This is a genomic window from Burkholderia pyrrocinia (assembly GCF_001028665.1).
In the GTDB taxonomy this organism is placed as follows: Bacteria; Pseudomonadota; Gammaproteobacteria; order Burkholderiales; family Burkholderiaceae; genus Burkholderia; species Burkholderia pyrrocinia.
This window is the reverse complement of record NZ_CP011503.1, coordinates 849,943-906,387: the sequence shown is the minus strand read 5'-3', so window position 1 is coordinate 906,387 and position 56,445 is coordinate 849,943. Positions and strand designations below refer to the sequence as shown.

At 67.4% G+C, this 56,445-nt stretch carries 51 protein-coding genes and 1 tRNA gene; 23 read left to right on the top strand and 29 right to left on the bottom strand.

The features are described 5' to 3' along the window. Positions 1-54: 54 nt before the first annotated feature. The 10 genes from ABD05_RS04190 to nagE all read left to right on the top strand — a co-directional run bounded on the left by ABD05_RS04190 (position 55) and on the right by nagE (position 15,116). Complete coding sequence (locus tag ABD05_RS04190) at positions 55-951, top strand: ABC transporter permease (RefSeq protein WP_047899080.1); 897 nt, start codon at positions 55-57, stop codon at positions 949-951. A 1-nt stretch (position 952) separates the two neighbouring features. Further along, positions 953-1,747 carry an ABC transporter ATP-binding protein gene (locus tag ABD05_RS04185; protein ID WP_047899079.1) on the top strand — a complete coding sequence of 265 codons (795 nt, stop codon included), beginning with the start codon at positions 953-955 and terminating at the stop codon, positions 1,745-1,747. 293 nt (positions 1,748-2,040) lie between these two features. After that, on the top strand, positions 2,041-2,748 hold the full coding sequence (gene imuA / locus ABD05_RS04180) for a translesion DNA synthesis-associated protein ImuA (protein WP_047899078.1): 708 nt from the start codon (positions 2,041-2,043) through the stop codon (positions 2,746-2,748). Next, a complete protein-coding gene (locus tag ABD05_RS04175) occupies positions 2,681-4,168 on the top strand; it encodes a Y-family DNA polymerase (protein WP_047899077.1) in 1,488 nt (495 codons plus the stop codon). The genes imuA and ABD05_RS04175 overlap by 68 nt, the downstream gene beginning before the upstream one ends. Positions 4,169-4,174: 6 nt before the next feature. Then, a complete protein-coding gene (locus ABD05_RS04170; protein WP_047899076.1) occupies positions 4,175-7,393 on the top strand; it encodes an error-prone DNA polymerase in 3,219 nt (1,072 codons plus the stop codon). Between the two features lie 327 nt (positions 7,394-7,720). Next, entirely contained in the window at positions 7,721-8,455 is a 735-nt protein-coding gene (locus ABD05_RS04165) for a GntR family transcriptional regulator (protein WP_047899075.1), read from the top strand. Between the two features lie 108 nt (positions 8,456-8,563). Then, entirely contained in the window at positions 8,564-9,667 is a 1,104-nt protein-coding gene (gene nagA, locus ABD05_RS04160; RefSeq protein WP_047899074.1) for an N-acetylglucosamine-6-phosphate deacetylase, read from the top strand. Further along, positions 9,660-10,667, top strand: a complete 1,008-nt coding sequence (locus ABD05_RS04155) for an SIS domain-containing protein (protein ID WP_047899073.1) — start codon at positions 9,660-9,662, stop codon at positions 10,665-10,667. The genes nagA and ABD05_RS04155 overlap by 8 nt, the downstream gene beginning before the upstream one ends. Positions 10,668-10,682: 15 nt before the next feature. Beyond that, a complete protein-coding gene (ptsP, locus tag ABD05_RS04150) occupies positions 10,683-13,265 on the top strand; it encodes a phosphoenolpyruvate--protein phosphotransferase (RefSeq protein WP_047899072.1) in 2,583 nt (860 codons plus the stop codon). 87 nt (positions 13,266-13,352) lie between these two features. Beyond that, positions 13,353-15,116 (top strand): N-acetylglucosamine-specific PTS transporter subunit IIBC, encoded by a 1,764-nt coding sequence (gene nagE, locus ABD05_RS04145; protein WP_047899071.1) that lies wholly within the window; start codon positions 13,353-13,355, stop codon positions 15,114-15,116. A 167-nt stretch (positions 15,117-15,283) separates the two neighbouring features. Here nagE and ABD05_RS04140 read toward each other — a convergent pair whose 3' ends face one another. From ABD05_RS04140 to rpoH, 6 genes are all read right to left on the bottom strand, one after another. Next, positions 15,284-17,767 carry a family 20 glycosylhydrolase gene (locus ABD05_RS04140; protein WP_047899070.1) on the bottom strand — a complete coding sequence of 828 codons (2,484 nt, stop codon included), beginning with the start codon at positions 17,765-17,767 and terminating at the stop codon, positions 15,284-15,286. Between the two features lie 576 nt (positions 17,768-18,343). Continuing rightward, positions 18,344-18,466, bottom strand: coding sequence for a cytochrome bd-I oxidase subunit CydX (cydX, locus tag ABD05_RS35405; RefSeq protein WP_034179083.1), 123 nt, complete (start codon positions 18,464-18,466; stop codon positions 18,344-18,346). A gap of 55 nt (positions 18,467-18,521) precedes the next feature. Next, positions 18,522-19,658: a cytochrome d ubiquinol oxidase subunit II gene (gene cydB / locus ABD05_RS04130; protein WP_047899069.1), complete on the bottom strand. Its 1,137-nt coding sequence runs from the start codon at positions 19,656-19,658 to the stop codon at positions 18,522-18,524. Between the two features lie 31 nt (positions 19,659-19,689). Continuing rightward, positions 19,690-21,270, bottom strand: a complete 1,581-nt coding sequence (locus tag ABD05_RS04125) for a cytochrome ubiquinol oxidase subunit I (protein ID WP_047899068.1) — start codon at positions 21,268-21,270, stop codon at positions 19,690-19,692. Then, entirely contained in the window at positions 21,260-21,541 is a 282-nt protein-coding gene (cydP, locus tag ABD05_RS35650) for a cytochrome oxidase putative small subunit CydP (RefSeq protein WP_065500952.1), read from the bottom strand. The genes ABD05_RS04125 and cydP overlap by 11 nt, the downstream gene beginning before the upstream one ends. 355 nt (positions 21,542-21,896) lie before the next feature. Continuing rightward, positions 21,897-22,832, bottom strand: a complete 936-nt coding sequence (gene rpoH / locus ABD05_RS04115) for an RNA polymerase sigma factor RpoH (RefSeq protein ID WP_047899066.1) — start codon at positions 22,830-22,832, stop codon at positions 21,897-21,899. Positions 22,833-23,192: 360 nt separating this feature from the next. On the opposite strand from rpoH, the gene ABD05_RS04110 reads away from it, so the two are divergent. Together ABD05_RS04110 and ABD05_RS04105 are read left to right on the top strand one after the other, a co-directional pair. Next, positions 23,193-23,762, top strand: coding sequence for an acyloxyacyl hydrolase (locus ABD05_RS04110; RefSeq protein ID WP_047899065.1), 570 nt, complete (start codon positions 23,193-23,195; stop codon positions 23,760-23,762). 45 nt (positions 23,763-23,807) lie between these two features. Further along, the gene (locus ABD05_RS04105; protein ID WP_047899064.1) at positions 23,808-24,191 is read left to right on the top strand and encodes a nuclear transport factor 2 family protein; all 384 of its coding nucleotides are present in this window, start codon (positions 23,808-23,810) and stop codon (positions 24,189-24,191) included. 131 nt (positions 24,192-24,322) lie between these two features. Here the strand turns inward: ABD05_RS04105 and leuA are convergent, their stop codons facing one another. Together leuA and ybiB are read right to left on the bottom strand one after the other, a co-directional pair. Further along, positions 24,323-25,969 (bottom strand): 2-isopropylmalate synthase, encoded by a 1,647-nt coding sequence (gene leuA / locus ABD05_RS04100; protein WP_047899063.1) that lies wholly within the window; start codon positions 25,967-25,969, stop codon positions 24,323-24,325. A 380-nt stretch (positions 25,970-26,349) separates the two neighbouring features. Further along, positions 26,350-27,324, bottom strand: a complete 975-nt coding sequence (gene ybiB, locus ABD05_RS04095) for a DNA-binding protein YbiB (RefSeq protein ID WP_047899062.1) — start codon at positions 27,322-27,324, stop codon at positions 26,350-26,352. 194 nt (positions 27,325-27,518) lie between these two features. Between ybiB and maiA the strand changes: the two genes are divergently transcribed. Continuing rightward, positions 27,519-28,163 (top strand): maleylacetoacetate isomerase, encoded by a 645-nt coding sequence (maiA, locus tag ABD05_RS04090; protein WP_047899061.1) that lies wholly within the window; start codon positions 27,519-27,521, stop codon positions 28,161-28,163. A 71-nt stretch (positions 28,164-28,234) separates the two neighbouring features. Here maiA and ftsY read toward each other — a convergent pair whose 3' ends face one another. Further along, positions 28,235-29,389, bottom strand: coding sequence for a signal recognition particle-docking protein FtsY (gene ftsY, locus ABD05_RS04085; protein WP_047899060.1), 1,155 nt, complete (start codon positions 29,387-29,389; stop codon positions 28,235-28,237). A gap of 216 nt (positions 29,390-29,605) precedes the next feature. Between ftsY and rsmD the strand changes: the two genes are divergently transcribed. The 3 genes from rsmD (at position 29,606) to ABD05_RS04070 (ending at position 31,155) form a co-directional block, all read left to right on the top strand. Then, positions 29,606-30,220 (top strand): 16S rRNA (guanine(966)-N(2))-methyltransferase RsmD, encoded by a 615-nt coding sequence (rsmD, locus tag ABD05_RS04080; RefSeq protein ID WP_047899059.1) that lies wholly within the window; start codon positions 29,606-29,608, stop codon positions 30,218-30,220. Positions 30,221-30,331: 111 nt separating this feature from the next. Next, a complete protein-coding gene (coaD, locus tag ABD05_RS04075) occupies positions 30,332-30,829 on the top strand; it encodes a pantetheine-phosphate adenylyltransferase (protein WP_021163047.1) in 498 nt (165 codons plus the stop codon). Between the two features lie 59 nt (positions 30,830-30,888). After that, a complete protein-coding gene (locus ABD05_RS04070) occupies positions 30,889-31,155 on the top strand; it encodes a YfhL family 4Fe-4S dicluster ferredoxin (protein WP_006477774.1) in 267 nt (88 codons plus the stop codon). An 84-nt stretch (positions 31,156-31,239) separates the two neighbouring features. On the opposite strand, the gene hisC is transcribed toward ABD05_RS04070, so the two are convergent. The 8 genes from hisC to ABD05_RS04030 all read right to left on the bottom strand — a co-directional run bounded on the left by hisC (position 31,240) and on the right by ABD05_RS04030 (position 38,395). After that, positions 31,240-32,307 carry a histidinol-phosphate transaminase gene (gene hisC / locus ABD05_RS04065; protein ID WP_047899058.1) on the bottom strand — a complete coding sequence of 356 codons (1,068 nt, stop codon included), beginning with the start codon at positions 32,305-32,307 and terminating at the stop codon, positions 31,240-31,242. Between the two features lie 115 nt (positions 32,308-32,422). After that, the gene (pth, locus tag ABD05_RS04060; RefSeq protein ID WP_034179071.1) at positions 32,423-33,022 is read right to left on the bottom strand and encodes an aminoacyl-tRNA hydrolase; all 600 of its coding nucleotides are present in this window, start codon (positions 33,020-33,022) and stop codon (positions 32,423-32,425) included. Positions 33,023-33,142: 120 nt separating this feature from the next. After that, complete coding sequence (locus ABD05_RS04055; protein ID WP_047899057.1) at positions 33,143-33,748, bottom strand: 50S ribosomal protein L25/general stress protein Ctc; 606 nt, start codon at positions 33,746-33,748, stop codon at positions 33,143-33,145. A gap of 161 nt (positions 33,749-33,909) precedes the next feature. Next, the gene (locus ABD05_RS04050; protein WP_034179069.1) at positions 33,910-34,866 is read right to left on the bottom strand and encodes a ribose-phosphate pyrophosphokinase; all 957 of its coding nucleotides are present in this window, start codon (positions 34,864-34,866) and stop codon (positions 33,910-33,912) included. A 44-nt stretch (positions 34,867-34,910) separates the two neighbouring features. Then, positions 34,911-34,987: transfer RNA gene (locus ABD05_RS04045), tRNA-Gln, on the bottom strand. A 55-nt stretch (positions 34,988-35,042) separates the two neighbouring features. Further along, positions 35,043-35,924: a 4-(cytidine 5'-diphospho)-2-C-methyl-D-erythritol kinase gene (gene ispE / locus ABD05_RS04040; protein WP_047899056.1), complete on the bottom strand. Its 882-nt coding sequence runs from the start codon at positions 35,922-35,924 to the stop codon at positions 35,043-35,045. Positions 35,925-35,951: 27 nt separating this feature from the next. After that, the gene (lolB, locus tag ABD05_RS04035) at positions 35,952-36,572 is read right to left on the bottom strand and encodes a lipoprotein insertase outer membrane protein LolB (RefSeq protein ID WP_047899055.1); all 621 of its coding nucleotides are present in this window, start codon (positions 36,570-36,572) and stop codon (positions 35,952-35,954) included. Further along, entirely contained in the window at positions 36,572-38,395 is a 1,824-nt protein-coding gene (locus ABD05_RS04030) for a tetratricopeptide repeat protein (protein ID WP_047899054.1), read from the bottom strand. Before ABD05_RS04030 ends, lolB begins: the two co-directional genes overlap by 1 nt. Before the next feature lie 86 nt (positions 38,396-38,481). On the opposite strand from ABD05_RS04030, the gene mutM reads away from it, so the two are divergent. Both mutM and mutY read left to right on the top strand, forming a co-directional pair. Further along, positions 38,482-39,309: a bifunctional DNA-formamidopyrimidine glycosylase/DNA-(apurinic or apyrimidinic site) lyase gene (gene mutM, locus ABD05_RS04025; RefSeq protein ID WP_047899053.1), complete on the top strand. Its 828-nt coding sequence runs from the start codon at positions 38,482-38,484 to the stop codon at positions 39,307-39,309. A gap of 24 nt (positions 39,310-39,333) precedes the next feature. Continuing rightward, entirely contained in the window at positions 39,334-40,440 is a 1,107-nt protein-coding gene (gene mutY / locus ABD05_RS04020) for an A/G-specific adenine glycosylase (protein ID WP_047899052.1), read from the top strand. A gap of 137 nt (positions 40,441-40,577) precedes the next feature. Here mutY and ABD05_RS04015 read toward each other — a convergent pair whose 3' ends face one another. From ABD05_RS04015 to kdsD, 11 genes are all read right to left on the bottom strand, one after another. After that, positions 40,578-41,213 (bottom strand): LON peptidase substrate-binding domain-containing protein, encoded by a 636-nt coding sequence (locus tag ABD05_RS04015; protein WP_047899051.1) that lies wholly within the window; start codon positions 41,211-41,213, stop codon positions 40,578-40,580. A gap of 27 nt (positions 41,214-41,240) precedes the next feature. After that, the gene (rapZ, locus tag ABD05_RS04010; RefSeq protein ID WP_047899050.1) at positions 41,241-42,149 is read right to left on the bottom strand and encodes an RNase adapter RapZ; all 909 of its coding nucleotides are present in this window, start codon (positions 42,147-42,149) and stop codon (positions 41,241-41,243) included. A 75-nt stretch (positions 42,150-42,224) separates the two neighbouring features. Then, a complete protein-coding gene (hprK, locus tag ABD05_RS04005; protein ID WP_006483133.1) occupies positions 42,225-43,193 on the bottom strand; it encodes an HPr(Ser) kinase/phosphatase in 969 nt (322 codons plus the stop codon). A gap of 129 nt (positions 43,194-43,322) precedes the next feature. Further along, positions 43,323-43,835, bottom strand: coding sequence for a PTS sugar transporter subunit IIA (locus ABD05_RS04000; RefSeq protein WP_039346503.1), 513 nt, complete (start codon positions 43,833-43,835; stop codon positions 43,323-43,325). A 196-nt stretch (positions 43,836-44,031) separates the two neighbouring features. Beyond that, on the bottom strand, positions 44,032-44,391 hold the full coding sequence (hpf, locus tag ABD05_RS03995) for a ribosome hibernation-promoting factor, HPF/YfiA family (protein ID WP_006477786.1): 360 nt from the start codon (positions 44,389-44,391) through the stop codon (positions 44,032-44,034). A 157-nt stretch (positions 44,392-44,548) separates the two neighbouring features. Continuing rightward, positions 44,549-46,057, bottom strand: coding sequence for an RNA polymerase factor sigma-54 (locus tag ABD05_RS03990; RefSeq protein ID WP_047899049.1), 1,509 nt, complete (start codon positions 46,055-46,057; stop codon positions 44,549-44,551). A gap of 160 nt (positions 46,058-46,217) precedes the next feature. Then, positions 46,218-46,994: an LPS export ABC transporter ATP-binding protein gene (gene lptB / locus ABD05_RS03985; RefSeq protein WP_047899048.1), complete on the bottom strand. Its 777-nt coding sequence runs from the start codon at positions 46,992-46,994 to the stop codon at positions 46,218-46,220. Beyond that, positions 46,991-47,656, bottom strand: coding sequence for a lipopolysaccharide transport periplasmic protein LptA (gene lptA / locus ABD05_RS03980; protein ID WP_047899047.1), 666 nt, complete (start codon positions 47,654-47,656; stop codon positions 46,991-46,993). Before lptA ends, lptB begins: the two co-directional genes overlap by 4 nt. Positions 47,657-47,676: 20 nt before the next feature. Continuing rightward, positions 47,677-48,291: an LPS export ABC transporter periplasmic protein LptC gene (gene lptC, locus ABD05_RS03975; protein WP_047899046.1), complete on the bottom strand. Its 615-nt coding sequence runs from the start codon at positions 48,289-48,291 to the stop codon at positions 47,677-47,679. Between the two features lie 3 nt (positions 48,292-48,294). Continuing rightward, entirely contained in the window at positions 48,295-48,831 is a 537-nt protein-coding gene (locus tag ABD05_RS03970) for a KdsC family phosphatase (protein ID WP_047899045.1), read from the bottom strand. Next, on the bottom strand, positions 48,831-49,814 hold the full coding sequence (gene kdsD, locus ABD05_RS03965) for an arabinose 5-phosphate isomerase KdsD (RefSeq protein WP_047899044.1): 984 nt from the start codon (positions 49,812-49,814) through the stop codon (positions 48,831-48,833). The genes ABD05_RS03970 and kdsD overlap by 1 nt, the downstream gene beginning before the upstream one ends. Before the next feature lie 126 nt (positions 49,815-49,940). Between kdsD and ABD05_RS03960 the strand changes: the two genes are divergently transcribed. From ABD05_RS03960 to purU, 5 genes are all read left to right on the top strand, one after another. Beyond that, entirely contained in the window at positions 49,941-51,947 is a 2,007-nt protein-coding gene (locus tag ABD05_RS03960; protein WP_047901071.1) for a monovalent cation:proton antiporter family protein, read from the top strand. A 77-nt stretch (positions 51,948-52,024) separates the two neighbouring features. Continuing rightward, positions 52,025-52,591: an adenine phosphoribosyltransferase gene (locus ABD05_RS03955; RefSeq protein ID WP_040141994.1), complete on the top strand. Its 567-nt coding sequence runs from the start codon at positions 52,025-52,027 to the stop codon at positions 52,589-52,591. A gap of 39 nt (positions 52,592-52,630) precedes the next feature. Next, positions 52,631-53,245 (top strand): LysE family translocator, encoded by a 615-nt coding sequence (locus ABD05_RS03950; protein ID WP_047899043.1) that lies wholly within the window; start codon positions 52,631-52,633, stop codon positions 53,243-53,245. A 5-nt stretch (positions 53,246-53,250) separates the two neighbouring features. Next, positions 53,251-54,117: an NUDIX hydrolase gene (locus tag ABD05_RS03945; protein WP_047901070.1), complete on the top strand. Its 867-nt coding sequence runs from the start codon at positions 53,251-53,253 to the stop codon at positions 54,115-54,117. 74 nt (positions 54,118-54,191) lie between these two features. Continuing rightward, on the top strand, positions 54,192-55,076 hold the full coding sequence (gene purU / locus ABD05_RS03940; RefSeq protein WP_047901069.1) for a formyltetrahydrofolate deformylase: 885 nt from the start codon (positions 54,192-54,194) through the stop codon (positions 55,074-55,076). Between the two features lie 131 nt (positions 55,077-55,207). On the opposite strand, the gene ABD05_RS03935 is transcribed toward purU, so the two are convergent. Further along, positions 55,208-56,293, bottom strand: a complete 1,086-nt coding sequence (locus ABD05_RS03935; protein WP_047899042.1) for an AI-2E family transporter — start codon at positions 56,291-56,293, stop codon at positions 55,208-55,210. Positions 56,294-56,445 lie beyond the last annotated feature (152 nt).

Below are 56,445 nucleotides of genomic sequence, written 5' to 3'. Positions count from 1 at the left end.
TTCGCTTCGCCCGGCCGTACACGTCCGGCCGGGAAGCAACAGGATTTCCCCATCATGTCTCTGTTCTCGTTTCTGGGCGCGCTGGAGATCGGCCTGATCTTCAGTCTCGTCGCCCTCGGGGTGCTGATCTCGTTTCGCATCCTCAACTTCCCCGACCTCACCGTCGACGGCAGTTTTCCGCTCGGCGGCGCCGTTGCCGCGACGCTGATCTCGGCCGGCTACGACCCGTTCTCCGCGACGGCGTTCGCGATCGTCGCGGGCGCGCTGGCCGGCTTCATCACGGGCTGGCTCAACGTGCGCCTGAAGATCATGGATCTGCTCGCCAGCATCCTGATGATGATCGCGCTCTATTCGGTGAACCTGCGGATCATGGGCCGGCCGAACGTGCCGCTTATCACCGAGCCGACGCTGTTCACCGTGCTGCAGCCCGACTGGATGCCCGACTACGTGCTGCGCCCGGCGCTGCTCGCGATCGTCGTCGTGGTCGCGAAGCTCGGCCTCGACTGGTTCTTCTCGTCGCAGCTCGGCCTCGCGATGCGCGCGACCGGCGCGAACCCGCGGATGGCGCGTGCACAAGGCATCGCGACCGGCCGCGCGACGCTCGCCGGGATGGCGCTGTCGAACGCGCTCGTCGCGCTCGCCGGCGCGCTGTTCGCGCAGACGCAGGGCGGCGCGGACATCTCGATGGGGATCGGCACGATCGTGATCGGGCTGGCCGCGGTGATCATCGGCGAGACGCTGCTGCCCGCGCGCCGGCTCGTGCTGACGACGCTCGCCGTCGTGCTCGGCGCGATCGTCTACCGCTTCTTCATCGCGCTTGCGCTGAACAGCGAATTCATCGGCCTGAAGGCGCAGGACCTGAACCTCGTGACGGCCGCGCTCGTCACGATCGCGCTGGTGCTGCCGGCGACGCGCAAGAAGCTGTTCGCGCGCAAGAACGGAGGGGCATGACATGCTGTCCGCACAAGACCTGAAACTCACGTTCAATCCCGGCACGCCGATCGAGACACGCGCGCTGCGCGGGCTGTCGCTCGAGATTCCCGACGGCCAGTTCGTCGCGGTGATCGGCTCGAACGGCGCGGGCAAGTCGACCTTCCTCAATGCGGTCAGCGGCGACCAGCGCGTCGATTCGGGCCGCATCTCGATCGACGGCGCGGACGTCACGCGCCAGCCCGCGTGGGACCGTGCGCACCTCGTCGCGCGCGTGTTCCAGGATCCGATGGCCGGCACCTGCGAGGCGCTGACGATCGAGGAGAACATGGCGCTCGCGACGGCGCGCGGCGTGCGGCGCAGCTTCCGGGCTGCGCTCGATCGTCCGTCGCGCGAGCTGTTCCGCGACAAGCTGCGGCTTTTGAACCTCGGCCTCGAGAACCGGCTGACCGACCGGATCGGGCTGTTGTCGGGCGGCCAGCGGCAGGCCGTGAGCCTGCTGATGGCGTCGCTGCGGCCGTCGCGGATCCTGCTGCTCGACGAGCACACGGCCGCGCTCGACCCGAAGACGGCCGCGTTCGTGCTGGAACTGACCGCGCGCATCGTCGCCGAGAGCAAGCTGACGACGATGATGGTCACGCACAGCATGCGGCAGGCGCTCGACTACGGCGACCGCACGGTGATGCTGCACCAGGGGCAGGTCGTGCTCGACGTGTCGGGCGACGCGCGCAAGGGGCTCGACGTGCCGGACCTGCTGCAGATGTTCGAGAGGGTGCGGCACGAGCAGCTCGACGACGACGCGTTGTTGCTCGGCTGACGGGCGGCAGGCGGGCCGGCGCGGTGCGGGGTGCTGCATCGTGCCGGTTTGCGTGAAGGTTGGCATGCCGATCCGGCCGGGCGATTCGGCGCGCGTGCGTCGCAACGGGCCGGATGGTTGTGGCGGGCGTTCGGGCGGCACGATCCGGCCACGCCCGATCCGGCGCGCCGTAACATGACGGGCGCGCCGGTTTTCCCCCTGTTTTCCTCTGACAAAAACCGGTTTCGCACCGGCGCTGTGCGATGCGAGCGCATTGCCATATACTGTATATCCATACAGTTGTGGGTGGCGTCATGCTCGCATCCTCCATTTCTCCCGAATCCCTTCATCCATCGCTCTGGCGCGGCTCGCAGCTCGCACGCGGCGGTCCGCGCACGATCGACACCGGCTTCGCGCCGCTGTCCGCCGAGCTGCCGGGCGGCGGCTGGCCGGTCGGCGGGCTCGTCGAACTGCTGGCCGCGCAGCCAGGCTGCGGCGAGATGCGGCTGCTTGCGCCCGCGCTCGCGCGCACCGTCAGCGCCCGGCGTCCGCTCGCGCTCGTCGCGCCGCCGCAATCTCCGCATGCGACCGCGCTCGCCAGTCTCGGCGTGCCGGCCGACGCGTTGCTGTGGCTGCGCGCCGGCAGCCGCACGGATGCGTTGTGGGCCGCCGAGCAGGCGCTCAAGACCGGCTGTTGCGGCGCGCTGCTGCTCTGGCAGGATCCGCGGCCCGATGCGCTGCGGCGCCTGCATCTCGCGGCCGCGCGCACGGGCGACACGCTGTTCGTGATGCTGCGCCCGCTGTCGGCTGCGCGGCAGCCGTCGCCGGCCGTGCTGCGCGTCGCGCTGTATCCCGTGCCGGGCGGCGTGTCGCTCGATATCGTCAAGCGTCGCGGGCCTGCGCGCGGCGAGCCGCTCGTGCTCGACCTGCCGTCGCCCATCGTGGAGAGTCGTTATGCGCGTCTTGCTCGGCATCCATCTGCCGCGCCTGCCGCTCGACGTGTGCGCCCCGCAGCCGTCTGACGCAGCGGCCGGCGGCGCCGGCTGCGCGGTGCTCGAGCAGGGCGTCGTGCTGATCGCCGATGCAGCCGCGCGCCGGCAAGGCGTGCGCGCGGGCATGAAGCGCGGCGGCGTGCTGACGCTCGCACCCGAGACGCAGCTCGTCGAACGCGATCCCGCGCGCGAGGCCGATGCGCTGCGCGCGGTCGCGCTCGCGTTGCTGCGCTTCTCGCCATGCGTCGCGCTCGACGACGAAGCCACGCTGATCGTCGACGTCGGCCCGAGCCTGCGCCTGTTCAGCGGCTTGCCGTCGCTGTGCCGCCAGGTGCGTGCGACGCTCGCGGCGCTCGGTTATGCGGCGCGCTTGTCCGCCGCGCCGACCGGGCGCGGTGCGTGGCTGCTCGCGCGTGTCTCGGCCCGCGCGCGGATCCGGCGCCGGGTGGCCGCCCCTGCGTCGCTGGTTCGCGCGCTCGATGGGCTGCCGTGCGTGCTGCTGCCCGATGCGCGTCCGTATGCGGGCTGGTTCGACGGCCTCGGTTGCCGCACGCTCGCCGATCTGCGCCGCTTGCCGCGCGCGGGGCTGCAGCGCCGCTGCGGTCCCGCGCTGCTGGCCGCGCTCGATCGCGCGTACGGCGATGCAGTCGAGCCGCTTGCGTGGATGGCGGTGCCGCCCGTGTTCGACGTGCGGCTCGAATTGCCGGAGCGTGTCGAATACGCGGAAGCCGTGCTGTTCGCCGCGGGGCGGCTCGTCGTGCAGCTCTGCGGCTGGCTGGCCGCGCGGCAACTGTCGCTGGCCGCGATGACGTTCGATCTCGAGCACGAGCGCGGCCGCCAGGCCGTGCCGCCGACGCCGCTCGAACTCGGGTTCGCCGCACCCGTGCGCGACGAGGCGCACTTCATGCGGCTGCTCGGCGAGCGGCTCGCGCGCGTCGAGTTGCCGGCCGCGGTGATCGCGGTGCGTCTGAAGGCCACGCGCGTCGAATCGGTCGCGCCGCCGGCCGACGATCTGTTTCCCGAGCCGGGCGGCACGCGCGAGACGCGTGCGCGGCTGTTCGAGCTGCTGGTCGCGCGGCTCGGCGGGGAGAACGTACTGCGCGCGGCGCCCGTCGCCGATCACCGGCCCGAGGCCGCGAACCGCTGGCTGCCGCTCGATGCGCAGGCCGGCAAGCCGGCCGGTGGTCCGCCGGCCGTGCCGCCGCGTCCCGCATGGCTGCTGGCCGAGCCGCTGCCGTTGCTGATGCGCGGGGAGCGGCCGGTATTTCATACGCCGCTCAGGATGATGTCGTCGCCCGAGCGGATCGAGGCAGGGTGGTTCGATGGTCAGCTTGCCGCGCGCGATTACCACGTTGCGCAAGATGAAGCCGGTGCGTGCTACTGGGTGTTCAGGGAGCGAGCGGGGAGCGAGTCCGAGCCGCGCTGGTTCCTGCACGGCCTGTTCGGGTGAGTGGTGATGGCTGCGGAATTCAGTTGGCTGCCCGATTACGCGGAGTTGTTCTGCCGTTCGAACTTCTCGTTCCTGCATGGCGCGTCGCATGCGGAGGAACTGGTCGAGCGTGCGTTCGAACTCGGCTATCGCGGGATCGCGATCACCGACGAATGTTCGCTCGCAGGTGCGCCGCGGATGCATGTCGCGGCGAAGGCGAAAGGGCTGCCGCTCGTCATCGGTTCGTATTTCGAAGTCACGCCGGATGAAGTCGCACCGGGCCACGATCCGGGCCCCGGCGCGTTCGGGCTCGTGCTGCTCGCGCAGAACCGCGAGGGCTACGGCAACCTGTCCGAGCTGATTTCGTGGCGGCGAATGGCGTCGCCGAAGGGTACGTACCGGCTGACGTCGCGGATGCTGTCGGTGCCGCCCGAGGAGTTTGCGCACTTGCGTGGCATGCCCGATTGCTTCGCGGTTCTCGTGCCCACGTATCCGGTGCGTGCGGATGTACTCGATGCGCAGGTTGCATGGTTTCGCGCGACATTCGGCGAGCGGGCCCGGCTCGGGCTCGTGCAACTGCAGCGCGCGCTGGACGGTGTGCAACGCGAGGAGATTCGTGCGGCGGGCGAGCGACGTGGTGTACGCGTCGTTGCGCTCGGCGACGTGACAATGCACCGGCGCTCGTGCAAGGCGCTGCAGGATGTGATGACGGCGATTCGCGTCGGGATGCCGGTGTCGGAATGCGGCTATGCGCTCGCACCGAATGCGGAACAGCACCTGCGTTCGCGCGGGCGGATCGCGAAGTTGTTTTCGTCGGACGAGATCACGGAGACGTGCGCGATTCTCGATGCGTGCGATTTCTCTCTCGACGAGTTGAAGTATGAATATCCACTCGAACTCGTGCCGCGCGGGCATACGCCGACCAGTTTCCTGAAACAGGAAACGTGGGCCGGCGTATTCCGTCGTTATCGGAACGGTGTGCCGCCCAAGGTGGCAACGCAGATCCGGTATGAACTCGGCCTGATCGCAAAGCTGAACTACGAGCCGTTCTTCCTGACCGTCTACGACATCGTCAAATATGCGCGCAGCCAGAACATCCTGTGCCAGGGACGCGGTTCGGCAGCGAACTCGGTCGTCTGTTTCTGCCTTGGCATCACCGAGGTGAATCCCGAACAGAGCACGATGCTGTTCGAGCGCTTCATCAGCGTGGAGCGCGGCGAGCCGCCCGATATCGACGTCGACTTCGAGCATCAGAGCCGGGAAGAAGTCATTCAGCATATCTACAAGAAATACGGCAAGGATCGCGCGGCACTCGCGGCGGCCGTTTCGACCTATCGTCCGCGCGGCGTGCTGCGCGAAACCGGCAAGGCGCTCGGTGTCGATCCGATGCTGATCGACCGAGTCGCGAAGGGGCATCGCTGGTTCGACGGCAGCCGTGACCTGTTGCAGCAATTCGCGACGACCGGGCTCGACCCGGCGACGCCGATGATTCGCGCATGGGCCGAATTGTCGGGGCGCTTGCTCAACTTTCCGCGCCACCTGTCGCAGCACTCGGGCGGCTTCGTGATCAGCCGAGGCAAGCTCACGCGGCTCGTGCCGGTCGAGAACGCTGCAATGGACGGGCGTCGCGTGATCCAGTGGGATAAAGACGATCTCGAATCGCTCAAGCTGATGAAGGTCGACGTGCTCGCGCTCGGCATGCTGTCGGCGCTGCATCGCGCGTTCGATATGGTTACCTCGTGGCGCGGGCCGCCGCTGCGCGACGGAAAACCGTTCACGCTGAAAAACATTCCTCAAAAGGATGAAACGACCTACGACATGATCTGCCGCGCCGACACGGTCGGCGTGTTCCAGATCGAATCGCGCGCACAGATGTCGATGCTGCCGCGTCTGCGGCCGCGCAACTACTACGATCTCGTGATCCAGGTATCGATCGTTCGGCCGGGGCCGATCCAGGGCGGCGCGGTGCATCCGTACCTGAAGCGGCGCAGGATCATTGCTGGCGAGGAAGAGGGCGAGGTGACGTATCCGAGCGAGGCACTCAGGGAGGTGCTCGTTCGTACGCTTGGCGTGCCGATCTTCCAGGAGCAGGTCATGCAGATCGCGATCGTCGCCGCGGGTTTCACCCCCGGCGAAGCGGATGAACTGCGTCGCGCGATGGCCGCATGGAAGCGCAAGGGCAACCTCGAGAAGTATCACGACAAGATCGTCCACGGCATGCTCGAACGCGGCTACACACGCGAATTCGCCGAGCAGATCTTCGAGCAGATCAAGGGCTTCGGCGAATACGGTTTCCCCGAGAGCCACGCGGCGAGTTTCGCCAAGTTGGCCTACGCCAGCAGCTGGCTCAAATGCCACGAACCGGCGATTTTCCTCGCCGCATTGCTGAACAGCCAGCCGATGGGCTTCTACCCGCCGTCGCAACTCGTGCAGGACGCGAAGCGCCACGGCGTGCAGGTCCTGCCGGTCGATGTGACGCAAAGCGGCTGGGAAGCGTCGCTCGAAGCGCTGCCCGATCAGCTGCCTCCACACGGCCAGCCGGCTGTGCGGCTCGGCCTGTCGCTCGTGCGCGGTCTCGGCGAGGCGGCCGCGCGGCGCATCGAAATCGCGCGCACGGCCGGCCCGTTCGAGAACGTCGACACATTGGCCCGCCGCGCGCAGCTCGAACGCCGCGACCTCGAAGCGCTCGCCGCCGCGAACGCGCTCGCGACGTTGGCCGGCCATCGCCGCGACGCGCTGTGGCAAGCCGTCGCCGCGGCGCCGGAGCGCGACCTGCTCGCCGTCGCGCCGATCGACGAAGCGGAGAAGCCCACGCTCGGCGCGCCGTCGGAGGCCGACGACATCCTCGCCGACTATCACACCACCGGCCTCACGCTGAACCGCCACCCGGTCGCATTGCTGCGGCCCGCGCTGCGCGCGCAGCGGCTGTCGTCCGCGGCCGAACTGCGCGACCGCCCCGACGGCCGGCTCGCACGCGCGTGCGGGCTCGTGACCGCGCGGCAGATGCCGGGCACCGCGAAAGGCGTGATGTTCATGACGCTCGAGGACGAAACGGGCTGCGTGAACGTGATCGTCCGGCCCGAACTGCTCGCGCGGCAGCGCCGCGAAACCCTCGATTCGCGGCTGCTCGCGGCATCCGGCGTGTGGCAGGTCGTGAGCGACGTGAGGCACCTCGTCGCGCAGCATTTCGAGGATCTGACGCCGCTGCTCGGCGGCCTGCGCACGTCGAGCCGCGAGTTCCACTGACGCCACCGATGCGTGCCGCCGGCACGCGCGGCGCTTCGCGAGACGATGCATACCAGTCGGCTCAACTGGTTCTATTCCGGTCTCATATTCGAACCCGAAACCTGGCTAAAACGTGCACAGGAACTGTCCCCTTGCATACCACTCCGGGTAAATCCCTATCCCGCACTGCGTTGTAAACAAAGGATTTCCCGGCACTAAAACGCTTGCGCAGCAAGGCTCCCGGCGATTTTTGCGCCTCTAATACCAGTTCGTTGACTGGTATTATGGTGGTTATATAATGCGTTCACTTTCGACGGCCCGAGGTCGTCGTCCGACACCCGGAGGCACATGGAAACCGGCTGGTCCGAACTGGCGCCCGATCCCCTCAGCGACACCCCGCTTTATCTGCAGCTCGCCCGCAACCTGGCGAGCGCGATTCACGGCGGCGCGTGGCGGGCCGGCGAGGCGCTGCCGTCGGAGCGGCTGCTGTCGGTGTCGGTCGGCGTATCGCGGATCACGGCCCGCCGCGCCCTCGCGCTGCTGGTCGAGCAGGGGCTGATCACGCGGGCGCGCGGTGCGGGCAGCTTCATCACGCCGCGCGTCGCCGATCCGCTGTCGCGTCTCGTCGGCTTCACCGCGAAGATGCAGCAGCGCGGCTTCATGCCCGATTCGGTGTGGCTGTCGCGCAAGTTGCGCGCCGCGAGCCGCGACGAGATCGTGCATCTCGGCCTCGCGCCGGGCGCGACCGTTGCTCGGCTCGAACGGCTGCGCCGCGCGGACGGCATCGTGATGGCCGTCGAGCATTCGACGCTGCCGGCCGCGGTGGTGCCGGATCCGCAGGCGCTCGGCGCGTCGCTGTACGAATACCTGGAAGCGCGCGGCATGGTCGTCGTGCGCGCGCTGCAGCACTTTCGCGCGGTGAACGCGACGCGCGAGATCGCGAAATGGATGGCGGTGAAGCCGGGCGCGGCGCTCCTCGTGATCACGCGCATCGGCTACGGTGCCGATCAGCGCGCGATCGAAGTGACCGAATCGTATTGCCGCGACGACTATTACGACTTCGTCGCCGAACTGAAACGCTGACGCGCGAGACTGCCCGCGCGCCAAGCAACGCGATGGGCGCGAAGCAACGACACGAATTTGCAAATCACGACGCGGATGCCCGCGTCACCAGATCATCAAGAGAACGTCATGCTGACTGGAAACATCCTCACCCCCGCCGGCTGGATTCACGGTTCGCTCGACAGCGAGAACGGCCGCATCACCACGCTCGACGGCACGCCCGCCGATCCCGCGAAGAACGGCGCGCCGTACATCCTGCCCGGCTTCATCGACCTGCACGTGCACGGCGGCGGCGGCGCCGACGTGATGGAAGGCGGCGACGCGATCGAGACGATCGCCCGCACGCACGCGCAATTCGGCACGACGAGCCTGCTCGCGACGACGATGACGGCGCCGCGCGACGAACTGATGAAGGTCGTCGGCAACCTCGGCAGCGTTGCGCGTACCCGCACGCCGGGCGGCGCGCGCGTGCTCGGCGTGCACCTCGAAGGGCCGTACATCAACCCCGGCAAGCTCGGCGCGCAGCCCGACGCGGCCGTGTCGGCCGTGCTCGACGAAGTGCTGAAGTACCTGTCGATCGCGCCGATCCGCGTCGTCACGCTCGCGCCGGAAATCGCCGGCCACATCGAGATCATCGGCGAGATGGCCGCGCGCGGCGTGCGCGTGCAGCTCGGCCACTCGCTCGCGACCTACGACGATGCCGTCGCCGCGCTCAAGCACGGCGCATGCGGCTTCACGCACCTGTTCAACGCGATGTCGCCGCTGCATCACCGCAACCCGGGCCTGGTGGGCGCGGCGCTTGCGCATGCCGAATACGCGGAAATCATTCCCGACCTGCTGCACGTGCACCCGGGTGCGATTCGTGCGGCGCTGCGTGCGATCCCGCGCCTGTACGTCGTGACCGACAGCACGTCCGCAACGGGCATGCCCGACGGCGAATACCGGCTCGGCAGCCAGCACGTGACGAAGTGCCTCGGCGGCGTGCGGCTGGCCGACGGCACGCTCGCCGGCAGCACGCTGACGATGGACCAGGCGCTGCGCAACCTCGTGTCGCTCGGCCTGCCGATCGCCGACGTGTCGAACCGGATGTCGCGCTATGCGGCCGACTACCTCGGCATCGCCGATCGCGGCCGCCTCGAGCGCGGCGCATGGGCTGACCTCGCGGTGTTCGATCGCGACCTGAACCTCACCGCGACCTACGTCGAAGGAGAATCGATTGTCGAATATGCTTAAGGAAGCGCGCGAGTCCGCCCAGGTCGTCGCCGCGCAAATCGCCGACACCACGCGCGTCGAAGCGCTCGCCGGCCAATTGCTCGATCACCCGCCGGCCGTCGCGCTGACGGTCGCGCGCGGCAGCTCGGATCACGCCGCCAGCTATTTCGCGAGCCTGACGATGAGCCGCCTCGGCGTGCCGGTCGCGTCGCTGCCGATGTCGGTCGCGACGCTGCAGCAGGCGCCGCTGAAGGTGCAGGATCAACTCGCGATCGCCTTCTCCCAGTCGGGCAAGAGCCCCGACCTCGTCAACACGATGGCCGCGCTGCGCGAAGCCGGCGCGCGCACCGTCGCCGCCGTCAACGTGCTGCCGTCGCCGCTCGCCGATGCGTGCGAGCACCAGTTGCCGCTGCTTGCCGGCCCCGAACTGTCGGTCGCCGCGACCAAGAGCTATATCGCGATGCTGTCGCTGTCCGCGCAGATCGTCGCTTACTGGCAGCGCGACGCCGCGCTGATGACCGCGCTGCGCGGCTTGCCCGACGTGCTCGCGCAGGCCGGCCGGCTCGACTGGTCGCAGGCCGTTGCCGCGCTCGCGGGTGTCGAGCGGATGATCGTCATCGGCCGCGGCCTCGGTCTCGCGATCGCGCAGGAAGCCGCGCTGAAGCTGAAGGAAACGTCCGGCATCCAGGCCGAGGCGTTCTCGAGCGCCGAAGTCCGTCACGGCCCGATGGAGCTGATCGACCGCGACTATCCGCTGCTCGTGTTCGCGCCGCCGGGGCCCGAACAGGCCGGCCTGCTGCAGCTCGCGCAAGACATGCGCGCTCGCGGCGCCGCCGTGCTGCTCGCGGCGCCCGCCGGCACGCCCGGTGCGACGTTGCCGCTCGCGCAGTCCGCCCATCCGGCGCTCGACCCGATCGCCGCCATTCTTTCGTTCTACGTGATGGCGGCGGATCTCGCCGTCGCGCGCGGCCGCAATCCCGACACGCCGCGCCACCTGAACAAAGTCACCGAAACGCACTGATAGCCGAGACAGCCGATGAGACGCGCCGAGGAGTCCCAGTTGAAGAGCCCCACCCACGATCAGATCGTCCTGCTTGCTCCGTTGACGGGGCCGATCGTTCCGCTGGCCGACGTGCCCGATCCGGTGTTCTCCGGCGGGATGTTCGGCGACGGCATCGGCATCGACCCGCTCGCGGGCAAGCTCGTCGCGCCGTGCGCGGGCATCGTGTCGCATCTCGCGCGCACGGGCCACGCGGTGACGATCACGACGCCGCAAGGCGCGGAAGTGCTGCTGCACATCGGCATCGACACCGTCGAGCTGAACGGGCAGGGTTTCGCCGCGCACGTCGAGGCCGGCGCGCGCGTCGAAGCGGGCGATCTGCTGATCGAGTTCGACCAGGACGCGGTCGCGCGCAGCGCGCACTCGCTCGTGTCGGTGATCGCGATCGCGAACTCCGACGCGTTCGACGTCGTCGATCGCGCGAGCGGTTTCGCGACGGCCGGCGAGACGCCGCTGCTCGCGCTGCGCGGCAAGGGCGAAGCGGCCGCGCAAGCGGCGCAGGCCGGCGCGGCGGCGCACCACGAAGTGCGCCGCGAGATCGTGCTGGCGCAGCCGGGCGGCCTGCATGCGCGGCCGGCCGCACGTGCGCGTGAAGCCGTGCGCGGGTTCGACGCGACCGTCGACGTGCTGTTCGACGGCCGCAAGGCATCGATCGCAAGCGTCGTCGGCCTGCTCGGCCTCGGTGCCGGCGAAGGCGCGACGGTCGAACTGGTCGGCCGCGGCGCGCACGCGCAGCAGGCCGTCGATGCGGTCGAGCACGAGTTGCTGCGCGAAGCGCACGGCGAAGTCGAGGAAAAGCCGGCGCGGCTGAGGTCGCCCGCGCCGCAGACGGTCGCGCGCAACGTCGGCGCTTCGATTGATCCGAACACGCTCGCGGGCGTATGCGCGGCGCCGGGTATCGCAGTCGGCACGCTGGTGCGTCTCGACGATGCGGAAATCGTGCCGCCCGAACCGGCATCCGGCACGCCGGCCGCGGAAAGCCGCCAGCTCGACCAGGCGCTGAAGGCCGTCGACGGCGAACTCGACGAAACGGTCCGCAGCGCATCGGCGCGCGGCGCGGTCGGCGAAGCGGGTATCTTCGCGGTGCATCGCGTGCTGCTGGAGGACCCGACGCTGATCGACGCGGCACGCGACCTGATCAGCCTCGGCAAGAGCGCGGGCTTCGCATGGCGCGCGACGATCCGCACGCAGATCGACACGCTGTCGAAGCTCGACGACGCGCTGCTTGCCGAACGCGCGGCCGACCTGCGCGACATCGAGAAGCGCGTGCTGCGCGCGCTCGGCCACACGAACGGCGCGGCGCGTGCGCTGCCCGACGAGGCGGTGCTCGCGGCCGAGGAATTCACGCCGTCGGACCTGTCGTCGCTCGATCGCCAGCGCGTGACCGCGCTCGTGATGGCGCGCGGCGGCGCGACGTCGCACGCGGCGATCATCGCGCGGCAGCTCGGCATCCCGGCGCTCGTCGCGGTCGGCGATGCGCTGTATGCGATTCCGGACGGCACGCAGGTCGTCGTCGATGCGAGCGCGGGCCGTCTCGAACACGCGCCGACCGCACTCGACGTCGAACGCGCGCGGCACGAGCGCCAGCGCCTGGACGGCGTGCGCGAGGCGAACCGGCAGTTGGCCGGCGTTGCCGCCACGACGGCCGACGGCCGCGCGATCGAGGTCGCCGCGAACATCGCGACGCTCGACGACGCGAACACCGCGGTCGACAACGGCGCGGACGCGGTCGGCCTGCTGCGCACCGAACTGATGTTCATCCATCGCCAGGCCGCGCCGACGGTCGTCGAACACCAGCAGAGCTACCAGTCGATCGTCGACGCGCTGCAGGGCCGCACGGCGATCATCCGCACGCTCGACGTCGGCGCCGACAAGGAAGTCGACTACCTGACGCTGCCGCCCGAACCGAACCCGGCGCTCGGCCTGCGCGGCATCCGCCTCGCGCAGGTGCGCCCCGATCTGCTCGACGATCAGTTGCAGGGCCTGCTGGCGGTGAAGCCGTTCGGCGCGGTGCGCATCCTGCTGCCGATGGTCACCGACGCGGGCGAGCTCGTGCGGCTCAGAAAGCGCATCGACGAATTCGCGCGCGCGCAGGGCCGCACCGAGCCGATCGAGGTCGGCGTGATGATCGAGGTGCCGTCGGCCGCGCTGCTGGCCGACCAGCTCGCGCAGCACGCGGATTTCCTGTCGATCGGCACCAACGACCTGACGCAGTACACGCTCGCGATGGACCGCTGCCAGGCCGATCTGGCCGCGCAGTCCGACGGCCTGCATCCGGCCGTGCTGCGCCTGATCGACATCGCGGTGCGCGGCGCCGCGAAGCACGGCAAGTGGGTCGGCGTGTGCGGCGCGCTCGGCGGCGATCCGCTCGCGGTGCCGATCCTGGTCGGCCTCGGCGTGACCGAACTGTCGGTCGACCCGGTCGCGGTGCCGGGCATCAAGGCGCGGGTGCGCCGTCTCGATTACCAGTTGTGCCGTCAGCGCGCGCAGGATCTGCTCGCGCTCGATTCGGCACAGGCGGTAAGGGCAGCAAGCCGCGAGGTCTGGCCGCTCGACTGAACGTCGACGGCAGGCTCGCGACCCGTTTCACTACGAAAGCAATTAGGTCAACGACGCTTAACGACGAGACAAGGATTGGAGGACTGAATGAACGGGAATCCGTTTCTGAAAATACAGGGCCTGGGCCGGGCACTGATGCTGCCGATCGCGGTATTGCCGGTTGCCGGCATCCTGCTGCGACTCGGTCAGCCTGACGTGTTCAACATCAAGATGATCGCCGACGCCGGCGGTGCGATCTTCGACAACCTGCCGCTGCTGTTCGCGATCGGCGTGGCGGTCGGCTTCGCGAAGGACAACAACGGTGTTGCTGCGCTCGCGGGCGCGATCGGCTACCTGATCGAAACCGCGATCATGAAGGACATCGATCCCAAGCTGAACATGGGCGTGCTGTCCGGGATCATCGCGGGTGTGGTCGCGGGCTTGCTGTACAACCGCTACAAGGACATCAAGCTCCCGGACTACCTCGCGTTCTTCGGCGGGAAACGGTTCGTGCCGATCATCACGGGGCTGGTCTGCGTGGTACTCGGCATCGTGTTCGGGTACGTGTGGCAGCCGGTTCAGCATGTGATCGACGCGGCCGGCCAGTGGCTGACGACGGCGGGCGCGATCGGTGCGTTCGTGTTCGGCTTCCTGAACCGCCTGCTGCTCGTCACGGGCCTGCACCACATCATCAACTCGCTCGCGTGGTTCGTGTTCGGCAACTTCACGCCGGCCGCCGGCGGCGACATCGTGCACGGCGACCTGCACCGCTTCTTCGCGGGCGACCCGACCGCGGGCACCTTCATGGCCGGCTTCTTCCCGATCATGATGTTCGGCCTGCCGGCTGCGTGTCTCGCGATGCTGCACGAAGCGCCGAAGGAGCGCCGCGCGATGGTCGGCGGCCTGCTGTTCTCGATGGCGCTGACGTCGTTCCTGACCGGCGTGACCGAGCCGATCGAATTCAGCTTCATGTTCCTCGCGCCGGTGCTGTACGTGATCCACGCGGTGCTGACGGGGCTGTCGCTCGCGATCTGCCAGATCGTCGGCGTGAAGCTCGGCTTCACGTTCTCGGCCGGCGCGATCGACTACGTACTGAACTACGGGCTGTCGACGAAGGGCTGGATCGCGATTCCGCTCGGCATCGCGTACGGCGCCGCGTACTACGGGCTGTTCCGCTTCTTCATCCGCAAGTTCAACATGGCGACGCCGGGCCGCGAGCCGGCATCGGCCGATGCGGCGGCGGAATCGTACGCATCGGGCGGCTTCGTCGCGCCGGCCGCGGGCGCTGCTGCGGCTGCGCCGCGTGCGCAGCGCTACATCGCCGCGCTCGGCGGTGCGGGCAACCTGACGGTCGTCGACGCATGCACGACGCGCCTGCGTCTGACCGTCGTCGATCCGGAGAAGGTATCGGAGCCGGAACTGAAGTCGATCGGCGCGCGCGGCGTGCTCAAGCGCGGCGGCAACAGCGTGCAGGTGATCATCGGGCCCGAGGCCGACCTCATTGCCGACGAGATGCGTACCGCGATCGGCAGCGGCGCGACCGGCGCGGCGTCGACGGCGACGGCCGCCGCGGCGCAGCCCGTCACGGGCGCGGCCGCCGGCCCGCTCGATCCGGAACCGGCCCGCTGGCTCGCGGTGTTCGGCGGGGCGACCAACGTCGCGTCGCTCGACGCGATCGCGACCACGCGCCTGCGTGTCGTCGTGCGCGATCCGTCGGCGGTCGATCGCGATCGTCTCGGTGCGCTCGACGTCGCGTGGGTGTCGCTCGACACGTTCCACATCGTCTGCGGCAACGCGGCGGCACGTTATGCCGAGCAGCTTGGCGCGCGCCTGCCGCCGGCGGGCGGCGGGGCGGCTGCGCAACCGGCATGACGCAATAAGGCCGGCAGGATCCGCGCTGCGGGTTCGGGCCGGTCGGCAGAAACGAAAGCGGCTTGCGATGCGTCGCAAGCCGTTTTTCTTTGGTGCGGGCGATTGCGCGATGCATTCGTCCGCATCGCGCATGGCTCAGCTGCTCGATCGTTCAGCCGCTCAACCGTTCACGGGTTCGTCAGCGTGAAGGTCGGCTTCCGGTAGCCGATGCCCGCGCGGTCGAGCTTCGGCAATTCGCGCTGCGTGAGCAGCGTCGCGAAACCGGCCCAGTCGCGCTGCAGCGCGGCCGTGTCGACGTGATGCGTATCGCCGCGCTTGTAGCGCACGCCGGCCGCGTACGGCAGCTCCCAGTCGGCCCGGTGCCACGCGCGCTCGGCGAGCGCGAGCAGCCGCGGATAGGCCATGTATTCGAGGAAGGTGTCGTTGCGCATCACCTCGCCCCACGCCTGCCCCTGCATGCCTTCGAGACGCGGCGCGGGCCCCGTGCCGGTTACTTCGAACGCGTTGCCGTTACGGTCGCCCATCACTTCGGCGTTCTGCGGCAGGTTTTCCGGCGCGAGCGAGAACACCTTGTACTCGTCCGTCGCGTGCGAACCCCAGTAGTAGCCGCGCTCGCGCGGGTTGAGCGTGTACGGGAAGTCGAAGTACAGGTAGTCGGGCAGCGCCAGCACCGTCAGGTAGCCCTTGCCGCTCAGGTCGCGCGCGCTGTCCGACGCGCCCCAGAAGATCGTGTCCCACAGCGACACCATCACATGACGCGTGCTGAAGTCCTGCGGCCCGTTCGCATGCTTGATGCCGTCCTGCCACGCGGCCATCGTGTCGATCCCGTTTGCGTTGACCGCCGCGCTCACCTGTTGCGCGAAACGCGTCGGCAGTTCGTCGATCGACTTGATCTCGCCGCGCTGGAGCAGCGCCGTGCATGCGGGCGAACGCGCCCACGGCTTGTCCTGCGCGGCGAGATCGATGCGGCCCTTGTTCGGGTCGGTGCCGTTCAGCGGCTGGAAGCCCGCGCCGAGCAGGATGTTCTTCGCCTCGTCGCCGCCGTAGTGCCAGGTGTGCAGCGGCGCCTGCGCGTCCGCATGCATCGCCGCGATCTCGCGGATCACCTTCGATGCGAAATTGAGCGCGCCGGGCACGCACGGGTTCAGGTCGCTGCGGCGGTCGTAGAACTGCACCGTCAGCAGGTTCGACGTGTTCTGCGGATCGAGCAGCCGGTACGCGTTCGCTTCCTGCTCGCGGCCGGCCGCATGCAGCCGGCGGTAGCGCGCTTCCATCGTCACGACGGCCGCACGCGCGTGCGCGGGCATGTCGATCTCGGGGATGATCTCGACGAAATGCGCGGCCGCGTAACGCACGAGCGACACGTAGTCGTCGCGCGTCAGGTAACCGCCGCCCGAGCGGTTGTCCGGGCCGGAGCCGAGCTGCGGCAGCAGGCAGCGCGTCTCGCTCGGGTCGTGGCAGCGGCGCGAGCCGATCTCGGTCAGCTCGGGCAGGCCGGGAATCTCGATGCGCCAGCCTTCGTCGTCGGACAGATGCAGGTGCAGGCGGTTGAGCTTGTACGCGCTCATCTGGTCGATCAGGCGGCGCAGCGTCGCCGGGTGCTTGAAGTTGCGCGCGAGGTCGACGTGCATCCCGCGATGCGTGAAGCGCGGCGCGTCCTCGACGAGCATCGCCGGGATCGGGCCGCCGCCGGCCGGCGCGAGCGAGAAGAGCGTCTGCACGCCGTAGTAGAGGCCCGCGCGATCGTAGGCTTCGATGAACACGCCGCGCGGCCCGATCGCGAGCCGGTAGCCGCCCGGCGTCGCGATGTCGGCCGGCAGCCGGCGCGGCGCGACGGCGCCCCACACCGGCACGCGCACGCCGTCGAGCCCGAGGGTCGTCGCGCGCTCGCGCAACGCCGCGACCTGCGCGTCCGGCAGGTTGGGCAGCGCGAGTTCGACGCCGCGCAGGTCGAGCGTGCCGGGCAGCGGCTGCTCGCGCTTCACGCTCGGCAGCGCACGGGTCGCGTCGGGCCGTGCGGCCACGGGCGGCGCATTGCCGGTCGAGTTGTTCTGCGCGTCGGCCGGCAGCGATTCGACGTAGCGCAGCTCGTCGTCGGTGTCGTTGTAGCGGAGCACGGCGGGCGGCGCACCGTCGACGACGACATACGGGCGCGGAATCACGTCGCTGTAGCGCAGCAGCCAGTATTCGGCGACGAACGGCAGCTCGATGCGCTCGCCGGGCGCAAGCCGCACCGAGCCCGGCTGCGGCGTCAGTTCGTAAAGGTCGCCGGTGAGCCGCCGCAGCGCGAAGCCCGGACGGTCGATCCGGAGCAGGCGGCGGATGCTGTGCAGGTAGAGCTTCCAGCCGCCGTCGGCGATCGCCTGGTGGCCGCGGTTCTGCAGGATCAGGCGGCCCGTCGCGCAGGCCGCGCCGTCGGCGCCGAGATCGGCGCACGGCACGCCGGCTGCGGCCGCGTGGTTGTTGTCGACGGCGACGCGCAATGCGAGGCCGTTCGACAGCAGCGCCGCGAGATTGGCCGCTTGCGCGGTGGGCTGCGCGGTGCCCGCGGTCGCGCCAGATACGGTCGACGCCGGCTGGGCGGAGATCGCGGCCGGCGACAGCGCCGCGATCAACACGCCGGCAAAGAGGGATGGCAAGGTGCGCTTCATTCGAACTCCTGAGAAAAAAGGGGGGCGTAGCGGCGTCATGGGTTACGTCGCTGCGATCGGGCTTTCAATGGAGCTGCGGGAGATACCCGCGCACGGGGCGATGCGGCCGCACCGTGCGCATTCGGCACGCGGGGGCGTGCGTTACGGAACGGGAGGCGGGCAGGCGTGCCGATCGGATCGGCGGGGCGGCGTACGCGCGTTCATCGTCGGCGCGCGGCAACGGCCGCGGCGGCTGCGACGAGGCAGCCGCAGCCGCCGGAGTTCGTCCGGCCGCGCACGACGGCGACAACCGGCGCCGCCGAACGGCAACCGGCCGCCGCCCGGCGACACGGCGCGCAGGTGCGCGCCACACACGGGATTCGCATGTCTCTCCCACCCAGAAGGATTCGGCCTGTCAGCGGCCGTGTCCAAAGATCTTATGAAACCTTTTATTGGTATTCAAGTGGTATCAATCTGGAGCTAAATTGGCATCGGTGGGCGGGGCCTGTCCGGGGAGCCGGGACGAAAAAAAACCTCGCGTGTAGCGAGGTTCTTTCCGGGCAGCGGCGGTGCGATCCGCGCGCCGCGCGTCCTGCGTCAGTCGCGGCGCACGCGCGCGGGCGCTTCCTGCGTCTTCTGCCGCGCTTCGAGCCACATCGCATTGACGATGCCGAACGACAGCGCGACGCCGATACCGAGAATCCAGCTGAAATACCACATGATCCGACTCCTTGCGAAACGGTGGACGGGGGGCGCCAGCGCGCCCCGGCCCGGTTCAATACATCGAGTGCTTGTTTTCCTCGAGTGTCTGGCGCGTGACCTTGCCGCGCATCACGCGATACACCCAGCTCGTGTAGAGCAGCACGATCGGCAGGAACACGATCACCGCGAACAGCATCACCTGCAGCGTCTTGTGGCTCGACGTCGAATCCCACACGGTCAGGCTGCTGCGCGGGTCGAGCGACGACGGCATGATGAACGGGAACATCGAGAAGCCCGCGGTCAGGATCACGCCGACGATCATCAGGCCCGTGCAGAAGAACGCCGTCTTCTCCTGCTTCGAGCCGGCGAGCAGCAACGCGAGCAGGCCGCCCGCGATCCCGACGACGGGCGCTGCGATCATCCACGGAAACTCGCCGTAGTTCGCGAGCCACAGGCCCGAGCCGGCGGCGACGTCCTTGAGCAGCGGGTTCGCGACCGTATCGGTCGGCGCGGCGTTCGTGATGTGGAAGCCGCCGATGGTCGACGCGATCAGCACGCCGGCCAGCACGAACAGCACGACCGCGAGGAACGACGCCACGCGCAGCGCGATCGATGCGCGGCGCGCGATCACGCCGTCGGTCTTCATCTTGATGAACGCGGCGCCGTGCGCGACGAGCATCGTGAGGCTGACGAGCCCGCACAGCAGCGCGAACGGGTTCAGCAGTGCCCAGAAGCTGCCGTAGTAGGTCACGCGCAGGTCGCTGTCGAACTTGAACGGCACGCCCTGCAGCAGGTTGCCGAACGCGACGCCGAACACGAGCGCAGGCACGAAGCCGCCGGCGAACAGGCCCCAGTCCCAGCCGGCACGCCAGCGCGGGTCCGGCCGCTTGCTGCGGTAGTCGAAGCCAACCGGCCGGAAGAACAGCGCGAACAGCACGAGCAGCATCGCGAAGTAGAAGCCGGAGAACGACGCGGCATAGACGAGCGGCCAGGCGGCGAACATCGCGCCGCCGGCCGTGATCAGCCACACCTGGTTGCCTTCCCACGTCGCGCCGACCGTGTTGACGATGATGCGGCGCTCCTCGTCGGTCTTGCCGAGGAACGGCAGCAGCGCGGTCGCGCCCATGTCGAAGCCGTCGGTGACGGCGAAGCCGATCAGCAGCACGCCGACGAGCAGCCACCAGATCAGCTTGAGAGTTGCATAGTCCATAGCGATTCCTTGTTCGGTTTCGGGTGCGTGCTCAGGCCGACGCGCGCTCGCTGGCGGCCGCCAGCTCGTGGTGGTAGCGGCCGGTATGCAGCGACGACGGGCCGAGGCGCGCGTACTTGAACATCAGCTTGATCTCGATGACGAACAGCACGGTGTAGAACAGGACGAAGCCCGCGAGACTGAGGTACAGGTCGGTCGGCGTCAGGCTCGACGCGGACAGGTGCGTCGGCAGCACGCCCGCGATCGTCCACGGCTGGCGGCCGAGCTCGGCGACGATCCAGCCGAATTCGATCGCGATCCACGGCAGCGGGATCGCCCACACTGCATAGCGCAGGAACCAGCGGCGGTTGTCCTGCAGCAGTTCGCGGCGCGCGCAGAACCAGAACGCGGCGATGAACGTCGCGACGAACAGGAAGCCGAGGAACACCATGATCCGGAACGAGAAGAACACGGGCGCGACCGGCGGGATCGTCTTCTTCGCGGCGGCCTGGATCTGCTCGGGCGTCGCGTCGGTCACGTTTGGCGTGAACTGCTTGAGCATCAGCCCGTAGCCGAGATACTGCTTGTGCTGGTCGAACAGTTCGCGCGTCGCGGCGCTCGTGTCGCCCTGCTTGAGCTTCTGCAGCGCGCCGTACGCGATCATCCCGCTCTGGATGTGCTCCTCGCTGTGCTTCGCGAGATCGCGCAGGCCGATCACCGGTTCGTCGATCGAGCGCGTCGCGATCAGGCCGAGCGCATACGGGATCTTGATCGCGTAGTCGGTGCGCTGTTCCTCCTGGTTCGGAATGCCGATCAGCGTGAACGACGCGGGTGCCGGCTGCGTTTCCCATTCGGATTCGATTGCGGCGAGCTTCATCTTCTGCACTTCGCCGGTCGTATAGCCCGATTCGTCGCCGAGCACGATCACGCAGAGCGTCGCCGCGAGGCCGAAGCCGGCCGCAACCGCGAACGAGCGCAGCGCGAAGTCGATGTCGCGCTTCTTCAGCAGGTACCACGACGACACGCCGAGCACGAACATCGCGGCCGACACGTAGCCGGCCGACACCGTGTGCACGAATTTCACCTGCGCGACCGGGTTGAACAGCACGTCGAACAGGTTCGTCATCTCCATGCGCATCGTCTGGTAGTTGAACTCGGCGCCGACCGGGTTGTTCATCCAGCCGTTCGCGACGAGGATCCACAGCGCGGACAGGTTCGAGCCCAGCGCGACGAGGAACGTGACGATCAGATGCTTGACCTTCGACAGGCGGTTCCAGCCGAAGAAGAACAGGCCGACGAACGTCGATTCGAGGAAGAACGCCATCAGGCCTTCGACCGCGAGCGGCACGCCGAAGATGTCGCCGACGTAGTGCGAGTAGTACGACCAGTTCGTGCCGAACTGGAATTCGAGCGTGATGCCGGTCGTCACGCCCATCGCGAAGTTGATCCCGAACAGCTTGCCCCAGAACTGGGTCATGTCCTTGTAGACCTGTTTGCCGGTCATCACGTAGACGGCTTCCATGATGACGAGCAGCCAGGACAGGCCGAGCGTCAGCGGCACGAACAGGAAGTGGTAGAGCGCCGTGATGCCGAACTGCAGACGTGACAGATCGACGACTTCACTACTTATCATGGTGGTCTCCCTCGGTAGATGCAGGCGCCGGTACCGAGAGCAGTTTCTCGGCGACGGCGGCAGGCGGAAGCGACATGTGCTCGGCCTGCGGATGATTGAAGAATGCGTATTTGAGCGACATCAGGAGGATCAGCTTGACGATCAGCACCAGGGTGATGTCGCGGGCGAGGGTCGGCCCGCGAGCCCACGCGGCGATGCGCGCTCGCCAGCCGATCGTGCCGGCTGGCCGCGGGGGAGAGGGCGGCGCAGGCTCTTTATTGATCGAGATCAAGGCGATTATCCTGAATCGATTTAGGTCGGATTGGGGGCGACTTTACGTCGGATTTATGACGGCCGTGAAGCTGTTTTAATCCTTTTGCGCCTGACATGCCAATTTTAAAAGGACGGCTTTCCGATGCCGAGTGCTGCGCTGCGGCAGACCGTCGCGAACCGCGGGCCAAAATTTGAGGCAGATCAAGGTTATGCGGAAGGGGGCCGAAAACCGCTTATTACCTGATGAATCAGGTCAATTAATCGGAGAAGAAACGAGCGGAGAAGCGGGCGAAAAGCAGCGGAAAAAGCGGACGAAAAAAAACCGCTGCCGGTTAGGCAGCGGTTTTCGATGAAGCGCTCTGAATCGCCGGGATTTAAGCGTATTCGGCGAGGGCGGTGCGCATCTTTTTCATTGCGCTCGCTTCGATCTGGCGGATGCGTTCCGCGGACACGCCGAACTCGGCGGCGAGATCGTGCAGCGTCGAGCCGCCCGAGCCGTCGTCGTCGACGTGCAGCCAGCGCGCCTCGATGATGCGGCGGCTGCGCGCGTCGAGCGCGTCGAGTGCCTGTGCGATGCCGTCCGTCTGCAGCGTGTCGCGCTGACGCGCGGCGAGCACGGCGGTCGGCTCGTTGTGCGAGTCGGCCAGGTAGGCGATCGGCGCGTACGACTCCTCGCCGTCTTCCACCTGCCCTTCGAGCGCGATGTCGCCGCCCGACAGGCGCGTTTCCATCTCGGTCACGTCTTCGCGCTTGACGTTGAGCTCCTGTGCGAGGCCGTCGATTTCCTCGGGCGTCATCGCCTGCATGCTCTTCTTGTGGCTGCGCAGGTTGAAGAACAGCTTGCGCTGCGCCTTCGTCGTCGCGACCTTCACCATGCGCCAGTTGCGCAGGATGTACTCGTGGATCTCGGCCTTGATCCAGTGGATCGCGTACGACACGAGACGCACGTTCTGGGCCGGATCGAAGCGCTTCACGGCCTTCATCAGGCCGATGTTGCCTTCCTGGATCAGGTCGCCGTGCGGCAGGCCGTAACCGAGATAGTTGCGCGCGATCGACACGACGAGGCGCAGGTGCGACAGCACGAGGCGGCGCGCAGAATCCAGGTTGTTGTCTTCGCGGAACTCGGTTGCGTACTGGCGTTCCTCTTCGGCCGTCAGCAGCGGAATGCGATTGACGGCCTGGATATACGAATCGATGTTGCCAAGCTGGCCTGGCAACATCGATTGAGCTGCGAGCGCCAGCGAGCCTGCCGATTCGGCCTTGGCCGGCGTCGGGCTCAGGATGTTCGGAAGGGTCAGGGCGTTGCTCACTAAAAACTCCTTTGGAATCAGGGACAAACCCCGGGTCTCGGATGAGAGACCGGGGCCAATCTTAGCACTCCCGCAAACCGAGTGCTAATTCCTTAGAGCGGGCGTGGGCATCCGAGTTCCCGATTTTTCTATCGAGATAGTCGAGTCGATAGTCTAATCTGCGACCAAGGCGGCGAATCGAAGTTCCGTAAACCGTTGTTTCTGATAGGAATCAGTAGACGATTTCGATTTTTGTCGTTTTGGAAGGAAGCCATTTCGCTTCATGATGCCGATCGGAAAAGTCCTTTACCATACCATTCAGTTCGCTCGGGCCAGGCCGTCGCGGCAGGCTCCATTCAACCCAAAAAGTTGGAGTGTCAGATGAACAATAAGAAGAATCGCCGGCCCCGCAGCCGGCTTGCGCTGCATGCGATGCTGGCGGCGTCACTTCTGGGCGGATCGGGTGCGGCGTTCGCGGACCGATGGGGGATCCAGGCGGGCGGCGGGTTTTCGGATCGTCACGGGATCGACAAGGCCGATCTCGGCGTGGTGTGGGATCCGGGCTGGAACTGGTGGGAAATCGGCGGCTGGCACTTCGCGTTCGTGATGGAAGGCCACGTCGGCTACTGGCACACGGGCGGCAACGTCCACGGCAGCCTCGGCGAGATCGGCGCGACGCCGATGTTCCGCTTCATCAAGAGTGCGGGCCAGGTGCGCCCGTTCGTCGAGGCCGGCGCCGGCATCCGGCTCCTGACTTCCCCGACGATCTCCCACAATCTTTCGCTGGGGACGTCGTTCCAGTTCGTGGACGTCGTCGGCGTCGGCGCACAGTTCGGAGAACGGCAACAGTATCAGGTCGGTTACCGTTTTCAACATGTGTCTAACGCGGGTATCAAAGAGCCGAATCCTGGTATAAATTTCCACCAGTTCTACGTGCAGTACAACTTCTGATCCGCATGCCCGCGCACGGCGTGCGCGTTGCCGAGGAGTCAGGCGATGGCGAAGGTGGTCGATGCGATCCGCGCGCTCGAGCGCGATCGGTTCCGGGCGATGGTGGACGGGGACGGCGAGGCGCTCGACGCGCTGCTGTCGGACAAGGTGTTCTTCGTGCACACCAACGGCAAACGTGAAACCAAGCAGCAGTTCATCGACGCCATCGTCGCCGGCCGCCGCCGCTATCGTCAGATCGAAATCCAGTCGCAGGACGTGCTGCCCGTCGGCGGCGAAACCTGCGTCGTCACCGGGCGCGCGTTGATCGAGATGGAAACGAACAACGGCGGCCTGGTCTTCCCGATAGCCTATACGTCCGTCCACACCGAGGAGCAGGGCCGCTGGTGCCTGCTCGCGTGGCAGGCGACGCGGTGCGCAACCGACACATGAGCGCGCGTGGCGCTCCTTTTCATGTCCCCATCGAAGCGGCCTTCTGGGCCGCTTTTTGCTGGCCCGTGCGGCGCGGATCGCGCGGTGCACGGGCGGTCACGCACCGCTCGCTGACTGTCGAACGCTGAGCGTCAGGCCGCTGCGCGGCGATCCGTGCAATGCCATGCCGAACGGTTGATTGCACTGACGATTGCATCGAGCGCGGCGTTTGCCGCATCGGCGTGCAGGCCGACGCCGTGCCGCAGCGGCGCATCGCCGACCCGGCAGCCGACCGATACCGCGATCCGGCCGTCCGTCGTGCGCGCGGGTTCACACGACGCGATATCGATCGCGGCGCCCGCGGCCGTCGCGAATGCCGCGGCCAAACGTCGCACGGTGTCTTCGGGCGTCGCGTCGGCTGCCGGCGCTGCCGCGATCTCACGGTTCTGCCAGCGTGCGCTGTCGCCATGCCGCGCGGCCGGGCCGTCGGTCTCGAAGAATTCGCGGGCGAACAGCGCGCAGATCGCGTCGCCTGTCACTTCCTCGCCGGATGCGTCGGCGAGCGTCTGCACCGCGTGGCTGAATTCGATCTGCACGCGGCGCGTCGGCGTGAAGCCCATTCCACGTTCGAGCAGGAACGTCGCGCCGCCCTTGCCGGACTGGCTGTTCACGCGGATCACCGCGTCGTAACTGCGGCCGAGGTCGGCCGGGTCGATCGGCAGGTACGGCACTTCCCACACTGCGTCGGGGCGCTGCTGTGCGAAGCCCTTGCGGATCGCGTCTTGGTGCGAGCCCGAGAACGCGGTGAACACGAGGTCGCCCGCGTACGGATGGCGCGGATGCACGGGAATCTGGTTGCAGCGTTCGACGATGCGGCGCACCGCGTCGATGTCGGAGAAATCGAGGCCCGGGTCGATGCCCTGCGTATAGAGGTTCAGTGCGAGCGTGACGAGATCGACGTTGCCGGTGCGCTCGCCGTTGCCGAACAGGCAGCCCTCGATGCGGTCGGCGCCCGCGAGCAGCGCGAGCTCGGCCGCCGCGACCGCGGTGCCGCGATCGTTGTGCGGATGCACGGACAGCACGATGCTGTCGCGATACGCGAGGTTGCGGTCCATCCATTCGATCTGGTCGGCGAACACGTTCGGGCTCGCGGCTTCGACGGTGGCCGGCAGGTTGACGATCATCTTGTGGTCGCGGGTCGGCCGCCAGGTTTGCGCGACCGCATCGCAGATCTCGCGTGCGAACGTCAGCTCGGTCATGCTGAAGGTTTCCGGCGAGTACTGGAAGGTCCAGTGCGTGTCGGGGCGCGCGGCGGCGTGCTCCTTGATGATGCGCGTGCCGTCGACCGCGAGCGCCTTCACGTCGTGCTTCGACATCCCGAACACGATGCGGCGGAACGACGGGCAGACCGCGTTGTACAGGTGCACGATCGCGCGCGGCACGCCTTCGAGCGCGTCGAACGTGCGGGCGATCAGGTCTTCGCGCGACTGCACGAGCACCTCGATCGTCACGTCGTCGGGAATCCGCTGGTCGTCGATCAGCTTGCGGACGAAATCGAAGTCGGTTTGCGACGCCGACGGAAAACCGACTTCGATCTCCTTGAAACCGATCGCGACCAGCATCTCGAAGAACTCGAGCTTCTGTTCGATGCTCATCGGCTCGATCAGCGACTGGTTGCCGTCGCGCAGGTCGGTGCTCATCCAGACGGGCGCGCGCTCGATGGTGCGGGTCGGCCAGCGGCGGCCATTGATGCGGACGGGCTCGAACGGACGGTACTTGTCTTGCGGATTGCGCTTCATCTTCTGGACCTCGGGTCTCAAGTCGCGAGCGAAGACGGGCGGCATGGGCGACGGTTGGCGCTGCCTAGCACCGCCGCGCGCGATCGCGCTGCGGATGCGGATGATCTTCGCGAATCGACCGACGGATAGACGGACGAATGCTGACGACTTCGGGTTGTAAAAACTGCGAGAGGGGTACTGCGAGGAACTGCTGGGAGGGACCGTGCGGACAACACACGGCGCTACGACAGCCTTAGGCTAGTCGTAGCGATAGCGGCCGCGCTAGGCGGCCGGAGGTAATTCGGAGGGTGTTCGGAAAGGAACGCATGACGACAACTCTATGCCAGGATGCGTGCGCGTGTCAAATGGTCGGGGCGGGGGGGCGGGTCGTCGCCGCGCCGTCAGCGCGCGATGCGGGCGATCTGCACGATCGTCGCGACCTGCCGCGCAACCGTGTCGGGCACCGGCACTTCGCCGCGCAACACGGCGTCCGTCCATGCGGCCGTCGCCGCCGCATCGCGCGATTCGGGCAGCGTGACGGGCGGCGCGTCGCTCGACGAACGTTCGGCCTCGATCAGCGTGTCGCACACGCCGTCGTGCAGCCAGTCGACCTGCACCTGGCGCCGCGTATCGGCGACGGCTTCGCCTTCGGTGCCGCGCGCGAGCAGCGCGCCGCCGAGCGCGGCGTCCGGATGGTCGCGAAACAGTTGAGCGAGGCTGTCGCGGTACGGCGGGTGCGTGTAGTTGACGAGCCGCAAGCCGGCCGGCGCGAACGGCTGCAGGATCTTCACGAGCGTGTGCGTCGAGTTGCGCACGCCGAGCACGCGGCGCATCGACAGCAGGTGCGCGATGCGCGGCGCCAGCGCTTCGATCGGCGCGAACGCGACGCGGCGCTCGGCGAGCATGTCCTCGATCGCATCGTGCGACGTCGACGGCGCGAGCGACAGCGCGGAGAAGATCTCGGCGCTCGTCACGCGGCCCGGGTCGCGCTCGACACCGTGCACGAGCACCGGCACGCCTTCGCGCGCGAGCAGCAGCGCGAGCAGCGGCACGAGATTCGGTTGCTTGCGCGCGCCGTTGTAGCTCGGGATCGACACGGGGCGGAACGCGGCGTCCTGCACGTGCACCGGCTCGAACGACGCCTGCGCGGCGGCGAGCATCGCGGCCAGTTCGTCGGCGGTTTCGCCCTTCAGCCGATAGGCGATCAGGATCGCGCCGAGCTCGACGTCCGACACGCGCGCGTCGAGCATCGCGCGATAGAGCTCGAACGTGTCCTCGGCGGACAGCGCGCGCGCGCCGTGCGGGCCGCGGCCGATTTCCTTGATGAAGCGGGCGCAAGGGAACGGAACGGCGGCGGGATCGTGGGAAGCGGTCATCGGGGCGTGGGGCGGGCGGCCGGCATCGGGCCGCGCGGTGAGCGGTGAGGAATGCCCCGAGTATCGCACGGGCGCGGCCGGCGCAAGCGCGGCCGCGCATCGCGTCGCGCTACACTCCGATTACCGGCGGTGGGCGCGCCGGCTGCGCCGCGTCTGTGCCGTTGCCGGCCGAATACGACTACGAGAGACATCCCATGAAGCTCTACAGCTATTTCCGCAGTTCCGCGTCGTACCGCGTGCGGATCGCCCTGAACCTGAAGCAGTTGCCGTTCGACTATGTCCCCGTGCACATGCTGCGCAACGGCGGCGAGCAACTGAAGGACGAGTACCGCGCGCTGAATCCGGATGCGGTCGTGCCGACGCTGACCGACGGCGACGCGACGCTGCAGCAGTCGCTCGCGATCATCGAATATCTCGAAGAAACCCATCCCGAGCCCGCGTTGCTGCCGAAGCAGCCGGTCGATCGCGCGTATGTGCGCGCGATCGCGCTGCAGATCGCCTGCGAAATCCATCCGCTCAACAACCTGCGCGTGCTGAAGTACCTGAAGCACATGCTGCAGGTGCCCGAAGAGGCGAAGAACGCGTGGTACCGGCACTGGATCGAGGCGGGCTTCGAAACGCTCGAGACGCGCCTCGCGAACGATCCGCGCACCGGCAAGCTGTGCTTCGGCGATATGCCGACGCTGGCCGACGTATGTCTCGTGCCGCAGGTGTTCAACGCGAACCGCTTCTCGGTCGACACGACGCGCTATCCGACGATCCAGCGGATCGTCGACCATGCGTCGACGCTCGACGCGTTCAAGGCCGCCGAGCCCGGCGCGCAGCCCGACGCCGAATGAGTTCAGCGCGCCCCGGGCGTGCATGAAAAAGGGCGCCCGAAGGCGCCCCGTGCGATGCGTGCCGGCGGCGTTCAGCCGAGCAGCGCGTCCGCGAATTCCACGGCGCTGAACGGCTGCAGGTCCTCGACCTTCTCGCCGACGCCGATGAAGTAGACGGGCACCGGGCGTTGCCGCGCGATCGCGGCGAGAATCCCGCCCTTCGCGGTGCCGTCGAGCTTCGTGACGATGAGGCCCGTGAGGCCGAGCGCGTCGTCGAATGCCTTCACCTGCGTGAGCGCGTTCTGGCCGGTGTTCGCGTCGATCACCAGCAGCACTTCGTGCGGCGAGCCGTCGTGCGCCTTCGAGATCACGCGCTTCACCTTCTTCAGCTCTTCCATCAGGTGGAGCTGCGTCGGCAGGCGGCCGGCCGTGTCGGCCATCATCACGTCGATCTTGCGCGCGCGCGCGGCGCTGACCGCGTCGAAGATCACCGCGGCCGGATCGCCGCTTTCCTGCTGCACGACCGTCACGTTGTTGCGCTCGCCCCAGACCGCCAGCTGTTCGCGCGCGGCCGCGCGGAACGTGTCGCCCGCGGCCAGCAACACCGACTGGTCGAAGCTCTGCAGATGCTTCGCGAGCTTGCCGATGCTGGTCGTCTTGCCCGCGCCGTTCACGCCCGTGATCATCATCACGAGCGGCTGCGCGCGGCCGAGCATCAGCGATTTCTCGAGCGGCTTCAGCAGCTCGACGAGCAGGTCGTGCAGCGCACTCTTCACCTGCTGCGGGTCGGTCAGCCGGCCCGTGCGCACCTTTTCGCGCAGCGCGTCGAGCAGGTATTCGGTCGCGTCGACGCCCGCGTCGGACATCAGCAGCGCGGTTTCGAGCTCCTCGTACAGATCCTCGTCGATCTTCGTGTTGACGAATACGCCGGTGATGCTGGAGCCGGTCTTCGCGAGCCCCGTTTTCAGGCGCGCAAGCCACGATTTCTTCGCGGATGCGTCCTGCAGCGGCGGCGGGACGATCTCGACCGTCTCGACGACTTCGTCGCGGCCGTCGTTGGTCGGCGTGACCGTCATCACGACGGCCGGCGCGGCCGGTTGCACGGGCGCCTGCGGCACGTCGGCCGCGGGCGGAGCGTCGACCGCGGGCGCATCGGACGGCTCGTCCGTTTGCGACGCGTCGGCCGATTGCGATTCCGCGGGATCGGGCTCCTGCGTTTTCTTGAATCGTTTGAAGAAGCTGAACATGGTCTGACGTCGGGAAGAGGGCGGGCCGCCGCCAGAGGCGGGGCGCCGGAGGGGCCGTTCTGCGTTCGCGCGGGCGCGGCGCACGGCGGCCGAAACCGTGCATTTTATCAGTGCGGCGCGGCGCTCGCGTCAGTGTGCGCCGCCGCTGTGGTAACGTGCGCCTGTTTGGCGGTGCGCCCCTGCGCGCGCCCGGTCCCTCCGTTGTCTATATTCCGTATGTCCCGTTCCTCTTCCGGCCGCCCGGCGGCCCCTCCTGGCCGCGGCAAGCCGCACACGATCCGCATCATCGGCGGCGACTGGAAACGCACGCCGCTCGCGGTGCTCGATCTCGACGGCCTGCGGCCGACGCCCGATCGCGTGCGCGAGACGCTGTTCAACTGGCTCGGCCAGGATCTCGAAGGCCGGCGCTGCCTCGACCTGTTCGCGGGCACCGGCGCGCTCGGCTTCGAAGCCGCGTCGCGCGGCGCGGCGAGCGTCGTGATGGTCGAACGCCATCCGCGCGCCGCGCAGCAACTGCGTGCGATCAAGGACAAGCTCGGCGCCCGCTCGGTCGAGGTCGCCGAAGCCGATGCGCTGCGGCTCGCGGCCGGGCTCACGCCGGGCGCGTTCGACGTCGTGTTTCTCGATCCGCCGTTCGACGATTCCGCTGCGCTCGAGCGCGCGATCGCGCTGTCGGCGCCGCTCGTCGCGGCGGACGGCGCGCTGTACGTCGAGACGGGGGCGGAACTCGATCCGGCCTCGCACGACGCGCTCGCGGGCTGGCAGGTCGTGAAGCACGGCAAGGCGGGTGCGGTTCACTATCATTTGCTGCGGCGCGAAAATGATGAATAATGCGCGTTCGATACGAGGCGGCGCGCCGCAAAGGCGACGCATGCCCATCTCGGCAGTGGCGTGCGCATCGCACGGCTGCCATCCCGTTTGCGTGATGACAGGAGGAGCGACATGGTAGTCGCCGTGTATCCCGGTACGTTCGATCCGCTGACGCGCGGGCACGAAGACCTCGTGCGGCGTGCGTCGAGCATTTTTGATACGCTGGTGGTTGGCGTCGCCGACAGCCGCGCGAAAAAGCCGTTCTTCTCGCTCGAAGAACGTCTGACGATTGCGAACGAGGTGCTCGGCCATTATCCGAACGTGAAGGTGATGAGTTTCACCGGTCTCCTGAAGGACTTTGTCCGTACCAACAACGCACGCGTGATCGTGCGCGGCCTGCGCGCCGTGTCCGATTTCGAATATGAGTTCCAGATGGCGGGGATGAACCGCTACCTGCTGCCCGACGTCGAGACGATGTTCATGACGCCGTCCGATCAGTACCAATTCATCTCGGGGACGATCGTGCGCGAAATCGCGCAGTTGGGCGGCGATGTCAGCAAGTTCGTGTTCCCGTCCGTCGAGAAATGGCTGACCGAGAAAGTCACCGCGATGGGAGGCCCTGCCGCGTGACGCGGCGCCGGCCGGTTTCGTTGCGAAGCCGGCCGGCGGCCTGAAGAAGTGAGATCAGTATGGCTTTGATGATTACCGACGAGTGCATCAATTGCGACGTGTGCGAGCCCGAGTGCCCGAACGGCGCGATTTCGATGGGCCCGGACATCTATGTGATCGACCCGAACAAGTGCACCGAGTGCGTCGGCCATTTCGACGAACCGCAGTGCCAGCAGGTGTGTCCGGTCGAATGCATTCCGCGCGATCCGCAGCATGACGAATCGCACGCGCAATTGATGGAGAAGTATCACGCGTTGATCGCCGTGAAGGGCGACGACGCGTCGTGACCCTGCGGTGACGCGCGCGCTTCAGGCTATCGGCGCACGCGTCACGCTTCCCGAGCGGCGCCGTCCGGCGCTGCTTCTTCCGTTTCAGGCAAGCAGCTCGCGCAGCGCCGCGACGAGCGCGTCGCATTCGGCGTCGGTGCCGACGGTGATGCGCAGGTGCTGGTCGATCCGCGGCAGCCGGAAGTGCCGCACGAAAATTTCCCGTTCCTTCAGCTTCGCCGCGATCGTGCCCGCATCGTGCGCGGGATGGCGCGCGAACACGAAATTCGCGGCCGACGGCACGATGTCGAAGCCGAGCGCGTCGAGTGCGTGCGTGAGCCGCGTCCGGCTGTCGATCACGCGCCGGCAGGTTGCGCCGAAATAGTCGGTGTCCTCGTACGCGGCCTGCGCGGCGACCTGCGCGAGCCGGTCGAGCGGATAGGAGTTGAAGCTGTCCTTCACGCGGTTGAGTGCGTCGATCAGCGCCGCATCGCCGAACGCGAAGCCGACGCGCATGCCCGCGAGCGAGCGCGCCTTCGACGTCGTGTGCACGACGAGCAGGTTCGGATGGCGGTCGATCAGCGTAATCGCCGACTGCGCGCCGAAATCGACATACGCCTCGTCGATCACGACGACCGACGACGGATTCGCGGCCGCGATCCGCTCGACGTCCGCGAGCGGCAGTGCGCGCCCGGTCGGCGCGTTCGGATTCGGGAACAGCACGCCGCCGGCGTCGTCGAGATAGTCGTCGACGCGGATCGAGAAATCGTCCGCGAGCGGCACGACCGTGGTCTCGACGCCGTACAGGCGTGCATAGGTCGGATAGAAGCTGTACGTGATGTCGGGAAAGCGCAGCGGCCGGTCGTGTTTCAGCAACGCCTGGAACGTGTGCGCGAGCACCTCGTCGGAGCCGTTGCCGACGAATACCTGTTCCGGCTCGATGCGGTGATGGGCCGCGACCGTCTCGCGCAGCGCGCGCGCGACCGGATCCGGATAACGGCGCAGCGTGTCGCCGGTCTCGCCGAGTTCGCGTGCGATCGCCGCGACGACGCGCGGCGACGGCGGATAGGGATTCTCGTTGGTGTTCAGCTTGACGGGGTGCGCGAGCGCGGGCTGTTCGCCCGGCACGTAAGGCACGAGTTGCTGAACGACGTCGCTCCAGTAACGGCTCACCGCTGGCTCCTGTCGGGCAAAACGACGAGATTACCGCATGTGCGCGTCGCGGTGGGGAAGGCGGTACCGCCCGGCGGCGCCGGACGGCCCGATGCACCGGGCCGGTGCGACGCGATCAGTTGCGATGCAGCTGCATCGTCGCGCGGTCGAGTTCGCCCTTGACGACCATCGGCATTACGGCGAGCGCGCGTTCGATCGACGCGTCGATCACGTCCTGTTCCTCGCGGCGCGGCGGCTTCAGCACGAAGTTCGCGACGTCGGGCTTCGCGCCGGCGCGTGCGCTTTCCGGAATCAGGTCGCGCGGATGGCCGATGCCGATCCGCAGCCGCCAGTAGTGCTGCGTCGACAGGTGCGCGGAGATGTCCTTGAGGCCGTTGTGGCCGCCGCTGCCGCCGCCGAGCTTCAGCTTCACGGTGCCGGGCGGCAGGTCGAGCTCGTCGTGCGCGACGAGGATCTGGTCGGGCAGGATCTTGAAGAATTGCGCGAGCGCGACGACCGACTGGCCGGAGCGGTTCATGTAGGTCTGCGGCTCGAGCAGGTGCACTTCCTCGCCGTGCAGGCGCGCTTTCGCGTAGAAGCCGTGGAAGCGGCGCTCGTCGCGCAGCGTCGTGCCGGCTTCGCGGGCGAGCTGGTCGATCAGCCAGAAGCCTGCGTTATGGCGCGTCGCGGTGTATTCCGCCCCGGGATTGCCGAGGCCGACGATCAGTTTGATCATGACGTTTCGAAGGCGGCGGCTGCCGCCTGGGCGCAGAAAAAGAAAAACCCGCCGGGCAAGCCGCGGCGGGTTGCGTCGACCGTTTCGTGAAACGGATCGATGGGGCGCGTAGGCAGCCGCTTAGGCAGCCGGCGTTTCGCCTTCGGCTGCGTCCGACACGGCACCAGCCGGGACCGTCGCCGATGCGACAACCGGGTTTTCCGCGTCGATGTGTGCGACCAGCGCGACGCCGTTCGGCAGCGTGATGTCCTTCGCGTGCAGCGACTGACCGGCTTCGATCTTCGACAGGTCGACTTCGAGGAACTCCGGCAGGGCAGCCGGCAGGCACTCGATTTCGATTTCCGTCGCGACGTGCGAAACGATCGCGCTCGACAGCTTCACGGCCGGGCTGATTTCAGCGTTCAGGAAGTGCAGCGGCACCTTCGTGTGCAGCTTCTTCGATGCGTCAACGCGCTGGAAGTCCACGTGCAGCACCAGTTGCTTGAACGGGTGGTATTGCACGTCGCGCAGCAGAACCTGTTGCGACTGGCCGGCCACTTCGAGGTCGAGGATCGACGAGTGGAAGGCTTCCTTCTTCAGGGCGTGCCACAGGGCGTTGTGATCGAGTTCGATCTTTTGCGGGGCTGCTTCGCCACCGTAAACGATACCCGTGGTCTTACCGGCGTTGCGCAGGCGGCGGCTCGCACCCGTACCTTGCTGTTGGCGCTCGAAAGCGACGACTTTCATATGATTCTCCAATGGCTGCCCGCGACCAGGCAGTAAAACGGGGCCGTCAAACGGCGGCCCCCGATTAAACGGCCGGGGTTTCGTCTATCCCGTCCGATTGTGCAAAAAGCGAAGCGTTGCCGCTTCGCTTTCTGCGCATGCTTTGTTGCGTCGACTTGCGATCAGGATTCCGCGAACAGCGACATCACCGAATCGCCGCGGCGGATCCGCGAGAACGTCTCGGCCAGCAGGCTCGCGCTCGTCAGCGAGCGGATCTTCGAGCACGCCAGCGATTCGGCCGACAGCGGGATCGTATCGGTGACGACCAGCTCGTCGAGTGCCGATGCGGCGATGCGGTCGGCGGCGCCGCCCGACAGCACGGGGTGCGTCGCGTACGCGAACACCTGCTTCGCACCGCGGTCCTTCAGCACTTGCGCGGCCTTGCAGAGCGTGCCGGCCGTATCGACCATGTCGTCCATGATCACGCAGGTGCGGCCTTCGACTTCACCGATGATGTTCATCACTTCGGCGACGTTCGCCTTCGGACGACGCTTGTCGATGATCGCGAGATCGCAGTTGAGCTGCTTCGCGAGTGCCCGGGCACGCACCACGCCGCCGACGTCCGGCGACACGACCAGCAGATCCGAGTAGTTCTGCTTGCGCAGGTCACCCAGCAGGATCGGCGTTGCGTAGATGTTGTCGACCGGGATGTCGAAGAAGCCCTGAATCTGGTCGGCGTGCAGATCCATCGTGATGATCCGCTCGACGCCGGCGATTTCCAGCATGTTCGCGACGACCTTCGCCGAGATCGCGACGCGCGCCGAACGCGGGCGGCGATCCTGACGGGCGTAGCCGAAGTAGGGGATGGCTGCAGTGATCCGGCCGGCGGATGCGCGCTTGAGCGCATCGACCATGATCATCAGTTCCATCAGGTTGTCGTTCGCCGGTGCGCACGTGGATTGCAGGACGAAGACGTCCTTGCCACGCACGTTTTCCTGGATCTCGACCTGGATCTCGCCGTCGGAGAAACGGCTGACCATCGCTTTGCCGAGGGGAATTCCAAGAATGTTGACGACTTCCTGGGCGAGCGCGGGATTCGCGTTGCCAGTAAAAACCATCAGGCCGTCATGGCTGCTCATCGTGCACCTGCTTCAGGCTTAGGCGGGAAATGCGGGAAAATTTTTGGCAGGGGAGGAAGGACTCGAACCCTCGCATGCCGGAATCAAAATCCGGTGCCTTGACCAACTTGGCGACTCCCCTACACTTAACTGATAACTTCACCGGACTTGTGTAGGCCGTCCGGCAAAGTAAAACTTCATGACGCGAAAGCGAAGAGCGGATGCTCGTTCAGGCTCTCGGCAACTGCGCCGTTCCAACTGGCGGGCAGCTTGGCTTTCGCCGCTTCTGCCTCGTGCTTGCTGCGAAACGCTGCAAACACGCTTGCTCCGGAGCCGGTCATCCTCGCGGGGGTCACATCATACAACCATTTGACCACCTGCGCAACTTCCGCGTACTTACTTGTCACAACTTGCTGCATATCGTTCCGGCCGAAGCTGTCTGGCCATCCCGCATCGCTGTTTTGCTGTGCAAGAAAGTCAGCAATTGTGACGGGCTTCGAATCTCTTGTCAACAACTCATCTGAAAATATTTCAGCGGTCGGGACATGAACGCGTGGCGTCACAACCAAGAACCAGCGAGTCGGCAATTCTACCTCAGCTAATTCTTCTCCGATACCCTCTGCGAACGCATTTTTTCCAAAAATAAAAAACGGGACGTCTGCGCCGAGTTTTACCGCGAGCGACTGGAGCTCCGCGCGCGGCAGGTCGAGTTGCCACAGCCGGTTCAGCGCGAGCAGCGTCGTCGCCGCGTCGGAGCTGCCGCCGCCGAGGCCGGCGCCCATCGGCAGGCACTTGTCGATCTCGATGTCGACACCGAACGCGGTGCCCGTATGCGCCTTCAGCAGGTTGGCCGCGCGCACGACGAGATCGCTTTCCTCGGGCACGCCGGGTACGTCGGTGACGCGCGCGACACGACCGTCGTCGCGCAGCGTGAAGTGCAGCGTGTCGCCCCAGTTCAGCAGCTGGAACACGCTCTGCAGATCGTGATAGCCGTTCGGGCGGCGGCCGGTGATGTGCAGGAACAGGTTGAGTTTCGCGGGCGCAAGGCAGTTGCGCAGCGAGCGGGTCGAATCGGTCATGCGTATGTCGGGGCTAGGCGCTCGTGCTCACTGATCGAGCACGAGCTTGATGTCGAGCGGCGGTGTCGCACGCACGAGGTTGACGCGTTTGACGCCCGTGGCCGGGGCATCCGCGTAGGCAAGGTAGTCGATCGTCCAGCCGTCCTGGCGGATCTGCTTGACGCGCGTGCCGTCGGCCGGATCGCGTAGCGTTTCCGCGGGCGTCGCGGGCGCAGGCGTCGGCAGCAGCCAGTAGCGCAGGCCTGCGAGCGGCAGTGCGAAGCCGAGTGTTCGCTGCATCAGGTCGCCGACGTCTGCCGCATATTGCGTCGGACGGTTCGGCAGCTCGAGCGACGCTGCCTGCGGCGTCGATTTCACGACTGCGAGCGTCTGGCCGAGCGGGCTGCGCAGTTCGAGCGCTACGTCGTCGCCGTGCTCCTGCCAGTCGAAGTTGCCGTACACGTTCTGTTGCCTGCCGAGACGGTCGTCGTACTGTACCGCGAAGCGGCCATGGTAAGCGTGCGTCGCGGTGGTCTGCAGCACCGCGCCTGTCGGCGCGCTTGCCGATGGCGGCGTGCTCGCGCAGCCGGCGAGCGCGAGCGCCGCGCCGGCCGCGGCCAGCGTGCGCTGCGCGCGGGAGGACAGGGAAAGCATCGGGAACATCTGCATCAGAGGCCGTTGATCTGCAGGCGTTTCAGCGTCTGCACGAGCGTTTCGTTGTCGGGCTCGAGCTTCTGCGCGGCACGCCACGCGGAGCGTGCGTCGTCCTGCGCGCCGCTCTTCCACAGCACTTCGCCGAGATGCGCGCCGATTTCGGCGTTCGGCTGCAGTTCGTACGCGCGCTGCAGGACCTTCGTCGCGCCGGCCGTGTCGCCCATCCGGTACTTCACCCAGCCGAGGCTGTCCATGATGTACGCGTCGTTCGGCGCGAGCGTCATCGCCTTGTCGATCAGCTTGCTGGCTTCGGGCAGGCGCTGGTTGCGGTCGGCGAGCGAATAGCCGAGCGCGTTGTACGCCTGCGGGTTGTCGGGCTGCGTGCGGATCAGCTCGCGCAACTGCTTTTCCATCGTCGTGTAGTGGCCGGTCTTTTCGGCCGCCATCGCGTAGTCGTAGCGCAGGTCGGGATCGTCGGGGAAGTCCTGGACCGCCTGCCCGAGCCGTGCCTCGGCTTCCGGATAGCGTTTCGCGGTGAACAGGATCGACGCGTCGGTGCGCGCGACCACGGCCGCGTCGCGCGGATCCGTGATCGGCAGGTCGTCGAGCACCTTGCGCGCCTCGTCGGTCTTGCCCTGTTTCTGCAGCAACTGCGCGCGCGTGATCTGCGCGGGGAGATAGTGCTGGCTCGTCTGGTCGACCTTGTCGAGCCATTGCGACGCCTGCGCGTCGTTGTCCTGGTCGATCGCGATCTGCGCGAGGTAGATGTAGCCCTGACCGACGTCGAGGTTCGGCTGCTTGTTGCCGAGCTGCACGTACTGCTTCAGGTAGGCGGTCGCTTCGTCGAGTTTCTTCAGCTGGATCTTGATCAGCGCGAGCGCCATCAGCGGCGTCGGATCCTTCGAGTCGAGCTTGCGCATCGTCTCGAACTGCTTCTGCGCGTCGTCGAGGCGATCGTCGGCGAGATAGAGCTGCGACAGCGCGAGCCGTGCGTCGCGCGACCTCGGATTCTGCTGAACATATTTCTCGAACGACGCGATGCCCGCCGCGCGTTCCGCCGGCCCCATCTGCGACAGCATCAGCGCCGCCGGCAGGTAGTCGGGGCGGAGCTGCAGCGCCTGCTTCAGCGACTGTGCGGCGCCTTCCTTGTCGTCGACCGCGAGCTGTTGCCGCGCGATCGCGAGCTGCGCCTCGGGCCGGCTCATGTCGTTCTTCAGCATGTCCTTCAGCACCGCGAGGCCGCCGACGCGGTCGGAGCCGCGCACGAGCAGCGCCTGCAGCGCGAGGATCGCGGGGCCGCGCGTCTCGCCGGTCGCACGGGCCAGCTCGCGCGCGAGCATCGGCTGCGCGTCGGCCGGCTTGCCGGCGAGCACCAGCAGCGCGGCGTCGACCTGCGACGCCCGGTTCGAGTCCGGTGCGTACTGGCGCCACAGGTTCGCGGCGGACAGCGCATCGGCCGGGCTCTGTGCGCCAAGCGCGATCTCGGTCGCACGCTGCGCCATGCGCGGATCGCGCGTGTCGCGGGCGAGCGCGAGGTAGGTCTGGTACGCCGGCGCCGGCTGGTTGCGCTGGAGCGCGACCTCGGCGGCGAGCACCTGGTAGACGATCTGGCTCGTCAGCGGGACACCGGGGAGATTCTTCTGCTCGTCCGGCATCACATGCTCGAACGCACCCTGCGGCTCCGCGTCGTCCGATGCCGGATCCTGCGCGTGGGCCGGGAAGGCGGTGAGGGTCCAGGCGGCAAACAGCGCGGCGCCGAGTGCACGGCGGACCGGGAAGGCGCGCACGCCGCGCACGGCGGCGGGGCGCTTCTGAAGCAGCTTCGAGGGCAGAGTCATGGAAATCCGTTCGATGTTTCAACCGATTGTAACGCGCTCGCTACAATACACGCACGATCGTAAATCGAGTCTCAGACCCGCAAAACATGCCAGAGTTGCCAGAAGTCGAAGTCACGCGCCGGGGCATCGAGCCCTTTGTCGCGGGCCGCCGCGTCGAGCGTGTCGACGTCCGTACCGCGATGCTGCGCTGGCCCGTGCCGGCGGGGCTCGCCGAGCAGTTGCGCGCGCGCGAGGTGCTCGCCGTCGAGCGTCGCGGCAAGTACCTGCTGTTCGAGGTCGACGCGGGCTGGTTCATCGTCCATCTCGGCATGACGGGCACGCTGCGCGTGCTGCCCGCGGCCGGCGTGCCGGTCGCCGCGAAGCACGACCACATCGACTGGATCTTCGACGAATTCGTGCTGCGGTTCCGCGATCCACGCCGCTTCGGCGCCGTGCTGTGGCACCCGCGCGAAGCGGGCGACGTGCATGCGCATCCGCTTCTCGCGAGCCTCGGCGTCGAGCCGTTCTCGCCGGCGTTCACCGGCGCGCTGCTGCATGCGCGCACGCGCGGCCGCACGGTGTCGGTCAAGCAGGCGCTGCTCGCGGGCGACATGGTCGTCGGCGTCGGCAACATCTATGCGTCGGAGAGCCTGTTTCGCGCCGGCATCCGGCCGACGACGGCCGCCGGCAAGGTGTCGCTGCCGCGCTACGAGCGGCTGGCCGACGCGGTGCGCGCGACGCTCGCCGATGCGATCGAGCGCGGCGGCAGCACGTTGCGCGACTTTGTCGGCAGCAACGGCGAAAGCGGCTATTTCCAGCTCGACTGCTTCGTCTACGACCGAGCCGGCCAGCCTTGCCGCGCATGCGGCACGCCGATCCGCCAGATCGTGCAGGGCCAGCGGTCGACCTATTTCTGTCCGACTTGCCAGCGTTGAAACCTTTTTCCGCGATTAGATAACTTGAAGCCGCCCCGCATCGCCCCCGCTCCGTTTCCCGTCACGCCGCTGCACCGCACGTTCGCCACGCGCCTGATCGCGTGGCAGCGCGAGCACGGTCGCCATGACCTGCCGTGGCAGAACACCCGCGATCCGTACCGGATCTGGCTGTCGGAAATCATGCTGCAACAGACGCAGGTGTCGACCGTCATCCCGTATTACGCACGCTTTCTCGAACGCTACCCTGACGTCGCCGCGCTCGCGGCCGCGCCGATCGACGACGTGATGGCGCTGTGGGCAGGGCTCGGCTACTACTCGCGCGCGCGCAACCTGCACCGCTGCGCGCAGGTCGTCGCCGCCGAGCACGGCGGCGCGTTCCCGGCGACGCCCGACGCGCTGGCCGAACTGCCGGGCATCGGCCGCTCGACGGCCGCGGCGATCGCGTCGTTCGCGTACGGCGCGCGCGCGACGATCCTCGACGGCAACGTGAAGCGCGTGCTCGCGCGGGTGTTCGGCGTCGAGGGTTTTCCGGGCGAGAAGCGCGTCGAGAACGACATGTGGGCGCTCGCCGAATCGCTGCTGCCCGACGCCGCGAACGCAGCCGACGTGAGCGCGTATACGCAGGGCCTGATGGATCTCGGCGCGACGCTGTGCGTGCGCGGCAAGCCCGATTGCGCGCGTTGCCCGTTCGCGGGCGACTGCGTCGCGCAATCGACGGGTCGCCAGCGCGAACTGCCGGCCGCGCGGCCGAAGAAGGCCGTGCCGACCCGCAAGACCTGGATGCTCGTGCTGCGCGATGGCGACGCTGTGCTGCTCGAGCGGCGGCCGCCGGCCGGCATCTGGGGCGGCCTGTGGAGCCTGCCGCAAGCGGACGGCGATGCCGCACTCGCGGAGCTTGCGCACGGCTTCGGCGGCGGGGGCCCGGTGCCGCTTGCGTCGTTCACGCACACGTTCACGCACTTCCGGCTCGAGATCGAGCCGCGGCTGAGCGACATGGCGGACGGCGGCGGCTTGCCGTCGCACGCACGGGACGCGGAAACCGCGTGGGTGCCGCTGAGCCGGCTCGATGCGTACGGCGTGCCGGCGCCCGTGCGCAAGCTGCTCGATGCACTGAGCGGGCCGCTGCTTTAACGAACAGGGAAGGGCGTGGGCCGCGCGCTCAAGAAAACGCCGGGTCGCCCCATGTTCTCCGCTCAGAAGGAAATCCCGTTGGGGAAAGGCTTCTTCGGCAGAGAGGCTGGCGCGAAGCGACAGGTTTTGGGGGGCACTCACAGCCAGCCGTGCCGGCCGAGCACGTGATGCACGGCGTCGATGCGTGCGCCGACGTCCGGAAACTCCATCAGCTTTTGCCGCGCGCGCAGGTCGAGCGGCAGCAGTTCCGAGAGGCGGTTCGACACCCAGCTCGGATCGTCGAGGCGGAACGGTTCGCCGAACGGCAGCTTGCCCGGCTCGGACTTCTTCAGCGCGTCGATGATGCGCTCGAGCACCTCGGCGCACGAGCCGAACTGCGCGAGTGCCTGCTCGCCTTCGAGCGGGATGTCGTCGGGCAGCGGCTCCGCGATGCCGACCAGCAGCCCGTTGCCTTCGACGCGATACGACAGCAGTTCGAAACGCTGCGTGCCGACCGCCTGCAGGAACAGCATCCCGAATTCGCCGGTATCGCACTCAGTGATGCGCGCCATGCAGCCGATGGTCTCGGGCACCGACACGGCGCCGTCCTGTGCGACTTCGGGCCCGCTCTTCAGCAGGCACACGCCGAACGGCGCGTCGTCGCGCAGGCACGCGCGGGACATGTCGAGATAGCGCGCCTCGAACACCTTGAGCGGGAGCAGGCCCCCCGGAAACAGCACCGTGTGCAGCGGAAACAGCGGCAGGTCGATCAGGGTGGTCGATAGGGAGGACATGGCGCGCTGACGAAAGGGCGGGTGTCGCTAGGGTCGGTCGACCTCGGAGACGAGCCGCGACGACGCGTCGACATCCACTGGCGCGTCACGATGCCGCACGATCACGTTCGCCTCGTGCGCGAGGCGCGCGGCGAGCGTTTCCGCGATGAACACCGAGCGATGCTGGCCGCCCGTGCAGCCGATGGCGACGGTCAGGTAGCTGCGGTTGTCATCGCGGAAGTGCGGCAGCCATTTCATCAGGAACGCATGGATGTCGTCGATCATCTGGTGGACGATCGGCAGTGCGTCGAGAAAGGCGATGACCGGCTGGTCGAGCCCGGTGAGCGGGCGCAACTCGTGGTCGTAGTACGGATTCGGCAGCGCGCGCACGTCGAACATCAGGTCGGCGTCGAGCGGCACGCCGCGCTTGAAGCCGAACGATTCGAACATCACCATCAGGTCGTTGTTCTTCTGCTCGATGAAGCGCTTGACCCACGTGCGCAGCACGTTCGCGCGCAGCGTGCTCGTATCGATCTGGTGGCCGAACTCGGCGAGCGGCGCGACGAGGTCGCGTTCGCGCTCGATCGCTTCCTCGAGCGACGACAGCAGGCCGACGTCCGCATCGTGCGACAGCGAGCCGGACAGCGGATGGCGGCGGCGCGTTTCGGAGAAGCGCTGGATCAGCGCCGGGGTGCTCGCGTTGAGGAACAGCACGCGGACGTCGTGCTCGCGCGACAACTCGCGGATCAGGCCGGGCATTTCATCGAGCGATGCGCTCGAGCGCGCGTCGATCGCGACCGCGAGCCGGTGCTGACCGTCCTGGGCGAGGTAGCGGGCGAGTTCGGGGAGCACATGCGGCGGCAGGTTGTCGACGCAGTAATAGCCTGCGTCTTCGAGCGCGTTCAGCGCGACGGACTTGCCTGAGCCGGAGATGCCGGTGATTAGGACGATGCGCATGGGAAGCAGAGAATCCTGACGTTTCATCATAGCACCGGCTCGACGCGTCGGCGGTGCGCGGCCGGCGCGTGCGGGTTACACCAGTTTGCCGGGGAACTGACTGTCGGGATCTTGCATCGCGAGTCGTTGCCGATCCATGAAATCGCGCAACGTGTCGATTCCGCGCAACTGCAGGATCGTGTTCCGGACTGCAGCCTCGACGAGCACCGCGAGGTTGCGGCCGGCCGCGACCTGGATCGTGACCTTGCTGATCGGCAAACCGAGCACGTCGACGGTCTGGCTTTCGAGCGGCAGGCGCTGGAATTCGCCGTCGGGGCGCCGCACGAGCTGGACGATCAGCTTCAGCTTCATTTTTCGCCGTACGGCGGTTTCACCGAAAATCGTCTTGATGTCGAGCAGGCCGAGGCCGCGCACTTCGAGCAGGTTCTGCAGCAGCGGCGGGCAGCGCCCTTCGACGAAATCGGGGCCAAGACGGACGAAATCGACCGCGTCGTCGGCGACGAGGCCGTGCCCGCGGCTGATCAGCTCGAGGCCGAGTTCGCTTTTGCCGAGGCCCGAATCGCCGGTCAGCAGCACGCCCATCCCGAGGATGTCGAGGAATACGCCGTGCAGCGTCGCGCGCGGCGCGAGGATCCGCGACATGTAGAGCCGCAGGCTGTCGATCACAGCGGCGGCCGACATCGGCGTCGTGAACAGAGGGGTCGACGAGCGCGTGCAGCGCAGCACGAGTTCGGGCGGCGCCGCGGCGCCGCCGGCGACGACGAGGAACGGCGGTTCGAGCGCGATCAGCTCGGCCATGTGGCGCGAGCGGTCTTCGTCGGTCTGGCGCTGGTAGTAGTCGATTTCGGCTTCGCCCAGCACCTGGATCCGGTTCGGGTGGATCAGGTTCAGGTGGCCGACGAGGTCGGCGCTCGACGTCGCGTTGCCGACCGTGTCGGCCGAAAAGCCGCGTTCCCAGCCTTCATGCCCCGTCAGCCAGCTCAGTTTCAGCGTGGCCGCGTTGTCGTCGAAGATGCTCTGGGCGTTGATGCTGGACGTATCCATGACTTTCGTCACTCCAATGGGCCGGTGCATGCGCGCGGCGACGGACGTCGCCATGCCGGGCCGGCGCCGGGCGGCCCTGGACGGCGGCGTATGCCGCCTCGTACGGGAAAATATTCCGCCCGGATCAACTCAAGGTTGCCACTGAGTGAGCAGGCGATGCAACTCGGCGATATCCGTTTCGTTGTGCAGACGCTCGCGCGCGTCGCGATCGGACAGCAGTTGCGCGATTTCCGACAGGATTTCGAGGTGCTGCTGGGTGGCTTGCTCGGGGACGAGCAGGAAAATCAGGAGGCCGACCGGCTGGCCGTCGGGCGCTTCGAACGGGATCGCGTCGGCGAGCCGGACGAACGCGGCGAGCGGGTGCTTGAGACCCTTGATGCGCCCGTGCGGAATCGCGACGCCTTCGCCGAGCCCGGTCGAGCCGAGGCGCTCGCGCGCGAACAGGTTGTCCGTGACGGTGCTGCGGGCGATGCCGTTCTGATTCTCGAACATCAGCCCGGCTTGTTCGAACACGCGTTTCTTGCTGGTGACTGAGAGGTCGATGACGACGTTCTCTATGGGCAGGATTTTGGCTAGGCGATTCATGTTGGCAGGCGATTGGGCGGCCTGGGGTCTCCTTGCGGCGGCAGACTGATTATCCATGTTCGGCGATATCAAGGCATTTGGCATCGGCAACCTGCAACGCAGCTACCGCACCCAACGCCCCCCGGCGATAACCGGAACATTATAGAGCACAGCCGCGTGCGCGGCGCAGCATGGACGGACCGGTCGCACCACGGGCGAGGAGTCGCAAAAAAAACGCCCGGCGAACCGGGCGGCGTGCGTGTTGCGGTGACGGTTACTGCGGCGGCAGTTCGATCTGGTCGATCGACGGTTGAAGCTTGATCGGGTCGTGCGCGTGCGTTTGCAGGCGCTCCATGTGCTTGACGACCTGGCGATCCAGCTTGTCGATCAACAGATCGATCGCGGCGTACAGATTGCCGTTTGCGCTTTCGACGAAGATGTCCTTGCCCTTCAGGTGCAGGTTGATTTCTGCGCGCTGCTGCTTGTCCTTTTCCTTGTGGTTGTCGACCGAGAGGATCACAGTGCCATCGATCACCTGATCGCTATGCCGTAGCACCCTGTCCAGCTTGGTGATCACGTATTCGCGAATTGCAGGCGTGACTTCGAGATGATGTCCACTGATCTTCAGGTTCATAGTGCTTCTCCAAGCGAGTGACCACCCGGCCGCATCGAGGCGGCGCTCCGGTCGACTTGCCCGTACCGCACGAGGCGGTGTATCGCGGACAGGTCGCCCGGCCTGTTCCCCGTGTGCGCGGTGGCCGGAACACGCCTGCCGCCGGGCAGGCAGCAGGCTAAAGAGACTTGCGCAGATTCACTGCCGGGATCTTGAGGGCTTCGCGATATTTGGCAACCGTGCGGCGCGCGACTACGAAACCCTGTTCTGCCAGCAGCTCGGCAATGCGGCTGTCCGAAAGTGGCGATTTTGGGTCTTCAGCTCCTATCAGTTGCTTGATCAGGGCTCGGATGGCGGTCGACGAGGCGGCGCCACCGGTGTCGGTTGAAACGTGTGATCCGAAGAAGTACTTAAATTCAAGCGTCCCGAACGGGGTCAGCATGTACTTGCCTGTTGTCACACGGCTGACAGTCGACTCGTGTAGGCCCAGCGTATCAGCTATTTCCCGCAAAACCAAGGGGCGCATGGCAATTTCACCGTGCGCAAAGAAATTCTTCTGACGCTCGACAATAGCCTGCGCGACACGCAGGATCGTGTCGAAACGCTGCTGGATGTTCTTGATCAGCCAGCGTGCTTCCTGGAGCTGCTGCTTCAGCGAACCGGCGGATGGATCGCCGCGGCTGTTGCGCAGGATGTTCGCGTAGAGGTTGTTGATCCGCAGGCGCGGCACGACCTCCGGATTGAGCTCCGCGAGCCATCCCTGGCCGGCCTTCTTCACGATGATGTCGGGCACGACGTAGTCGGCCTCGGCCTTGCCGTACGCGGCGCCGGGGAACGGCTCCAGCGAGCGGATCAGCGCGTGCGCGTCGCGCAGCGCGTCGTCGCTCGCCTTCAGGTGCTTGCGCAACCGCGTGAAGTCGCGTGCGGCGAGCAGTTCGAGATGCTGCGACACGATCTCGAGCGCGAGCGTGCGCGTCGGTGACGGATCAAGGCGCAGCAACTGCAGCTTCAGGCATTCGGATGCCGAGCGGGCGCCGACCCCGGCCGGGTCGAAGCTGTGCAGCAGCGCGAGCGCCGCGTTCAGTTCGTCGCAGTCGATCTCCAGCTCGGACGGCAGGTCGGCGAGCACTTCGTCGAGCGTGGCGGTCAGGTAGCCGTCGTCGTCGAGCGATTCGATCAGGAACATCACGAGCGCGCGATCGCGCGGGCTGGCCTGCGTGACGCGCAACTGCGCGGACAGGTGGTCGCGCAGCGACGTCGCGGCTTCCTGCACCTGCAGCGGCGGGAGGTCGTCGTCGTCGGACGCGCCGCTCGAGCGGCCGAATTCGTCGAGATTCCATTGCGGGCCGTCGTTGCCGTCGCCGGACCCATAACCGTCGTAGTCGTCGGCACCGGCCCGCTCGTCGCGCTCCGCGCGATCGCCCGACGTGCTGCTGCCGCTGTTTGCCGGGGCCGGATCGGTGTTCTGGCCGGGAGGTGTCTGCGCGATCAGCGATCCGTCCGCGGCGACGCGCAGCGGGCTCGCGATCCATTCGTCGTCGTTCTCGAGCAGCGGGTTCTGCGCGACGGCCATCGCGACTTCCTGCTGCAATTCGAGCGTCGACAACTGCAGGAGCCGGATCGACTGCTGTAGCTGGGGCGTCAGCGCCAGATGTTGCGACAGGCGGAGTTGAAGGCTGGCTTTCATGGCAAGGAGGGAGTCATACCGGCAGTGTGCCACGACCCAGGCGCGTTGAGCCATCCGCGATTACGCGCGGCGCGCCGCCCGGTCGCGGGCATGGCCGCGAAGCGGGGCGCGGCCCCGCGCGGCGATGCCGGGCGGGGTGCAGCCAGCCACGAGGAGGAAGTTACATGCGGAAGTGTTCGCCGAGGTACACGCGGCGCACGCTTTCGTTTTCGATGATGTCGCTCGGCGCGCCGGCGGCGAGCACCGAGCCGTCGCTGATGATATAGGCGTGGTCGCAGATGCCGAGCGTTTCGCGGACGTTGTGATCGGTAATCAGCACGCCGATGTTGCGCTGCTTCAGGAACTTGACGATCTTCTGGATCTCGAGCACCGCGATCGGGTCGACGCCGGCGAACGGTTCGTCGAGCAGGATGAAGTTCGGGTTGGTCGCGAGCGCGCGCGCGATTTCGACACGGCGTCGTTCGCCGCCCGACAGCGACAGCGCGGGGTTCTCGCGCAGGTGGCCGATCTGCAGTTCGTCGAGCAGCGCTTCGGTACGCAACGAGATCGCGTCCTTCGACAGCCGCTTGCCGTCTTCGCCGTATTGCAGCTCGAGCACCGCGCGGATGTTTTCCTCGACGGTCAGCTTGCGGAACACGGACGCTTCCTGCGGCAGGTACGACAGGCCGAGCGACGCGCGCTTGTGGATCGGCAGCAGGCTGATCGAGCTGCCGTTCAGCGAGATCTCGCCCGCGTCGAGCGGCACGAGGCCGACGATCATGTAGAACGACGTGGTCTTGCCGGCGCCGTTCGGGCCGAGCAGCCCGACGACTTCGCCGCTCTTCACGTCGAGCGACACGTCCTTGACGACCGTGCGCGAGCCGTAGCGCTTCTTCAGGTTGCGGACGACGAGCGAGCTCGTGGTGCCGGCCGGCTGGCGGTTCGGTAGCGCGTTCATTGGCCCGGCGCTCCCTGGATCGTGGTCGACGGCGACAGCTTCGCCGGCGCGCCGTTCAGCGGCGCGGGGCCGCCGTTCTTCGGCGACAGCATCGCGCGCACGCGGCCGTTCGGGTTGCCCGGCGCCGCGACGTCCTTGCCGCCCTTCGCGGTGTAGAAGTCGCGCTGGCCGTCGTACGTGATCACGCTGCCGTGCACGGTGTCGGCGATCGTCGACGCGCCCTGCAGGCGGCGTACGGTCGCGGCGGTCGTCAGCGTGGTCAGGTCCTGCTTGCCGTCGTAGTCGATGCGCTCGGCGTCGCCGTCGATGTATTCGTCGAGGCCTTCGCGCTTCTGGCGGAACGTCGCGTGCTTCTTGCCGCTGCCGAACGACGTCGCGTACTGATAGCCTTCCGGATCCTGGCGAACTTCGACGCGATCGCCCTTGATGATGATCGTGCCCTTCGTGATCACGACGTTGCCGGTCGCGACCGTGACCTGCTTCAGGTCGTCATAGGTCAGGTTGTCGGCTTCGACGTTGATCGGCTTGTTCTGGTCGGCCTTCTCGGCATGGGCGAGCGGCGCCAGCCCGATCAGCGGGAGCGCCACGAGCGTCGCGGCGAGCGCGGCGCGGACGGCGCGCGCAGCGCCGCCGGAATTCTGTCGAGGGAACGGTTCGTTCATGCAGTCACGTGAGGGAAGCGTCACTTGGGTTGACCTTTCGAGCCGCCGGACGTGTCCGCCGCGGCGATCGTGCCGCGCACGTTGCCGTAAAGCTCGATGACCCGGGTGACGTTGTTGTACTTCATGCCGTCGGTCGCGTTGACGAGCGACAGGCCGCGCTGAAGTTTAACCGGCTTTTCGGTCTGGATCACATCGTCATTGACGAAGATCCGGAAATGCTGGGAATCGGCCTGCATCTGCGGATCGCCGCCGCCGGCCGCGCGCAGGATGCGCGCGTCGTCGTACAAATCGACGATCGACACGTCGCCGTTGACGGTGCCGCGCTTCGCGGTGGTCGTCACGACCGGCTTGCCGGGCTGGAATGCGCGCATGGCCGGATCGGTCAGGTCGCTGTTTTCGGTGTCTTCGTAATGGATCAGCTTCGCGGCCGTCAGCCGGTACTGGGTCGTGCCGGACTGGTCGAGTTCGGTGACCGAGAAGTTGTCCGCGAAATAGTCGGGCGTATGGCGCTTCGGCTGCACGGTGCCTTCGCCCGGCGGCGGCAGCGTCGCCTGCAGCAGCCACCAGGTGACGCCCGCAAGCGCGGCGACCGCGGCGAGCGGCAGCAACTGGGTCCAGCGGAAATGCGTATTCATCCGTCAGGCTCCGCAGGCGGCTGCGAGCAGCGCGTCGTAGCGGTGCTGCGCGCGCAGGATCGCGTCGCAGGCTTCGCGCACGGCGCCGTGGCCGCCGCGGGCCTCGGCCACCCAGTGCGCGCGGGCGATCACCTCGGGGTGCGCGTTCGCCGGTGCGGTCGCGAAGCCGCAGCGCAGCATCACCGGCAGGTCGGGCCAGTCGTCGCCCATGTAGCCGCATGCGTCGGCGGTGAGGCCGAGCGATGCGATCAGGTCGGCGAACACGGCGAGCTTGTTCTCGACGCCCTGGAACAGGTGCGTGATCTTCATTTCCTTCGCGCGCGCCGCGACGATTTCCGAGCGGCGGCCCGTGATGATCGCGGTTGCGATGCCGGCTTCGCCGAGCAGCTTCACGCCGTGGCCGTCGAGCGAATTGAACGACTTCATCGCGTCGCCGGCCGCGGTAAACAGCAGGCCGCCGTCGGTCAGTACGCCGTCGACGTCGAAAATCATCAGCTTCACGCGGCTTGCGCGTTCGGCCGCAGTCAGCGCTGCGCTCATCAGATCACCTTCTTCGAAAACAGGTCGTGCATGTTCAGCGCGCCGATCAGCGCGCCGTCGGCATCGACGACCAGCATCTGGTTGATCCGGTGGCGCTCCATCAGTTCCACGGCCTCGACTGCCAGGTGATCCGGCGCAATCGTGCGCGGGGCGCGCGTCATCACGTCGGTGATCGGCAGCGTGCGGAAGTCGCCGTCGCGCGCGAGCACGCGGCGCAGGTCGCCGTCCGTGAAGATGCCCGCGACCTTGCCGTCGGCGTCGACCACGGCGGTCATGCCCAGGCGTTTCGCGGTGATCTGGAACAGCGCGTCCGACAGCGTCGCGTCGAGCCCGACGGACGGGACGTCGTCGCCCGAGCGCATCACGTCGCGCACGTAGGTGAGCAGGCGCCGGCCGAGCGCGCCGCCCGGGTGCGAGCGCGCGAAATCTTCCGAACCGAAGCCGCGCGCGTCGAGCACGGCGACGGCGAGCGCATCGCCGAGCGCGAGCGCGGCGGTCGTGCTCGCGGTGGGCGCGAGGTTCAGCGGGCACGCTTCCTTTGAGACCGCGGCGTTCAGGTTCACGTCGGCGAGCGTGCCGAGGCTCGATTCCGCACGGCCCGTGATCGCGATCAGCTTCGCGCCGATCCGCTTGACGAGCGGCAGGATCGCGACGAGCTCTTCCGATTCGCCGGAATAGGAGATGCCGATGAAGACGTCGTCGGCGGTGACCATCCCGAGGTCGCCGTGGCTGGCCTCGGCAGGGTGGACGAAGAAGGCCGGCGTGCCGGTGCTGGCCAGCGTTGCTGCGATCTTGCGGGCGATATGCCCCGATTTGCCGATACCGGACACCACCACGCGGCCGCGGCAGCCGAGCAGCAGCGCGACGGCCTGGATGAAGTCGCCGTCGAGCTGGTCGCGCAGCGCGCGCACGGCGTCCGCCTCGATGTCGAGCACGTCGCGGGCGAGCGCGAGCGCGCGGTTGTCATTGATTTTCGCTATCATGCGCGGAGTATAGCAAAGGCGTTTGTTCGCCGCGCCGGGCCTTCGGACTCGTCCGAAGTCGCCTATCCCACGCTACGCCACCGTGCCCGCTTTGCGGTGGCCCCGACGAACGAGGACGCTTTGCCCGTGATTTCCCCGCTCGAAATGACGCTCATGCTGCTGCTGGCTTCGGTGGTGGGCGTCGTCGTGTTCCGTTCGCTGAACCTCCCGCCGATGCTCGGCTACCTGACCGTCGGCATCCTGGTCGGCCCGCACGCGCTCGGGATCGCGGCGGATCTCGAGCGCGCCGAGCATCTCGCGGAATTCGGCGTGGTGTTCCTGATGTTCTCGATCGGCCTCGAATTCTCGCTCGCGAAACTGAGGTCGATGCAGCGGCTCGTGTTCGGCCTCGGGCTGCTGCAGGTCGTCGCGACGCTGGTGCTCGCGCTCGTGCTCGGCGCGCTGTTCGAGCGCTGGGTGCACATCACGTGGCAGGGCGCCGTCGCGCTCGGCGGCGCGCTCGCGATGTCGTCGACGGCGATCGTGTCGAAGATGCTCGCCGAGCGGCTCGAGATCGAGACCGAGCACGGCCGCAACATCTTCGGCGTGCTGCTGTTCCAGGATCTCGCGGTGGTGCCGCTGCTGATCGTGATCGCCGCGTTCGGCGCCGAATCGTCGAAGGATCTCGCGCTGACGCTCGGTTTCGCGGCCGTCAAGATCGTGATCGCGCTCACGCTGCTGCTGGTCATCGGGCAGCGCTTCATGACGCGCTGGCTCAACGTCGTCGCGCGGCGCCGCTCGCAGGAACTGTTCGTGCTGAACCTGCTGCTCGTCACGCTCGGCGCCGCGTTCATCACCGACAAGTTCGGCCTGTCGCTCGCGCTCGGCGCGTTCATCGCGGGGATGCTGATCTCCGAGACGCCGTTCCGTCACCAGGTGGAAGAGGACATCAAGCCGTTCCGCGACGTGCTGCTCGGCCTGTTCTTCGTGACGACCGGGATGCTGCTCGATCCGCGCGTGATCTGGGAGCACCCGCTGCTCGTGCTCGGTTTCTTCGTCGGGCAGATCCTGTTCAAGGGGACGATGATCGCGGGGCTCGCGCGGCTGTTCGGCGCGACGCCGGGCGTCGCGATGCGCACGGGCATCGGCCTCGCGCAGGCCGGCGAATTCGGCTTCGTGCTGCTGAACCTGATCCTCGACCGCCATCTCGTCGATTCGACGCTGCTGCAGGCGATCCTCGCGTCGATGCTGCTGTCGATGCTCGCCGCGCCGTTCCTGATCCAGAACGCGGACCGGATCGTGATGCGGCTGTCGTCGACCGAATGGATGCAGCAGTCGCTGCAGATGACGCGGATCGCGACGCAGAGCCTGAAGCAGCGCGGTCACGTGATCATCTGCGGCTACGGCCGCGCGGGCCAGAACCTGGCGCGCATGCTCGAACAGGAAGGCATTTCGTATGTCGCGCTCGACCTCGACCCGGACCGCGTGAGCGCGGCCGGAGCGGCCGGCGAATCGGTCGTGTTCGGCGACGCGGCGCGCCGCGAGTCGTTGCTCGCGGCCGGCATCCACCGCGCGGCGGCTGTCGCGATCACCTACGCGAACACGCCGTCCGCGCTGCGCGTGCTGCATCACGTGCACGAGCTCGAACCGACGCTGCCGGCGATCGTGCGCACCGTCGACGATGCCGATCTCGAGAAGCTGCTCGCGGCCGGCGCGACCGAGGTGATTCCGGAGATCGTCGAAGGCAGCCTGATGCTCGCGTCGCATACGCTGGTGCTGGTCGGCGTGCCGATGCGCAAGGTCGTGCGGCGCGTCGAGGAGATGCGCGACGAGCGCTACAGCCTGCTGCGCGGCTATTTCCGCGGCGCGGACGACGCGGACGACGACGACCACGAGCAGGTGCGGCTACAATCGGTGCCGGTCGATGCGCGCGCGGACGCGGTCGGGCGCTCGCTGGAGGAGCTCGGGCTGTACGCGCTCGGGCTGGAAGTCACGGCGATCCGCCGGCACGGCATCCGCGGCGTCGAACCCGATCCGCAGACCAAGCTGCGCGCGAGCGACATCGTCGTGCTGCGCGGGCTGCCCGAGGCGCTCGCGCTCGCGGAGGAGCGGCTGTCGCGCCATCGGCGCGATCCGCCGGCCGCGGCCGCGTGAGTTGCGGTCAATAATCTGACCCGTATTTATTCGAAACGGTGCCCGATCTTCGCGCACCGTTTTTTTCGGAGAGTTTCATGCCGCATTCGTCGTCGGGCGCGCCGCTCGATCCGGTCGCCTTCATCCACAGCCAGATCCGCACGGTGCCCGACTGGCCGCAGCCGGGCGTGATGTTCCGCGACATCACGACGCTGCTGCAGAGCCCGAAGGCGCTGCGCATCCTCGTCGACCTGTTCGTCGAACGTTATGTCGATGCGAAGCTCGACTACGTCGCGGGCCTCGACGCGCGCGGCTTCATCATCGCGCCGATCGTCGCGTACGAACTGAGCGTCGGCTTCGTGCCGATCCGCAAGGTCGGCAAGCTGCCGTACAAGACGCGCTCGGAATCGTACGACCTCGAATACGGCAGCGCGACGGTCGAGATCCACGAGGATGCGTGCCGCCCCGGCGATCGCGTGATCATCATGGACGACCTGATCGCGACCGGCGGCACGATGATGGCGGGACGCAACCTGCTGCAGCGGCTCGGCGCGGTGGTCGTCGAAGGCGCGGCGATCATCGACCTGCCCGATCTCGGCGGCTCGGCGCTGCTGCGCAACGCGGGACTGCCCGTCTATACCGTCACCGAATTCGCCGGCCACTGAACGCCGGCCTGCCTACTCACGTTACGCCGCGAGGTCACGATGCCCAACTTCATGCTGTTTCTCGCCACGTCGATCGCGATTACGTTCGCGCCGGGTCCCGACAACCTGCAAGTGCTCGCACGCGGGATCTCGCAGGGCCGCGCGGCCGGCTTCGTCGCCGCGCTCGGCTTCACGGCCGGGATCCTGTTCCACACGACGCTCGCGGCGCTCGGCGTCGCGGCCGTGCTGCGTTCGTCGCCGGTCGCGTTCGAGATCCTGAAGCTCGCGGGCGCCGCGTACCTCGTGTGGATCGGCATCAAGGCGCTGCGCAGCCAGGGCCTCGCGAATGCGCACGCGCGCCCGCCGCAGCCGCTCGGCACGATCTTCCGGCAGAGCGTGATCGGCAACCTGATGAACCCGAAGGTCACGCTGTTCTTCGTCGTGTTCCTGCCGCAGTTCGTCGATCCGCACGGCACGCAGAGCGTGACGCTGCAGATGTTCGAACTCGGCGCGCTGTTCATGCTGCAGACGGCCGCGATCTTCTCGCTGTTCGGCGTCGGCGCCGGGATGATCGGCGCATGGCTGAAGCGCCGCCCGAAGGCCGGCGTGTGGCTCGACCGGATCGCCGGCGCGACGTTCATCGCGATCGGCATCCGTGTCGCGCTGAAGGACTGACGGTGATGACGTTTCCGTGCATCGCGGCCGCCCGCCGCTTCGATCCGGCCGCGCACCTGCGTTTCGAGATCGCCGGCCAGGCGGTCGGCTGGGTGCGCCGGCAGGATGTCGCGAAGCTCGCGCGCTGGCCCGACGTGTTCGAATTGACCGGCGAGCGCGTCGTGCTGTCGGCGCGCTACGACTCGGTCGACGCGCGCAGCATGGCGCTGGCGAGCGCGATCGGCGCACTCGCGGCCGAAGGCGCGATTCCCGGCTGGCGCGACGAGATCTACGCGATCCGCAACCGCTTCGACGATGCGCCGCTCGCGTACATCGAGCGCGCCGCGTCGCGGTTCTTCGGCACGCAGACTTATGCGGTGCACCTGAACGGCATCGTAGAATATGCGATCGCGCCGGGCGAGGCGCCCGCCGCGACCGTGCCGCAGATGTGGCTCGGCCGCCGCAGCGCGACCAAGGCAACCGACCCCGGCATGCTCGACAACGTCGTCGCGGGCGGCATCGGCTGGGGCCTGGGCGTTCACGAGACGCTCGCGAAGGAGTGCTGGGAAGAAGCCGGCATTCCGGCCGAACTCGCGGTGCGTGCGATCGCGGGCCGCGCGGTGCAGGTGCTGTGCTCGCTGCCGGAAGGCACGCAGTCCGAACTGATCTTCGTGTACGACCTGCCGCTGCCGCACGACTTCGCGCCGCGCAACCAGGACGGCGAAGTGGCCGAGCACCTGCTGGCCGGCGTGCCCGAGGTGATCGGCTGGCTGCGCGAAGGCCGCGCGACGATGGATGCGAGCCTTGCGACGCTCGACACGCTGCTGCGCCACCGCTGGCTTTCCGCTGCCGACGCGGCGGGCATCGACGCGCTGTTCGCACCGGCCGCGTGACGCGCGCCGCGACGCGCAGTCCGGCGGCGCGAACGGGCAATTTGACGAATACGGAAACAAAGGGAGTCGCGGTCATGTCGACCGATCACAGCTTTATCTTGAAACTGTCGTGCCCCGACCGGCACGGCATCGTCCACGCAGTCTCGGGCTTCCTGTTCGAGCGCAGCAACAACATCCTCGATTCGGCGCAGTTCGGCGACAGCCGCACCAGCGAATTCTTCATGCGCGTGCACTTCGAGCAGGACGGCGACGGCACGGATGTCGCGTCGGCGCTCGACACGCTTCGCAAGGAATTCGCGCCGCTCGCCGAGCAGTTCTCGATGCGCTGGGAATTGCACGATGCGGCCGTGAAGCCGCGCGTCGTGATCATGGTGTCGAAGATCGGCCACTGCCTGAACGACCTGCTGTTCCGCTATCGCACCGGCCAGTTGCCGATCGAGATCCCGGCGATCGTGTCGAACCACAAGGAGTTCTACCAGCTCGCCGCGAGCTACAACATCCCGTTCCATCACTTCCCGCTGATCGGCGGTTCGTCCGATGCCGCGAAGGCCGCGCAGGAAGCGCGCGTGCTGGAAGTGATCGACGAGCACCGGGCCGATCTCGTCGTGCTCGCGCGCTACATGCAGATCCTGTCGCCGAACATGTGCCAGCAGCTCGCCGGGCGCGCAATCAACATCCACCATTCGTTCCTGCCGAGCTTCAAGGGCGCGAAGCCGTACTACCAGGCGTTCGACCGTGGCGTGAAGCTGATCGGCGCGACCGCGCACTACGTGACGACCGATCTCGACGAAGGTCCGATCATCGAGCAGGAAGTCGAGCGCGTCGACCACAGCATGACGCCCGACCAGTTGACCGCGATCGGCCGCGACGTCGAGTGCGTGACGCTCGCGCGCGCGGTGAAGTGGCACGTCGAGCACCGGATCGTGCTGAACGGGACGAAGACGGTCGTGTTCCGCTGATTCGCGTCGGCCGGCCATCGGCCCAAGGATCGCCGGCCCCGGATGGCCGGCCCCCGGATGGCCGGCCCCCACAAACAAAAACGCCGCGCCCTTTACGGGGCGCGGCGTTTATTACGCCTGATACGCGGGTTTCAGATCAGCCGCAGCAGGTACAGCTCGCGTTTCAGGTACGCATAGAAGATCGGCGCGGCGATCACGCCCGGCAGCCCGAACGCGGCCTCCATCACCAGCATCGCGAGCAGCAGCTCCCACGCGCGCGACTCGATCTGGCCGCCGATGATCTTCGCGTTCAGGAAGTATTCGAGCTTGTGGATGATCACGAGGAACGCGAGCGACGCGATCGCGGTGCCCATGCTGACCGACAGCGACACGGCGACGATCAGCGTGTTGGAGATCAGGTTGCCGATCACCGGCAGCAGGCCGACGATGAACGTGACGAGCACGAGCGTTTTCGACAGCGGCAGCCGCTCGTGGAACATCGGCAGCGCGACGAGCAGGTAGATGCCCGTAAACGTGGCGTTGATCGCCGAGATCTTGATCTGCGCGAACACGATCCGGCGGAACGCATCGGAGAAGCGCGATACGCGCGTGACGAGCGCGGTCGACAGCGGCCGGCGCACCTTGCCGTGCTCGACGCCGATCGCGATCATCGCGCCGATGATCATCCCGAACAGCACGTGGCCGAAGCCGCGCGCGACGCTCTTGCCGCTCTGCTGGAGCTCTTCCATATGCGCGTGCATCAGCACGGCCGCCTTCGTCTTCATCTGCTCGACGTCGACGGGCAGCAGGTTCGCGATCCAGGCCGGCGTGCGTGCGCGGGTTTGCTCGACGATCTGCATCAGCTGGTCGAGCAGGCTCTGCAGGTTCGGCACCGTGCGCTCGAAATGCTCGATGATGCCGATCGTCAGGCCCGTGAGCGCGCCGACGATCGCGATCGCCAGCAGCACGACGGCGACCCAGCGCGCGCGCATGCTCGTCGTGTGGCGTTCGATCACGGGTGCGATCGTGTGGATCAGCTGGTAGACGAGCAGGCCGGCCAGCAGCCCGCCGAGCAGCTTGAGCTCGAGGACGAGCCACATCATGACGATCGTGAAGAGATAGCTGCCGATCTCGAGTGCCGACAGCTTCGGCAGGCTGAAGTCGCTCGTCAGCCGCACGCTGCGCAGGTGCGGCTCGCGGTTCTGCGCATCGCGCGACGAGTCTGGTTGCTTCTCCATCGTGGATTCCTGTCGTTCGTGTGTCATGCCGCGCAATGAGCGACAGAGCCGTGCCCGCCCGGGGCGCACCGGATTGGTGCGGACGGCGAACCTTACGACCGTAAAGTATAGCCGCCATTATGGTCCGCAATCGGGCCGTTTGGCGCGTGGTG

What these genes read in the sequence shown, in the direction of transcription:
- ABD05_RS04190 (WP_047899080.1), top strand. Translation starts at nt 55, where the DNA reads ATGTCTCTGTTCTCGTTTCTGGGCGCGCTGGAGATCGGCCTGATCTTC.
- ABD05_RS04185 (WP_047899079.1), top strand. Translation starts at nt 953, where the DNA reads ATGCTGTCCGCACAAGACCTGAAACTCACGTTCAATCCCGGCACGCCG.
- imuA (WP_047899078.1), top strand. Translation starts at nt 2,041, where the DNA reads ATGCTCGCATCCTCCATTTCTCCCGAATCCCTTCATCCATCGCTCTGG.
- ABD05_RS04175 (WP_047899077.1), top strand. Translation starts at nt 2,681, where the DNA reads ATGCGCGTCTTGCTCGGCATCCATCTGCCGCGCCTGCCGCTCGACGTG.
- ABD05_RS04170 (WP_047899076.1), top strand. Translation starts at nt 4,175, where the DNA reads ATGGCTGCGGAATTCAGTTGGCTGCCCGATTACGCGGAGTTGTTCTGC.
- ABD05_RS04165 (WP_047899075.1), top strand. Translation starts at nt 7,721, where the DNA reads ATGGAAACCGGCTGGTCCGAACTGGCGCCCGATCCCCTCAGCGACACC.
- nagA (WP_047899074.1), top strand. Translation starts at nt 8,564, where the DNA reads ATGCTGACTGGAAACATCCTCACCCCCGCCGGCTGGATTCACGGTTCG.
- ABD05_RS04155 (WP_047899073.1), top strand. Translation starts at nt 9,660, where the DNA reads ATGCTTAAGGAAGCGCGCGAGTCCGCCCAGGTCGTCGCCGCGCAAATC.
- ptsP (WP_047899072.1), top strand. Translation starts at nt 10,683, where the DNA reads ATGAGACGCGCCGAGGAGTCCCAGTTGAAGAGCCCCACCCACGATCAG.
- nagE (WP_047899071.1), top strand. Translation starts at nt 13,353, where the DNA reads ATGAACGGGAATCCGTTTCTGAAAATACAGGGCCTGGGCCGGGCACTG.
- ABD05_RS04140 (WP_047899070.1), bottom strand. Translation starts at nt 17,767, where the DNA reads ATGAAGCGCACCTTGCCATCCCTCTTTGCCGGCGTGTTGATCGCGGCG.
- cydX (WP_034179083.1), bottom strand. Translation starts at nt 18,466, where the DNA reads ATGTGGTATTTCAGCTGGATTCTCGGTATCGGCGTCGCGCTGTCGTTC.
- cydB (WP_047899069.1), bottom strand. Translation starts at nt 19,658, where the DNA reads ATGGACTATGCAACTCTCAAGCTGATCTGGTGGCTGCTCGTCGGCGTG.
- ABD05_RS04125 (WP_047899068.1), bottom strand. Translation starts at nt 21,270, where the DNA reads ATGATAAGTAGTGAAGTCGTCGATCTGTCACGTCTGCAGTTCGGCATC.
- ABD05_RS04110 (WP_047899065.1), top strand. Translation starts at nt 23,193, where the DNA reads ATGAACAATAAGAAGAATCGCCGGCCCCGCAGCCGGCTTGCGCTGCAT.
- ABD05_RS04105 (WP_047899064.1), top strand. Translation starts at nt 23,808, where the DNA reads ATGGCGAAGGTGGTCGATGCGATCCGCGCGCTCGAGCGCGATCGGTTC.
- leuA (WP_047899063.1), bottom strand. Translation starts at nt 25,969, where the DNA reads ATGAAGCGCAATCCGCAAGACAAGTACCGTCCGTTCGAGCCCGTCCGC.
- ybiB (WP_047899062.1), bottom strand. Translation starts at nt 27,324, where the DNA reads ATGACCGCTTCCCACGATCCCGCCGCCGTTCCGTTCCCTTGCGCCCGC.
- maiA (WP_047899061.1), top strand. Translation starts at nt 27,519, where the DNA reads ATGAAGCTCTACAGCTATTTCCGCAGTTCCGCGTCGTACCGCGTGCGG.
- ftsY (WP_047899060.1), bottom strand. Translation starts at nt 29,389, where the DNA reads ATGTTCAGCTTCTTCAAACGATTCAAGAAAACGCAGGAGCCCGATCCC.
- rsmD (WP_047899059.1), top strand. Translation starts at nt 29,606, where the DNA reads ATGTCCCGTTCCTCTTCCGGCCGCCCGGCGGCCCCTCCTGGCCGCGGC.
- coaD (WP_021163047.1), top strand. Translation starts at nt 30,332, where the DNA reads ATGGTAGTCGCCGTGTATCCCGGTACGTTCGATCCGCTGACGCGCGGG.
- ABD05_RS04070 (WP_006477774.1), top strand. Translation starts at nt 30,889, where the DNA reads ATGGCTTTGATGATTACCGACGAGTGCATCAATTGCGACGTGTGCGAG.
- pth (WP_034179071.1), bottom strand. Translation starts at nt 33,022, where the DNA reads ATGATCAAACTGATCGTCGGCCTCGGCAATCCCGGGGCGGAATACACC.
- ABD05_RS04055 (WP_047899057.1), bottom strand. Translation starts at nt 33,748, where the DNA reads ATGAAAGTCGTCGCTTTCGAGCGCCAACAGCAAGGTACGGGTGCGAGC.
- ABD05_RS04050 (WP_034179069.1), bottom strand. Translation starts at nt 34,866, where the DNA reads ATGAGCAGCCATGACGGCCTGATGGTTTTTACTGGCAACGCGAATCCC.
- ispE (WP_047899056.1), bottom strand. Translation starts at nt 35,924, where the DNA reads ATGACCGATTCGACCCGCTCGCTGCGCAACTGCCTTGCGCCCGCGAAA.
- lolB (WP_047899055.1), bottom strand. Translation starts at nt 36,572, where the DNA reads ATGCAGATGTTCCCGATGCTTTCCCTGTCCTCCCGCGCGCAGCGCACG.
- ABD05_RS04030 (WP_047899054.1), bottom strand. Translation starts at nt 38,395, where the DNA reads ATGACTCTGCCCTCGAAGCTGCTTCAGAAGCGCCCCGCCGCCGTGCGC.
- mutM (WP_047899053.1), top strand. Translation starts at nt 38,482, where the DNA reads ATGCCAGAGTTGCCAGAAGTCGAAGTCACGCGCCGGGGCATCGAGCCC.
- ABD05_RS04015 (WP_047899051.1), bottom strand. Translation starts at nt 41,213, where the DNA reads ATGTCCTCCCTATCGACCACCCTGATCGACCTGCCGCTGTTTCCGCTG.
- rapZ (WP_047899050.1), bottom strand. Translation starts at nt 42,149, where the DNA reads ATGCGCATCGTCCTAATCACCGGCATCTCCGGCTCAGGCAAGTCCGTC.
- hprK (WP_006483133.1), bottom strand. Translation starts at nt 43,193, where the DNA reads ATGGATACGTCCAGCATCAACGCCCAGAGCATCTTCGACGACAACGCG.
- ABD05_RS04000 (WP_039346503.1), bottom strand. Translation starts at nt 43,835, where the DNA reads ATGGATAATCAGTCTGCCGCCGCAAGGAGACCCCAGGCCGCCCAATCG.
- hpf (WP_006477786.1), bottom strand. Translation starts at nt 44,391, where the DNA reads ATGAACCTGAAGATCAGTGGACATCATCTCGAAGTCACGCCTGCAATT.
- ABD05_RS03990 (WP_047899049.1), bottom strand. Translation starts at nt 46,057, where the DNA reads ATGAAAGCCAGCCTTCAACTCCGCCTGTCGCAACATCTGGCGCTGACG.
- lptB (WP_047899048.1), bottom strand. Translation starts at nt 46,994, where the DNA reads ATGAACGCGCTACCGAACCGCCAGCCGGCCGGCACCACGAGCTCGCTC.
- lptA (WP_047899047.1), bottom strand. Translation starts at nt 47,656, where the DNA reads ATGAACGAACCGTTCCCTCGACAGAATTCCGGCGGCGCTGCGCGCGCC.
- lptC (WP_047899046.1), bottom strand. Translation starts at nt 48,291, where the DNA reads ATGAATACGCATTTCCGCTGGACCCAGTTGCTGCCGCTCGCCGCGGTC.
- ABD05_RS03970 (WP_047899045.1), bottom strand. Translation starts at nt 48,831, where the DNA reads ATGAGCGCAGCGCTGACTGCGGCCGAACGCGCAAGCCGCGTGAAGCTG.
- kdsD (WP_047899044.1), bottom strand. Translation starts at nt 49,814, where the DNA reads ATGATAGCGAAAATCAATGACAACCGCGCGCTCGCGCTCGCCCGCGAC.
- ABD05_RS03955 (WP_040141994.1), top strand. Translation starts at nt 52,025, where the DNA reads ATGCCGCATTCGTCGTCGGGCGCGCCGCTCGATCCGGTCGCCTTCATC.
- ABD05_RS03950 (WP_047899043.1), top strand. Translation starts at nt 52,631, where the DNA reads ATGCCCAACTTCATGCTGTTTCTCGCCACGTCGATCGCGATTACGTTC.
- ABD05_RS03945 (WP_047901070.1), top strand. Translation starts at nt 53,251, where the DNA reads ATGACGTTTCCGTGCATCGCGGCCGCCCGCCGCTTCGATCCGGCCGCG.
- purU (WP_047901069.1), top strand. Translation starts at nt 54,192, where the DNA reads ATGTCGACCGATCACAGCTTTATCTTGAAACTGTCGTGCCCCGACCGG.
- ABD05_RS03935 (WP_047899042.1), bottom strand. Translation starts at nt 56,293, where the DNA reads ATGGAGAAGCAACCAGACTCGTCGCGCGATGCGCAGAACCGCGAGCCG.